The organism is Actinomycetota bacterium (assembly GCA_035640355.1).
Classification (GTDB): Bacteria; Actinomycetota; UBA4738; order UBA4738; family HRBIN12; genus CALGFI01.
This window is the reverse complement of record DASQWI010000014.1, coordinates 54,880-104,372: the sequence shown is the minus strand read 5'-3', so window position 1 is coordinate 104,372 and position 49,493 is coordinate 54,880. Positions and strand designations below refer to the sequence as shown.

The window sequence follows — 49,493 nt, the reverse complement described above, 5'->3', positions numbered from 1 at the left end:
TCAGCTCGGTGCGGATCGAGGGCGACACCGCCGCAGCCTCGAGGAGTACTCGGAGGTGTATCTCCGCTACATCCAGTACAGCGCGTCGACCGTGACGATAGCCGCCTACTCGCTGTGGGCGTTCGAGGGCGCGGCCGGCGGGACGCTGTGGTCGAGCCTGTCGATCATCCCGTTCGTCCTGGGGATCTTCCGGTACGCGTTCCTGCTCGACAAAGGTCGTGGCGACGCCCCGGAGGACGTCGTCCTCACCGATCCGTCGCTGCTCGTGCTCGGAGCGTCGTGGGTGCTGCTCGTCGTGATCGGCGTCTACGGATCCTGAGCGACGCGACCCGCCCTCTCTCACCGCCACGTTCGCCCCCGGTAGCAGCGATCGAGCAGCAGGCGGAACGTCTCCGCTCCGTCACGTGCAGCAAACCACCGCAGGTCCCGCCCGCTTAGCGCCGCGGCTCGCGCCTGACGCACGTACGACCCGTCCGCGAGCTTGCCGAGTCCGTGCAACATGGGACCGGCGCGCTGGGACAACGAGCCACTAGAGATGCCGTACCGTTTGCGAACCTCCTCCGTCTCCCGCCGGACGTGCTTGGTCCTCGTCGACGCCTGGCTTCCGTGCAGGCGGAATGCTCCCACCGGATACGCGACATGGAGGAACTTCGCGCCACGAGACGCCAGCGCGAGGTAGATGTCCCAGTCCATGACCTGGATGAGCGATGGGTCCCATGGTTCTTCCCCAAGGCTCGATCTGCGGATCAGAACCGAGGCGCTGGCCAGGAACGGCCCATACAGGCGAAGGATCGTTCGGCTGAACCGGTGTTGTGGGCGAAGAGCGATGAACCGGCCGTCACCGTCCACGGTGACGCAGTCGCCGTAGACGACGTCGGCGGAGTGTTGCTCGCCGGCATCGAGCAACGTCCGAAGACCACGGGGCAGGTAGAACTCGTCGGCGTTCAGCCAAGCGATCCAGTCGCCGCTCGCTCGTCCGAGCGCCCAGTTGAGCGCCTCGGACTGCCCGCGGTCGGGCTCGGATTTCCATTCGACCGCATCGCCATACGACCGAAGGGTGTCGAGCGTGCCGTCGTCCGAGCCGGCATCCTGCACGACATGCTGGACCGTGACACCGTCCTGCTGCCTGGCCGACTCGATGGCGTCCGAGATGTACCGGCCGTACTCCCGGGATGGGGTGAGCACGCTGATCGAGCTCATCTCGAGCCGATCGCGACGTGTTGCGCGCACGTGATGGTCATCGGAGCGACCGGACTGTAGCCCCGCAGCGTTTGCCCGCCCGCGAGCGGCTCAAGCCGAGCAGCGAAGCTTCCGACGATAGACGCGGGTCCCGCGCCGGAGCGACAGCCCATTGGGCTACAGAGCATGCTGGATACACTCGACAAACGATGAAACTCCCCCAATCCCCTCGGATCCTCGCGTTTGCCTACGCATGCGAGCCGGGGCGGGGATCCGAGCCGGGAGCGGGGTGGGCGTGGTCACAGATGCTCGCGCGCTTAGGCGAGACATGGGTGATCACCCGGAACGATTACCGCCCGGCAATCGAGCGGGAGCTCCGCTCGATGCCCGAGCGAAATCGACTGACGTTCATCTACGTCGACCTACCGGACACTGCTCGAGCATGGCAGCGCGGGATCCGAGGCCTTCGTTCCTATTACCTCCTGTGGCAGATCGCGGCGCTGCGCGAGGCCAGGCGACTCCAGCGATCGCTCCGGTTCGACGCCGTGTGGCACCTCACGTGGGCGAACGCGTGGTACGGCTCGATTGCCTCGCTTGCCGGGCGCCCGTTCGTCTACGGTCCGGTCGGCGGCTGCGTCGACCCGGCGTGGCGGCTCGTCCCTCACCTTGGACTGGAGGGCGCGGCCTACGAGGTCGGAAGGGTCGTCGGTCGGGGTACGGCCCGATACCTGAACCCATTGGCGCGGATCTCGTGGTTGCGGGCCGACGTGATCCTGGCGCAGAACCCCGAGACGAGAGACTGGCTGCCGCGAAGGCACCGAGGCAAGACAACCCTCTTTCCAAATGCGGTCATCGGCCATGACATGGCGGTGGCAGCGGCAGCTCGCACGCGGATGGATACTCCCACCGCGGTGTTCGCCGCGAGATTCGAGCCGTGGAAGGGCCTTTTCCTCTGCCTCCACGCCTTGAGACTCCTCCCCGATTGGCGGCTGGTCGTCTGCGGAGCGGGGCGAGACGAGGTGCGCATGCGTCATCTCGCCAGAGGGCTCGGAGTCGACGATCGCGTCGAGTGGCTCGGCTGGCTCACCCACGACCAGGTGTTGCAGCGGGTCGCCAAAGCCGACGTCTTCCTGTTTCCAAGCCTTCGCGAGGAAGCAGGCGCCGTGATCGCCGAGGCGCGAGCCGTTGGACTTCCCATCGTGTGTCTCAAGCGGGGAGGTCCCCCTCTCCTTGCCGGCCCCGAAGGGATCTGCGTCGACGACTCCGGAGACGTTCAGGCTGTCTCCAAGCGCCTCGCCGACGCGATGGTACGCGCGCTCGGGCGGCGCCGAGGAGCGGACATGGACGGGAAGCCTGAACCGCTCCACCTCGCCCGACGAGCCGATGCGCTCCGCCACCTTCTCGGCGGCGAGGGTCGATCCTCGACGGGCCGGGATCGGGTCTCGGAGCTCGCGTAGCCCGGAACAAGCTCAGTGAAGCTCAGTGTCTGCCGATAGAGCGATGACGAGAACATGCGGGAGGGCGACACTCGGGCGTTGTTTATCGCGCTGCTCGTTTTGGCGCTTCTGTTCATCTGGCTCATGGGGTGGCTTTACACGCTGGTTCGAAAAGCTCGGATCGGTCCGGTGCGCCGCGGGGTTACACGGCGTCGTCGCGAGGCCGCAACTCGAGAAGGCCGGTGACGCGGGTCACAACGGCTAGCTCCTCTGAGACTGAGGCTTCCTCAAGCCGTCTCAGTGGGACTCTGCTACCTCATTCGAGAAGCACGCCGTTGTGAGCCCACGAAACCTTCGCTTCACTTGGTCGGGGCGATCCGCTCGGCAAGAAGACCGAAGAACACTCCAGCCACGGTTGCAATGAGAGCGACCCACCCGGCTTCCTTAGCGAGGGCGTCCAGCTCGAACCAGCCGTTAGCCGGCACGGTGAGGCTCCAGATGAGAAAGGCGACGACACCAAGGAGCGCCCTGGTCAACACCGCACCGGTGATTTGTTTTCGCGCGACCCACGCCGCGAGGGGCACATAGACGACAGTTACAACCGCCATGACCACAAGCCACACCACACTCGATTCATTGCCCTGGGCAAATAGCGCCGTCACGCCAGCGACGTAGATCACGACAACGTCCCCGGGGATCCACATCGTGATCTTGTCGATATAGCGCTTCAAGTTGTCGCCGGCCTCACGCGCGGAAGCCACGTCGTCTGTGCCGGCCCCAATCCGCCAGGCGCTCATCCGTCTCCCTTCGAGGCCATAGCTTGGCTCGTGATCGTAGGTCCTGGATCCGGGACAGGGCAACTTGACGCTTGTCCATGGTCCGCCGGATCCGCGTGTCAGCCGGCGGCGGTGCGCTCCCTAACACTGCGAGATGTCATGGCCTGGGTGAAGGGAGACGCGCCGAGAAGCCATGGAGCCAAACGGGACCGACAGGACGAGGCAGTGCTCGGTGTGTGCGACGCTTCGATAGCCTTCCACAGCGCGAGACGGGACCGACGAGCTTGCCAGCATCCACCGAGAGAGGAGCAGACTGGCCTTGCGTTGGTCGTCAACAGCTTCCTCAAGGCCGTTTGATATAGGAATGGAGCCTCTGAACTCGCTGAACGAGATCCTTCCCCTCCTCGGCGCAACCGCACGCGTTCTGCACGCTCCCGGCCTGGGCCAGGAGGCCGTGAAAGGCGGCGGCGACGTGGACTGTGCCGTACGGGACCTCGATCCGCTCTGGCCGCTGCGTTTGCCGAGGCCCCTGAGATTGGTCCAATGCCTGCGCTACAACGTCGCGGCCTGGTACTGGGTGATTGACGGCCTCGGTGACGTCATCAAGCTCGACACGCTCGATGATCCGGACGCCATCGGGCTTGATGGCATCTCCACTGAGTCCGTCCTCCGCGCCGACGAGACCGAGTTCGAAGCCGTTCGTGCTGCGTACCTAACGGCGAAGCGTGTGCGAAAAGGAGTCACCGACGCCAGCGAGTGGGAGCACATCGGATCCCTCGCCGAGGTCGATCACGCCGCGTTCGTCAGCCGACTAGAGGAGATATTCGGCCGAGATATCGGCGGGCAGCTCGCCGAAGCCGCTGAACGCCGAACCGCGCCGGATCCGACCATTCGGCGAGTCGCGCGGGCTTACGTCCTTCGTCGGCGTTACGGCAACCCCGCGAAGGCCGGCCTTCTCGTCGCGCGATCGGTTGCACGTATCGTGAGCCGGATTGCTCGTCCAACCGGATTCACGGTCCTGATCGTCGGCCCGGATGGCGTGGGCAAATCCACCCTCGCAGAGAGGCTGCCGAATGACTGTGCCGGGCCGTTCCGCAGATCTATGCATCTGCACTGGCGGCCTGGGGTGCTTCCATCGCTCGCACGCCTCGCCGGCTTGCAAGAACGTGAACCCACCGATCCCCATGGGCTCCACAGGCGCGGTCCGCTGCTCTCGAGCGCGGCGCTCGCCTATTACTGGGCCGACTTCCTCATCGGAAACTGGTTCCGTGTGGCGCCGACTCGGGTGCGCAGTGGTCTCGTGGTGATGGAGCGCGGGTGGTGGGACATGGCCGTCGATCCCACCCGGTACCGGATGCAGGTGCCTGCGCAGCTAGTGCGACTCTTGGGCCATCTGCTGCCCCGGCCGGATCTCGTGCTCGTCCTCACTGCGCCCGAACGCCTCGTGTCCGAACGCAAGCGAGAGCTCTCGCCCGAGGAGATCCGGCGACAAACGGACGCATGGAAGGTTGCGCTCCCACGACGCTTCGAGCGCACCGAGATCGACGGGTCGGCCTCGATGGACGATGTAGCCGCGCGCGCGAGAGACGAGATCTTCGCGCGCCTGTCGAGCCGAGCAATGCGCCGCCTCGGGGCCGGATGGATCGCCATTCCTCCATCGCGTCGGTGGGTGTTCCCACGCGGTCCTCGAGCGACGACAGCGGCGGCCCTCTCCATTTACCAGCCCGTTACTGGCCGAGGACGCGTCGCCTGGGGCGCGGCGAGACTTGCCGCGCACGCGGGCGCGTTTCGATTGCTGCCGCGCGGCGACGCCCCACCTGCTCGGGTACGTGAAGCGATCGCCCAGTTCGTCCCCCGAGGCGCAACGCTCGCGGCGATGAGGGCGAACCACCCCGGGCGTCACGTCGTCGCGATCGTCAATCAGTATGGACAGACGTCCGCGATCGCAAAGGTGGCCGACGACGATGAAGGTCGAGAGCGCCTGCGCGCGGAGGCCGAATCTTTGGACCGTTTCTCCCCGTACATCACGCGACCCGTCACGGTGCCACGCGTCATTGCGCACGAGGACGGGGTCCTCGTGCTGGAGTCGGTGACATGGCAGCCGCGGCCCGTTCCGTCAAGGCTGCCGATCGACGTCGCCCGGGCCTGCGGCCTGCTTTATCGCAGGACCGCGTCGGCGGACGGGTCGAGGGGCGCGGCCCACGGCGATCTCGCTCCATGGAACGTGCTGCGCACCGAGACCGGGTGGACGCTCGTGGACTGGGAGGACGCGTCGGAGGACGCCCCACCCTTCATAGATGTCCTCCACTACCTTGTTCAGGCGCATGCACTCCTCAGGCGGCCCACCCGGCGGGACCTCCTGGCGAGCGTTCGGACCGGCCGCGGCACCGACGGCGCAGCCATCCGCGTGTACGCGCTCGCGGCTGGTGTTGCCGCGGGCGTCGCGTTCGGCGAGCTCCGTGCGTACCTCGAGCGGACGCTTCCGACACTCGATCCACAGACGCGCGACGGTCGACGAGGCATCCGTGCTCGCCGCGCCCTCCTTGCGGCGATGGAGGCGGAGGAAGACAAGGACACGGATGGCGCCGTCGCCCGCCCTAACGCCAGGGCGAAGCACCCGACGCGACCTGCCGGAACCTGAGCCAAACCCAGGCAACGATGGCGCGCGCGATCTCGGCCTGACACAGCACCTTCTGGACCAACGATATCCGCGCACCCCAGATGATCATCGAGTACATGGCCAGCCGCTGGGGGTAGCTGCGCACGAGCCGCCACCAGCCAGCGGGGCCACTGCCAGGTGCCTTTCGGTCGACTAACGCGGCGCGATCGCGAAGCGTTCGCTGCCGACGCGAGGTCTTGTCGGCGTGGACGCGCGAATAGAACGTCTCATCAGGCAGTTCGTGGAACCTACCCTTCAGACTGAGCTCGACGAGCAGAATCTGGTCGCCACTGATGTGGTGAGGATGAAGCCACCGAGTCTGCTCGAGTGCTTCCCGGCGTACGACACCATAAAAGGGGCCGTCGACCCACCACATGTTCCGGAGCAGTCGCCGGAATCGTACGACCGGGTCGCGCGAGTCGACAGACCAGGGAGCGTTGAGATCGGACACCTCGTTCGAGAGCATCACCGGCTCGCCTCGCTCATCGATCCCGACGGTCCTGGCCCACACGAGCACCACCGTCCGATCGCCATCCAAGACGTCGACCGCTTGTCGCAGATAGTCCGGCCCGCACACGTCATCGGCCGCCGCCCACTTGAAGTACCGGCCGATCGCGAGACGGAAGACAGAGTTGAAGTTCTCCACCACACCGACGTTCTGCGCCATCGGAACGAATCTGATCCGCGGATCGCTCGCGGCGTATCGTTGACAGATCTCGGGGGTTCGATCAGTCGAGGCGTTATCCGAGATGACAAGCTCGAAATCGTGGAAGGTCTGGGCGACGATCGAATCGAGCGCCTCCTCGATGTAACGCTCAGCGTTGTAGACGGGCATCCCGACGCTGAGCACAGGGACGCGATCGTCGTCCTGAGGCATGCTGTTCACATCGCGAGACGTGCCCGGCTCGACCGGTGCCATCTCAGAATGCGAAATCCCTCGGCGACACGAACCTCGCGACGACTTTCGGCGCCCGCTCCCTCACAATGCCGATCAGGTCCCACTCGCCGAGGACTTTTTCGCGGACCACCGGTACGGCGTCATTCGTCGCGAAGAACCGAGGGATCATCAGCGGGTCGTCGTGGGGGCGGAGGCCGCGAGTGGCCGTCGTCGCGGCGAGCGCGTATCCCGATCTGCGGACCGCCGTGACGACGCGGTCGTCGACGTGGACCTTCGGCCGTCCGAACGGGTAGGCCATCATCCCCACGGAGATACCCGTGCGATCCTCGAGGACTCGCTTCGAGCGTGTTAGCTCAATCTCGAGATGGCGATCGTCGAGGCGGGCGAGATTCGGATGCGCGTACGTGTGCGCGCCCACCTCCATCCCGGACGCGCGCATCTCGTCGATCTGTGACCAGGAGAGCGGCTTGATCATCTCGTCGGAGACACCCCTCAGCGTCCGGAAACGCGCCAACACCGCGGCGTCCTTCTCGAGGAAGCCCGCGGTGACGAAGAACGTCGCGGTGATGCCGTGCCGAACCAGCGTGGGAAGCGCGTACTCGTGATTGTCTGCATAGCCGTCGTCGAAAGTCACCGATACCGCCGGCCGCGATCTCGCGTTCGCGCGCGCGGCCGAGAGTCCGCTGAACGGCACGACCTCGCAATGCTGACGCAGCCAATGTAGGTGCTCGTCGAACAGCTCTGGTGTCGCTGACCGAAATGGAAGAAATGGATGGATGGAGTGGTAGCACAGAACGACGGCCCTGCTTCCCGGATCGGCGTTTACCGCTTTCCCCACGAGTCGCAATGTCCTCTTAACCAGCTCGGCGGGCCGCATCATTCGCATCGTACCGAACGCTCTTGCCATCCTTCCCGCGACTCGTATCCTTCCTCCGGCTCCGTACCCAAGGTCTAGGCCCGGTCGGGAGAACCCGGTGGCTGATATCACGGTCCTTACGCCGTCCCGCAACTACGCGGCATACATCGAAGACGCGATCCTCAGCGTGCAGGGGCAGAAGGGCTTATCCGTACAGCACGTCGTGCAGGATGGAGGCTCGACTGACGGCACGCCCGCAGTGCTATCGCGGCACACCGCGTACGTCGAGTGGGTATCCGAGCCCGACAAGGGTCAATCCGACGCCCTCAACAACGCGCTCGCGAAGGCGAGCGGGCCATGGGTCGGTTGGCTCAACGCGGACGAGTTCTACCTCCCTGATGCCTTGGCGAAGCTCGTTGCCGTCGGCGAGAGAACTGGTGCGGACGTTGTGTACGGCGACTGCGTCGTCGTCGATGAGGTCGGTGCCGTCAGCCGACTGCTCGCCCACTACCCATTTAGCCCGGTTGTACTAAGGAACTACGGCCCGTGCTTGTCGAGTTGCAGCGCGATCTTCAGACGATCGGCTCTCGGGAAGGATCCGTGGGACGCAGACATCCGGCGCGTCATGGACTGGGATCTGTACCTGAAACTGCTCGCCGCTGGCGCCACGTTCCGTCATGTCGCTTATCCCGTCGGTGCATTCCGGATACACGCGAACCAAGTCACCGCTGCCCCCTGGCAGACGTGGCGGGACGAGGACGAGGTCATGGCTGCTCGACACGGACGTCCGATATCGCTCGAGCAGCGTTGGAAGGCCTACACGAGGTGGCGACGACTGCATCAAGCCCACAAGCTCCTGAGCGGAGCCTACGGACGCGAGCGGCGAGCGAGGAGATTCATGGGACGGGATCTTCGGTGGTTCGAGTCAGGCGAAGCGCACGCGAACGTCGTGCAATTCCATGAACGCGCGTATGGGCGGAGCGGCCGTCGCCTACGAGACGCAGCGAAAGGGGTTGCTGCCTTGTCCGACGAAGCGAGTCGATCTGGTCAGTGAATGAGTGGGCGGACTTGTTGAAGCCACGACCTCGTTACGGCATCCCATGAAAGGTGGTTGCGGGCGACGACGGATGCGGCCTTCCCAAGATCGCGGGCGTCAGTCGCCAGCAAGCGGGGGATTCCCCGGGCGATGCTCTCCGGATGCGGATCGACCTGTATCGCGGCGCCTTTCGCGGCCAGGAAGTTGCCAAGCGGGTATCGGGTGACGAGGATCGGTGCGCCGATCGCCGCAGCTTCGGATACCGCGACGGGACACGCATCCCACCGCGACGGGTAGATGCATGCGTCGGCTTCAGCGATGAGCCGCCATTTCTCGTCGCCATAGACGGCGTCCTCGACCCTTACCCAGTCGTCGACGCCGAGCCGGTGAACGAGGTCGCGCATCTGCTGTTTTCCGTTGCGCCAATCGGGGCCGTGCAGTCGGACCTGTGGGCGTTGAGCCGCCGGGATGCGGGCGATCGCGCGCGTTAGGAGGTCCAGCCCCTTCGTCGTGATGTCGAAGCGCCCCAGCCACAGCAGGAATCCACCTCCTCCCGACCACGCCGCATCCTCCGGGAAGTCGATGCCGTTCGGCGCCGTGATGGTTGGTGTACGGATGTCCATCGCCGACTCCATGCTCGCTCGTTCCTCGTCGAAGAAGAGATGAATAGCCGTGGCGGCTTGTAGGTGCCGACGCTCGAACAAGGCCTGCCAGGCACGCTTCCGTACCGGGCGCCGCGAGAGAACCTCCTGCATGTAGACGCCGTGACTCGTGATCACATACGGAACGCCGGCGTCGCGACACACCCGGCCCGCGACGACGTTGCCGAGAAGCCAGCCCCCGTGCAGAACGAGGACGTCGGTTCCGGCGATGGCATCTTCCAGGTGCGTCGGGAACCTGAGCGAGCCGCGGATCGCGTGCTCAATCGCTACAGCATCCGCTCCGGGCGGAGCCGGTCTCGACGCGTCATCTGCATCGAACAGCGCGGTGACCTCGACGCCATGACGCGCCAAGGCCTCGCACCAACCTCTCGCGGCGTTCGACGTGCCCGTCTCGCGTCCGCGGAGGTGCTGTTGGTAGTGAACGATCCGGATCCAAACCTCCGTATGTCCAACCCACCGCCTTTAGCGGCCAACGACTATGGCATGCGGCTCGGATCAGCGGCGGTCGCAGGCTCAATGGACCGGCCCCTGACTCGCGATCGCCCCACCGATCGGCTGGTCACCCTCCACACATGGGAGTCCTGATCGGCGCGTACGCGTACGAGCCGAATACCGGTTCCGAACGCGGCCTGCATGGAATTGGCTGTCCCGGCCGGGGGTCGGCCTTCCGATCCCTGAACCAGGCTCGCCAACTCGTACGTCGCGTTCGCAGAGGTCGCCGGAATTTCGTGCGCGGACGCCCGGCATCCTCATCCCCTCACCAGTAGGCTCCACCGTCGACGGTCTCGAAGCGATCCGGCGTTTCCTCAGGAAGCGGCCGGGTCCAGTCCGCATTGACGAACCGTGTGAGAGGCGGGTAACCGCCAGGGATCACCTTCTCCCATCTGTTCCCGATGATCCCGAACTGGATTTGAGTGACGCCGCCCATGTGAACTGCTTTCCTCCCGAGATCCTTCACGAACGCAGCCAGCGGGAACCCGTAGGCACCAGCGCCGATCAGGGCAACGTCGAAGTCTCTGTCAGCGATCTGCGCGCGCATGGACTCCAGCGCATCGAACCATGTGGCGAACTGCGTCGGCTTTCCTGCAGCGGATTGGACCGCCTTCAACGTGTCGAGTCTCCCGAACTCTGGCAGCACGCGCTCGTCGGCGAACAACCGAGCGCGCTTCGCATATTGACGTCGGATGCTCTCCTCAAACGGGTGGATCACGAGCACGTTTCGTCCGCGAAGGGACTCGGTCCATGGTTCCTCGAACAGCCAACTCTCGAGCGACCGGATAGAAACGAGCGATGCGCCGGGCGAATAGTCACGAAACATGCGCTCCTCCATCGCCCACCTGCCCTGCTCGAAGTTCCAGATCGCGAGGCAGTCGAGTCTCCGCGCCGCGTCCTGGTAGATCTCGGCGAAGCGCCCCAATTGTTCGACATCGGCGGGAAAGAACCCTGCAGTCGTATGTAGATCGACCATCCGGCGTATCTGCTCCTCGCGAGGTGCCCTGCTGAGGAAGCTCCAGATCGCCCTGAGCTCGAGGTCTCCGTAGCGGGCGATCATCACGGGGGCATCCGCAGCGATCAGCTCCTTGATCAGTTGGTTCCCTCGTGCTCCATCCCGATAGCGCACAATCCTCCGACCGTTGTGGAATCCGCCCCGCAGCCGCATCCGGGCTTTGTTCCGGTATCGCCGTGCTCGCGACCAATATGGCCAGGCGATCCCCTTGGCTCGTTGAAGCATTGAACCTCCCCCTTCCGGGCAAAGTGTTGAACGAAGCACCCTCGTCGCGGAGTGCAACCGGAATCTGCGACTCTATGACAAGCACCGTAACGGTCTGCAGTGTGTTGTGTTCATTCGATCGTCGAGCCACCGCCCCGCTTTGCGCTGGCCGCTCGCTGTCGATGCGACGTCCGCAGGAGGCGGGGATACGACTGAACGCCGCATCATCACGGAAAGCGATCGCCGTCGGCGCTCATTTTCACCGCTGCAGCCGCTCTAGAACGGCCAGACCTCCAGTCCATGTATTGCGTTGCGGACGTCCATCGTCAGGTTCACTCGCGTGAGGAGTTCACCAGTGTCGAAGTCGAAAGCCGACACCGTGGCGGGCGAGCTACCTCCGATGACCACGCGGTCACTCCACGTGCAAAGCCCACGTCCGAAGGCCTGTCGAGCGTGATCCGCTGAGAGTGATGCGTGGGTCAGCTCCCAGTCGGGATAGATCTTGATCGGGAATGACTTCCGCACTCGGCCGCGGCGGCTCAGGAACGCGAGCCTGTTGGTGGCTGTGTGATTGACGAGAATCCCATCCCTAAAGGGACGAGCGTTGTGCGTACCTCGCGGGATGCGGGCAAACGTCCTGACCTGCGAGTCGACAATCGCGAGGATGTGCCGCAACTGGGTGCCAGACGATAGGAGAACGCCCTCGTGCGTCCACACGGCATTCAGGTGGATGCTGTCGCCAATATGTGGACCATCCGATTGGCGGGGGTCAAAAGCACGTGCCGAATAGGCTGGAAGTCGCTTTACGCCGCGGTTCGGATACGCTGCCACGAAATGGTAGGCGATCGAGAACCTGCCTGCGCGGAGGTCAAATCCGAGTACGCAGTCAAAGCCGGTCGACGTCAGCCACAGTGTCTCATTTTCTCTGTGTATCTCATGACAATGCTTCAGGTAGGCATTCCGGTACGAATCCACGATATTGAATGAGCGGTCATAGATGAAGAGCTCATCGCTCGCAGCGAGGAGGATGAGTTCGTCGTAGAACGCGATCCCGCGCAAGCCCCGGTCAGCCCCCCTTCCCTCCCAGTTGATGGACGGATCGTCCCAGTCCTTCAGCAGCTCCCGATCGCCGGTCGAGAGATCGACGAGATATACGCCTCCATGACTCTCCCCCTGCTGCGTTGAACGGACGACTGAAGTTGCGAGAACCTGTGGAAGTTCTTGCATGACGTCAGTTGAGCACGAATTCCATCGTGGCCTCCGAATCGACATCGATGATCAGGAGACGCGACACTCGTCGTCGGCGTCAAGCGTGACGAGAACCGAGCCGCGCAGACGGGCGCGCTCGAGAGCCGTTTCGCTGGCTTGAAGTCCTGTTGTTCCGCAATGGCGAGGCTACGGTTGTTAAGGATGAGGTACTGCACCTGCCGGACCCTGGCTGCAGACGGACAGGCAGCCCAACCGGAGGAAGACGACATGACAGATATGCAATTCGTCTTGCTCTGACCATAGGAAGCGCCAAACTCGCAGCAAACGAGGCGCGCGTATCCCGGCTAAGTAGAGTCAGCGCCCCGCTCTCCGGGTCAAGCTCAAGCGTTCCCCTGGTTAGCAGGCGCAAGGGGAGTCATCGGTTCGCCGTACACCGCCTGGCGCGGGTCAGCGACCTCGGATGTGAACATGCCACGACGGCACCGACTCCTCGTTGCCGGGCCGTGGGCTGTTCGCTGGGTACGCTGCGGTCCGTGAAGGTCCTCATCGGCGCGTATGCATGCGTGCCAAACACGGGGTCGGAGGGCGGCGTAGGCTGGAATTGGACAGTCCAGGCCGCACGCCACGGACACGATGTGCACGTCATCACGCGCTCGAACAACCGGACCGTCATCGAGGAGGAGCTGCGCATCCGGCCGATCGAGCGCTTGACGTTTCACTATTACGACCTGCCGAGGCCTCTGCCAGCGTGGAAGAAGCGGGGCGGGTACTACGCGCTCCTGGGCTACTACTATTTCTGGCAGTTGGGCGTCTCAGCCGTAGCTCGCCGACTCGACCGCGAACACCAATTCGATTTAACACATCACGTCACATTCGTCAACGACTGGATGCCCGCGGGCGTCGGCTGGACCGGCTCTCCGTTCCTCTGGGGACCTGTCGGGGGCAGTACGAACGTCATACCAAGAGAACTGCACGAGTTCATCCCGCGCGAGGCTCGAAGGTATGAATCCATCCGACGAACGATGCAGGTGCTTCTGCGTTCGGGCGATCCGTTCGTCGCGCTGACGCGCCGGCGAGCCAAGGTGATCCTGACGTTCACCGCCGAGGCCGTTCGCGGCATTCCTGCTCCCTATCGCCGTAAAGCGCGGCCTGTCGTCCACATCGGTGTCTCGTCACGCGAGCTCGACGCGCCGACGACGGAGCCCGGGAGCAACGAAGTGTTCACCATCGTGTCCGGGAGTCGGCTCGTGCATTGGAAGGGGTTCGACCTGCTGATCGAGGGCTTCGCGCGGTTCCGCCGTACCGATGGTGCGGCGGCTGCACGGTTGCTGATCACGGGCGAGGGCCCATTCCGTTCACACCTCGAGGGCTTGATCAGATCGTTGCAGGTCGGAGATTTCGTCCAATTGCTCGGGCATCTCCCCAGCCGTTCCGATGTCTACCGGGTCGTGGCAAGTGCCGACGTCTATGCGCTGCCGACGCTCCGGGATGGACCGCCGGTGGCGATCCTGGAAGCGATGCACGCAGGCAGACCCATCCTCTGCCTCGACCGCGGTGCGACGTCAGAGATGGTCCCCGAGCACGCCGGCGTCAAGATTCCCGTCCGTGATCGCGAACAGGTCGTCTCCGCGATAGCGGATGCGCTCGCGTGGGCCTCGACCCATCCCCACGAGCTCCGTACGATGGGAATCGCTGCGCGGGAACACGTGCAGCAGCGACACGACTGGAAAATGATCGGCGAGTCGATCGACGCGCTGTATCGTGAGATCGCCACGCGTGACGATCCTCGGCCAAGACTCCTCCGATAAATACTCGGCCGCCGCAGAACTCGTCCGCGACGACCGCGGCGCCCCGCTTCCGAGCGACCGCAATAAGCGTCGGCTCGGCGTCAATTGGCGGCCGCGTTGAGTGCTTTGCGCCGGAGAAGACCTCGGTGGCCAGCCCGATCAGAGCTTCACGTTCATCCGCCCGCTGGGCTGGTTCCAAGCGTCACCCATGTCTCCGGAGGCGCCGGTAGACGAGCGTCGCCGAGGGCCACCATCGATAATCCACGATCCGCCTCTTCACGAACTCCTTACTGGCGACGAACAAGCGAACGAAGCCGGCCCTCACCCGAGTCCTAATGCTCGATCGCGGTGCCGACCGTCCGTAAGCAAGCCTCTCCAGGAGATCCCCGGCGATGGCTTCGAAGATCTCGAGGTCGCGCGCTTTCATCTGATCCCGCCAGTTCCGCAACCCCTTCGTCGGCGGCTTGTGCAGGGAGGCATGGAAGCCGATCCCTTGCCTTGTGGCGCCGAGGACCTCCAGGGGCCGTTCGAAGTACCGGAGCATGCTGGCATGAAAGTCCAACTCGATGTACGCGCACAAGGAGTGAAGCACGGCGTCGGGTCTCTCGACCAGCTGCTCGTACCTGACCTCCCGATACCGTTCTGGCCCGAGGATTCGTCCGTCGGACTGTCCCCGCTCGATCATTGTCTTCCACTTGATCGCCACCTCGGCGGCGCTTGCGATGAACCCTTCGTTATGGATGTGGGAAAGCGCTACGTCTCGGCCGTCACGGATGATGTGGATGAACCGAGCTTCCGGAAAGAGGCTGGACAGGCGGGGCATGACCATCACGGCTTGGGGCGTCTTGTCACCGTACCGCGTCTTGCCCTCCTTGCGCGCCGCATGGAGAAAGAGTGCCCGCATCGCGTCAGAGAGTGATCGTGGGGCTGCCGCTCGCAACGCCATACGAACTTCCTCCTCGGATATTCCCCATGAGCGGAAGACTCGGTCGGCGTACAGGGCAGAGACGAACGCATCCACATCTAGGCCATTTGCCTGCTCATATAGTTCGGGCTCGACGCTCAGCTTCAGGCGGAAGTTCGCCTCTTCGGGAATGGCCAGGTCGGGATGAGATGCAAGCATTGCCCTCAATAGGGTAGTGCCAGAACGATCCACCCCGACGATGTAAGGGAACGGGACATCCGTCATGTGACACTCCCATTCGGGCGCCGAATCAATTCGTTCGCTTTCGGGGCCAGGATGCACGGCCCACAACGTTGCAACGCATATGCGTGAGCCGCATTCGGCAGTCGACGGCCAATCCTGACCACACACCTCACGACATCGTTGAGCCTGAGGACCGCTCCACGCGGAGCGCGCTTTCGGAGCGACCGCCAGGTCGTACGCTCACGGCGCATTCGAAGCAGAGAGCACAGACGCGTATGCATCCTCGAGTCGTTCCAGGTGCACGCGTGTCGAGTAGGCTTCCTTGCAGAGCTGCCAGGCTTTCTGTCCGGATGCAGCAGCCAGATCTGGTTCATCAATCAACCGCCTGATCGTTACTGCAAGCGCGCGATGATCTCCCGGCGGAGTAGCGAAGCCCGCTCCATCGCGGACGAGCTCGTTCAGCGCGCCGAGCGCACTTGCGATAATGGTGCGGCCGTGCGCCATCGCTTCGAGAGGGGCGAGGGGACCGACTTCTTCGGAGATCGACGGCATCACGAGATAACGGGATCCGGCCAGCATTCGATGCACGTCATAGCTATTCACCTTGCCCTCAAATGCTGTCCGCGTCAGACGCAACTCTCGCGCGAGACGCTCCAGGGGACGGCGCAGCGGCCCGTCGCCGACGATCCGGAACGGTGGGTCGCCTGCATGCGCCAGCGCGCGAAGCAGCACGTCCACTCCCTTCTCGGCGGCAAGTCGTCCGACGTATACACCGAACGTTCCTGGCGCTGACACGACCTGCTCCGGGTCGACCGGATTAGGAACCGCTCTTGTGCGCTCGCTGCGAAAGCCCCAGCGGATCAGTCGGTCACGCATGAAGAGACTTGGCGCGATGAAGAGAGAAACCGTCTCATGCAGTCGCACCGCGAAGCGATGGATCCATAGCGCGGTGGCGTACGTGGACGATTGCCGAATGTCGGAAAAGCATCGGTGGAGCACGGCAGAGGCGTACAGTCCATGTTCGCATCGACGGCAGATAGCCCCTTCCGTGAACATCAGCCCGTTGGGGCATCGAAGCCTGTGGTTGTGCACGGTCATAACTAGCGGGGTCCCGAGTTGTCGAGCAGCCAATTGCACAGCAGGCCCCAACGCCGGATACGCATTGTGCAGGTGGACGATGTCTGGGCGGAAGTCAGCGATCACGCGTTCCGCGCGCTGTTTCATCACCCGCGAATAGACCATCTTCACGGCAGTTCGGACATCTGGAGCCAGTTCGTCATTGTGCTGGGCGAGCAACCTCACCTCGTGACGACCACGAAGGAGATCGATCTGGCGCATGACATATCGGTCTTCGCCGCCGGAATGGCGATAGAACGCGTGGGCGACCAGGATCCTCATGCGTGCCCTTGAGTCTCGGCCACACGGGATGGAAGCGGCAACCCCCGGCCGTGTTGTTCGTCCGCCATTGGTTGAACGTGTGGGCCGAAGTCGCGGAATCGTTACATTGGCCTGGTCGTTCGACGGATGACGAAAGGGCCGGGATACGCATACTTTGTGGGTTCCCGATCGGCGCGTCAGCCCATAGGAAGGATCGAGCAGCTTGGCCTCTCCCACCGAGACGACTGCGTCGGACACGTCCGTTCACTCGGATCGAGAAGGGCCCGAAGGTGGTCGCGGAGCCACGATCCGGATCGAGGCGCCCAAAGGAGCCTGGGCCTCCCTGAGGCTCAGAGAGCTCTGGGAGTACCGCGAGCTGCTGTACTTCTTCGTCTGGCGCGACGTGAAGGTGCGCTACAAGCAGACGATCTTCGGGGGGCTCTGGGCGGTCATAAGACCGTTCTTCACGATGGTGATCTTTAGCATCTTCTTCGGCCGCCTGGCCGGCGTCCCGTCAGACGGGCTTCCCTACCCGGTGTTCAGCTTCGCGGCGTTGGTTCCGTGGCAGTTCTTCGAACAGGGCATTATTCAGTCCGCGGACAGTCTCGTGGCCAACGCACGCTTGGTTACGAAGGTGTACTTCCCACGTTTGACCATGCCGATCGCTGCAGTCCTCTCCGGTCTGGTGGATTTCGCTGTGGCGTTCGCGATCCTTCTCGTCATCATGGCCTCCTATGGGATCACACCTCCCATCCAGGCCTTGACGTTGCCGTTGTTCTTGCTTCTCGCGTGCGTAACCGCGCTCGCCGTCGGTCTTTGGCTCGCCGGTCTCAATGCGAAGTTCCGGGATGTCCGATATACGGTTCAGTTCCTGACGCAAGCGTGGTTGTTCCTGACGCCCGTCGCCTATCCATCGAGCTTGCTTGACGAACCTTGGCGCACGATCTATGCCCTAAATCCGATGGTAGGCGTCGTCGAAGGCTTTCGCTGGGCGCTCCTCGGGTCCGGCGACGCGCCGTCGCAACTGATCCTCGTTTCATCGCTCGTCACCGTCTCCCTACTCATCAGCGGAGCGTTCTATTTCCGGCGTTTGGAGAGAACCTTTGCCGACATCGTATGAATGAACCGGGTTGCCATGAGCAATAGCCGGGGCGATATCGCCGTGCAAGCGGTCGGGCTAGGCAAGCGTTATCGGCGTGTGTTGGCCGGACGGAACCGCTCCTATCAAACGCTTCGAGAGACGCTCGCCGGAGCCGCCACGGCGCCTCTCCGGCGGTTACGAAGGGCTCGCTCGGATAAGATCGGCGCACCGGATGCACCCGAGCACTTCTGGGCATTACGCAACGTCTCTCTCGAGATTTCGCACGGCGAAGCGGTCGGGATCATCGGACGAAACGGCGCAGGTAAGACCACCCTCCTGAAGATTCTCTCAAGAGTCACGGAACCGACAGAGGGATGGGCCGAACTCCACGGCCGTGTCGGCTCGTTGCTCGAGGTCGGTACGGGGTTCCACCCGGAACTGTCGGGACGCGAGAACGTGTTCCTGAACGGGGCCATCCTCGGGATGACGAAGAAGGAGATCGCATCGAAGTTCGACGAGATCGTGGCGTTCGCCGAAGTGGAGGACTTCATCGAGACGCAGGTGAAGCACTACTCGAGCGGCATGTACATGAGGCTCGCATTTTCCGTGGCGGCATATCTTGAGCCCGAGATCCTACTCATCGACGAGGTCCTCGCGGTGGGCGACGTGTCCTTTCAAGCGAAGAGTCTGGGAAAGATGAGCGAAGTTGCGCGTGGGGGACGCACGGTTCTGTTCGTCAGTCACAACATGGCTGCTATCAACGCGCTATGCGATAAGGCCATCTGGATCGAGAAGGGCCACATCGCGCAGATCGGGCCATCGGCCGAAGTGACCGAGGCCTGCACACGCTTCCAGAAGCAAGCCAGCGCCAATGAGGAACGAATTGGTTATGGTGTTGACACGGCCAAGCTGAATCATCTTCAGCGGGGATTCACGCTGACAGACTGCCGAATTCAGAACCCCGCGAACCGCGGAATCGGGAGCAGGACAGGCGACCCATTAGATGTGATCCTTCATTATCGAACGGAGAGTCATTTCCTATCCCCTGCATTCGTCGTGAAGATCAAGGATATGTACGGGCAGGAGCTCATCCGGCTGGCCAGCAGCCCCATGGGTGGGTTCCACATCGACGCCTTGCATCGTCGTGGGCTGGTTCAGCTGAGCATCCAGCGTCTGCCGCTCGTGGCGGGACATTACGTGCTCGACGTCGAATTCGTCCGTCCTGGTTACGAGACCATCGCGCGGTTTGACGCTGTCGCCGAGTTCGATGTCGAACTGTTCGACTATTACGGCCATGGCGTCGCCTTGGACCGCTCCAAAGGTGTACTCGTCGTCGATCATTCATGGAGCCATGAGCCGCTGGATTCCGGCGTCGACGCCCCCAGAGCCGCGTCGCTGACGCACGAACGGTCGGCAGTCCACGACGCCTAAGGATCTCGCACGTTGACACCAAGCGAGCATCTCGGCGACGACCTGATCTTCCTGGTCTCCCAACCTCGATCTGGCTCAACGTTGCTCCAGCGGATGCTAGCCGGCCATCCTCGCATCGAAACGTCTCCAGAACCCTGGCTCATGCTGCATCTGCTCTATGCGAATCGGTCGGATGGACTGGCCGCGGAGTACGACGCCGGAACCGCGCATCTAGCGCTAAAGAGCTTCCTTGCTAGCCTCCCAGCGAAAGGCGATCACTTCGTTCACTCTATCCGCCTGAGTGCGGGCAATCTCTATTCGCAGGCGCTCAAGGAGTCGGATGGGGATATCTTCCTTGACAAGACGCCTCGCTATTACCACATCGTGGATGAACTCCGTGAGGTGTTTCCCCGCGCGCGCATGATCTTTCTATTTCGAAATCCAGTTGCCGTCTTCTCATCCATCCTTCACACACACGGTGCCGGCGATTGGACGAACCTCCGGCGGATGGACCGAATGCACGACCTCGTGACGGCGCCTCAGAAGATGATCCGAGCAATCGATCGCCTGGGTGACTGGCGAACGGCTGTGATCCGTTACGAAGACCTCGTCGACGACCCCGACGGCACACTGGAGGCTCTATTCGGTCGGTTGGAGCTGGATTACGTCCCGAACTTGAAGGAGTACATGGCTTCGGAGGCCTCACTCGGCGACGCGACCGCAGCCCAGCACCGGCTTCCCGTCACCAATTACCTTGACCGTTGGAAACGCGACCTGGACACGCCTGCGAAACGTGATGTCGCGGCGTCGTATCTTGAAGAGCTCGGGCCGGCCCTGATCCGCGGGCTCGGCTACGACCCTGATCGGCTGAGGAGTGGGCTCCCCCGCGCCCGCCCGGCATCGTCTAGGTGGGAAGCTCTGACAACGCGCGACGACGTGCTCCCTTGGTGGCATAGGGTACGGCTCGGGCTCGCGCATTCCACGCACCAGCGAGGCGTAGCGAGGACGATCCTCCGGTTGCTGTTCATCGCGGTTCGTGGGCACGGGAGAAGATCCGGAGACCTTCGAGATCATATCGAGACCAGGCCGGTGTAACGATGAGCCGATCCGGCAGCGCTGCCCTCCCACGTTTCATCAACCTCGATGCAACACGCATCATGGAGGCGCTGGCCTACGCGGCTGTCGCCGGGTGGGTCGCGGTGCTCGTTGTTGCTCACTCGACGGGGCGGCTCGCAACCGCGCCGGCGATCCTTCTCCTGGCATTTCCTATCGTTGCCTTCGGCGTTCTCCTCAGGCCGGCCTGGGTCGTTCTGTTCATCGCTGCGACACCCGTGGCGCAGGTTCAGGGAGCGCCAACACGAGCCCTTGCGCTTCTGATGCTTTTTACGCTCATTGGCCAACTGATCATGCGAGGCAGCATATCGGTGGGATGGCGGTCGGGATTCACCGGTCTTACCTTGCTGTTCATCTCCGCGCTACTCATCCGTGCTGACCTCACTGGGATCGAGGCTTTGGTAGCCAGAGGATTCCTGAACGGATTGGCGTTCCAGATCTTGCTTGGGCTCGTAACCTACAACGCGGTTCGGATGGGAGACCTGCGCGGCACAACGCTGATCAACGCGCTTCTAATCGGCCTGGTGATCAGCGTTGCCTTTGAGTTCACGTTCTTCTCGTCCGGATTGGCGTTGATCGGCGCGCTGCCGATCGGTAGAACCGCCTCTTACTTGGCCGCGGTCGGCCTTACGATTTGCTTCGCTCGGCTCATCGCTCGAGACGCAAGCGGTTCCTTGTATCACCCGATGGTACACGCCGTACTGGCAGCCGGCTTCTTCCTGGCGCTATTCCCTGGCCTCCAGAGAGGCGCCTGGATAAGTGGCGTGATCGCAATCGTATATATCTCCTTGCGTGCCCGCAGAGCGCGGTACCTATTCCTTGCGGTACTCGGCATGGCTTTGATCCTTGCTGTGCCATTGGCCCGTGAACGGGTCGTTCCCGGGAACACATTCGAGGGAGCGGGAGGGTACACAACGGGCCGCTTCGATCTCTGGGAGATTCTGTGGGTGGAGATCGAGTCTGGCCTACCCCTCGGGAACGGTTTCGGTCACACGTTTACATTGGATTCTGAGGACTTGTTCGGTGAAGGGAATACGAGCTTCGCCGCCGAGGGCAACACATTCGTTTATCCACATAACGACATTCTCTTCTGGATGATGGAGCTCGGCTTCATCGGGTTGGTAGGGATCGTCACGTTCTGGGGTCAACTGCTCGCGGCGCTCCGCTCGGTCTTGCGGTACCGAATCCTCGAACGTCAGCACGCATTGGCTCTGTCCGGTGTGGTCATCACGGCCTTGATAGCAGAGCTGGTCGGAAGCACTTTCTTCTTCCCAACCCTCGCGATTGCCCTGTCGATCTCCAGCGGATTCATCTTCGGCATCCGGGACGCGGTGAGGCGTGATCCCAACGTAGCTAAATCTGCACACTAACGTATGCGCCTGGCGCGTCCTCACCGCGGTGCCGAGTTCCCAATCTCAAGCTTTGTGATCTCACGATGCCATGTTGCTTACGCTCCCTAACGTCCATCGCTAGGTGTGCATACGAAGCAACGATAGTAGCTGTTCCATCGGAACGATCCCTGCTGAATCCGCATCCGGGTATGAGTCGATGTATCTGTAATCAGCATTCATCATCCGACTCAGTCTCGCGTAGCAGTCATTGAAATAGGTTGCCGGAAAGATCTCCACGACACGCCGAAGTCGGTCACCCCATACGATGTTGGCGAGCCCTGCCCCGTGCGGCGCAACCACTAGCTCGACGGACGCGAAGAGCTGCATCTGATCCCTCAGAGACAGATCCTGTGGGTAGACGACGGCAATCCCTTGTTCGTGCATCGCCTCTTCGATGTCATTCTCGTTGGCCAACGCACGTGCTCCATCCCTGCGACGAGATACGTACACTCGTCTGGGTCCTTCTGCGTTCCGGCGGTCTTCGGAGAAGAACTCACGGATTCGTTCGATTTCGGTCCTCTTGATGAATCCGGGTAATGGCTCCCGCGCCGCAACGATGCACTCTTCGACGCGACAGACGCCACCTGCAAAGATGACGCGGCCGGGTGCGACTCTCTCAGCCCCCTCGATCGCGTACCTAGGCGACCCCGGGGACAGCAAGACTGAGCTCTTCGGGCTGACGCCGAGGCTGAACAGAGCCGACGGTACGATTTCGAGCAACCAATGGTAGTAAGGCATTCGTGGGAACGGGATGACGCTTCCGCTCAATGAGTCTGCGTGCATCAAGAGTTCAGCTCGAACATCACCCCAACCGAGCATTCGGATAAGGGATCCATAGCTCTCTGCGAGTACAGGACCACGGGGAAGCCACACAAGCCCACTATTGGGGCTAACCATAACGTCGCGGAGCCGGTACGCATGACGCTCATCGAACGCTTTCGTTCGCCGGAAATACGGAGGGAAACTCGACGGGAAGTCGTAGTATTCGATCGTTGCCGGCGTGCGCGTCCACGTCTGAACAACGTGGTGAGCGACGCGCGGCTCGCTGAGCCGCTCCACGACGGAGCGCACCCAGCCGGGTCCAGGGATGGCCGCACCGATGGGGCCGATAAGCAGTCGCTGGATCCTGCGCAAGGCTCGAACACGAAACCTCACCGCTCTCGAGGAGATACCGCTCATTCGTCCTCCCGCTCTAGAGCACGTCTCGAGACGTTCTGCGATGCTTGACCGGATCGAAGGTGGCGACCGATCCGACAATAGGGGATGGAGTGCGCATAAGCTGCATAGTGACGTGCTACAACCAGGAAGCGACGGTTGGCGAGGCGATCCGTAGCCTTCTGGGGCAAGCGCGCCGACCGGACGAGATCGTTGTTGCCGACGATGGGTCGACGGACGGCTCTCGTCAGCTGATCGAGTCAATGGCGAACGAGCATCCCATCATCACTCCGGTGTTCCGGGAAAGGAATCTTGGCGTCACGATCAACAGAGACCTCGCCGTCAGGCAGACCGATGCCGACTTCGTGACTGCGTTGGATGGTGATGACTACCATCTTCCAGGCAAGCTCGCCGGCGAGAGCGCAGCAATAACGAGGACGTCGGCGCCGATCGCGTTTTCAGACCAACGTCTCATCCACGTGGAGACCGGACAGACCGACTTCGAACATCTTGGGTCCTTCGCGACGTTCTCGAAGAAGGAACGCGTTCGCTGGATGCTCGCCGCCAGAACCCACGTCCCCCGAGATGTGCTCGTCGCAAAGGATCTGCACATAAAGATGGGGGGCTACCGACGGCAGGGTGAGCCATACGAGGATTGGGACTACAAGATCCGCCTTGCCGCGATCGCGGACCAGTGGGCGTATTCCGGCGTGGAGGGAGTCGTGCATCGCCTTCATGCAGGAGGGCTGTCGCAGATTTCGTTCATCCGCCACGCGGTCAAGAGGATCACCGTCATCCGCGACAACCGGGATCTGATTCAGCACGAGGCCGGGCCTGGCTTCTACTACGGAATGATCTTGTTCACACTCGCCTGGGCTGCGAAGTGGCAAACGAGATCTCTCACCTGGCGCGCTCAGCAGCAAATTCATCGGTTTCGACCGCAGACGGATGGGCAGTCGAAGGACGCTACGATGTGATGTCGTTCTCCTTAGCGTACAAGTGCGTCAAGAGTTTTCGCTCAAACTCCTCGGCGTCGAGGATCTGCTGCGAACGTCGGTGGCGCAAGAACCGCCCAGGCAGCAGGAGCTGGAGCGTGCCCCCGCCACGCACCTCGACCCCCAAGTTGTGTAGGAGACGAATGAACCGCTGCCACCGCCGAGGCGATCCATGTCTCCCCTCCCTTCTGAATGCGAATTGATTCCGTCTCCATCGGATCGAGTTCCGAACCCTAACGGCCACTCGACTTCGAGGCCTGTGGACGTGTGGATCGACCGATGCCCGGATGCGGGTAAGCTCCTCCTGCAACTCCTCCTCGAAGCGAATCGATAGCGCACCTGGGTGGAGCACCATCAGCGCTAGAACGTCATCAACCCGGCAGAATCGCAATCCCGCGACAACCGCTCTCGTCCAATAGTCAACATCCCCGAGAAGGCGAAGGCCCGCATCGAAGCCTCCGACCGAATCCATTGCGGTTCGCGTCCAGAAGACGGTCGGTTGCGCCAGGATGCCATGGTGGATGTAGTGGCGAGCGTCGAACTCGGGATAGAACTGCAGCTGGAATGTCCGGCGGGCGCCGCCTCGCCTTAGGATGGCGACATCGCCGTACACGAAGTCACATCCTTTCCGTAATTCTCCAACCGCCACTTCAACCGACCATGGGAAATATAGGTCGTCACTGTTGATATAGGCGATGATGTCGCCTCTCGCCATTCGAAGGCCCCTCCCGAGCGCTTCGTACATCCCGGAGTCTGGTTCGCTGATCCAGCGGACATGAGGCGCCGACTCCGCGAAGCGTTCGATGACTTGTACGGTTCCGTCCGTCGACCCACCGTCCATCAGCAGATGTTCAATCGGCCGATACGTCTGCGCTGCAACGGATATGAGTGTGTCCTTGATCGTATCTACTCGATTCAGGACGGGCGTGATGATGCTGACAAGTGGATGGTGAGCGGGTTTCCGGGAGCGGTCCGTCATGTTCCGAAGCGTATCGAAGGAAGTACCGTCGCGCCGTTGGCTGTTATCGCCGCGAGCTGTGGCACGTTCCGTACGTCTCACGGCGCCGGCGTGGCCCGTCCACGAATGAGTCCATCGACGATAATCCCAAGATATGGGATCCACTCGATCGCCTGGGCACACGCAAGGGCCGGCAAGGAGCCATCTAGCAGCGATGACCCTAAGTGCCGTGGCTGTTGTGGCCGCGATGTTTCTCCAGTCGGACGACTTCGCCGACGCTCAAATTGGCCTCAAGACGATCTACGTTGATCGGCAAGATGCATATGCCGCGGACGACAACCCAGGAACTGCGTCCTTGCCGTTGCTCACGCTGAGTCGCGCCATCGCACTCGCTTCGGAGGCCAACGCCAACACGATTCCCGTGCGGATCATTGTCGGGCCGGGCGTCTACCGAGAGTCGCTTCGGATCGCTTCGGACGAGGAAACGACTCCCGCTCCGATCAGCATCGAAGGAGCCGAGGACGGTGTACTGGTCTCGGGAGCGGATGTGTGGGACGGATGGACGCACGTGGGTGACGGCGTCTACTCGCATCCATGGCCGTACGACTGGGGTCTAGCGGCGATGCCGCAGGAGTGGCCCGAACGAGTGCGAAGCTATCTCGAAGCCAATCCAATCATCCGGCGGAACGAGATGGTCTTCGTCGATGGTGCGCCGCTGCGCCAAGTTCTTTCGCGGTCCGAATTGGAAAATGCGGACGGACGCTTCCTCGTTTCCGAAGAAACGGATGAGATCTTCTTGCATCTAGCGCCCACCACCGACCTCACCGAAAGCATTGTGGAGGTTTCGACACGACCGTCGTTGATGTTCATCGCCTCACGGGAGAACATCACGCTTCGAAACATCCAGTTCGTTCGCGCGGCCAACGCTGCGGGAGCCGCGGGCGCCGTAGCCATTACCAACTCTCGGAACGTGGAGGTCATCGATTGCGTCTTCGACTGGAACAACGGCTCTGGGTTGAGCCTCCACCCCGGTGAGGAGATCACCGTACGAGGAATACAGGCGAACCACAACGGCGTCGGCGGCTTCACTGGCTTCGGCGTCCGCAAGCTTCGCGTGTACGACAGTGAGGCGTCGTTCAATGGGTGGCGTGCCTCGAGCGGATGGGACATCAGCGATCACAGCTCGGTCCTCGATATGAACTTCATCGACTTCGCAGCGGGCCAGAAATTCTTCCGCCTGCGGGATGCCTCGTTTGTCCGCTTTCGAGCCGTGAACAACCTTACGGGAGGTCTCTGGCTCGATTACGACAACGAAGGCGTTTCACTCGAGGGTTTGACTCTCAACGGAAATCTCACGCATGGGTTGTTCGTAGAGGCGAGCCAGGGCCCGATCTCGCTCGAAGTGAGTCAGGTCTGCCGCAATGAAACCGGCATCCTCGTAGGTAATGCATCCGAAGTCACGGTCCTCGAGAACGTCATCGCGATGAACGCTCTGGCTCAGATTTTCGTTGCGGGCGAGGGCGAACGTGTGGTCGGTGTCCACGATACCGGACAGGCGGTCTCAGTAGGCACCAGGGATTGGCGAATAGAGGACAACCGGATCGACGTCATCGACGGGAGCGTCGCGGTCGGAACACATCTCAACCAGGATGATTGGCAGTGGTTCATCTCGTCGTCGACGTCAGAAGCGAACCGGTACTCCAGTCCCATGACAGATGAGATCTTCCAGCTTCCCGGCGGACGCACGATAACACTCGGTCAGTGGAGATCCGAAACCGGCCAAGACTTTGAATCCAGCTTCGTCGGAAACAATCCCGCGTGTCCGATGCCGGCGGGACGCGTTGGTCCGGATAGATCTCGGCGATGGAGCTTGTTGATCGCATTGCTGTTGGCGACGTTCACCATCGTCACGGCGCTGGTCATATGGCGCTTCCGTCCACGGGGCGCCAGTGGGGACGAGCGCTGAAAGATGACGACCGAATCGGGTTAATACGAGTAGTACGAATGACCGGTTGAGTCGCTCGGTCCATTGAACACGCCGCCGATGATCCGCGCTCCCACGCGGTCGAGATGCTGTCTCGCCGCCGTCACGGTCTGACGATTGTCGGCCTTCGGTCCGATGACGACGAGCACGTACTTGGTCTCCGCAGCGACGACCAGCGCGTCGGTTAACGGGAGCACGGGGGGAAGGTCGATGAGCACAATGTCCGACTCCCGCTCCAGCTCATCGATGACCTTCGACATCATCTGAGACGCGATGAGCTCGGTAGCATCCTCCGGGACGCGGCCGCTCGGCAGTAGGCGGATGTTCGCTCCACCGGCGTCGAAGGCTCGACCCGGTAACAGCACCGTTTGCAGTGTCTCGTCGAGCGTCGCTCTGCCGGCCAGGACCTCGATCAGACCGGGCTCCCCCTCGCGCTTGAAGAACTCGTGGAGGCGCGGACGTCGGAGATCGGCAGAAACGAGCGTGACGCTCTTCCCGGCGCGTGCCAGCACTACGGCGAGGTTCGCGGTAGTCGTCGACTTCCCTTCACCTGCATACGCACTCGTTACCGCGATGGTGTTCACGCCCATGGCCTCGGCCGCGGAGAGAACGTTCGTACGAAGGACGCGATAGGCCTCGGCGGCGGGAGATCGCCACTGGACCGCGGTGACGAGGAACGCTTCTCGGCGGCGGCGCCATGCCGACACGCGTGGGATGCTCGCAAGGATCGGTGCCTCCAGGTATGCCTCCGCCTCCTCCGTGGAACGGAGTCGCTCGGACAAGCGGTCCCGGAGGAACGCAAGCACGACGCCGAGGGCGAGACCGGCGACCAACCCGAACCCCCCGTTGATGACGTGGTTCGGGCTTACCGGTTCCGTCGGGAACGGCGCGGGTTGGATGATGCGGCCCGGGGTCACTTCGTCCGGAAGGCTCAAGAGCCTGAGCTGTAGAGGTGTGATTTGCGCGCTCAGCGTGTTCGCCTGAACCTCGAGGACACTACGGTTGGGATTGGTTTCCGATAGTTCTTCGAGCCGACGATTGACCTCGTTGAGCTCGGTGACGAGTTCCGAGATCTGGTCCTGGATGTTCTCCGCGGCCGCAAGAATCGTTTCCGTGGCCGTTTCCGTTCGGAACTGCAGGTAGGCTTCGGCGAAGGCGTCCGCTTGGCGCTGTGCCACGGCAGGATCTGGGTTGCTGTATCCAATCTCGATGATCTCGGTATCCGTCGGTTGCTCCACCGAAAGGCTCCCGAGGAGAGATCGCGGCGGAGCGTCGATTCCAAGTTCCTCCGCGACGATCTCGGCGACGGCAACGGACTGGATCAACTCCGCCTCGGTGGCGAGGTTCAGTTGTTGGATCGGGACATTGTCCACGTCGGTAACGGGGACGACGAGTACCCTTGTCTCCGAGGCATAGACGGGCGCCTGCCGGCTCGATACGAACAGCGCGATGCCTACCAATGCCAGTGTCACCGCGATGATCGACCACTTCCGCCGCCAGACGACTACGAGTGCGCCACGGAGGTCCTGCCCAGCGTCCGGCGGGGCCGCTCGCACCGAACGAACCGGGGGCTCGGGGTCTCCCTGCCGTCCCAGCTCCCCGCGTCTAGGTAGATCGGCCATCTCCGCTCCTCGCGTCGGCACGCATTGGGCCCTACGGTAACCGAGCGGCCTCGAAGTGACGTCTGGCGAAGGGCCATTCTCCCCACATCGGCCGGAGTAGACTGTGCTGTCGAGCGTCTGACCATTGTCCGGCCGAGCGGAGCGTTCGTGTCCCGAGTAACCAGTTTTGGAAGGCCTCTGCCCTCTCAGCCATGGAGACGAGCATGGCGCTCCCGGGGCGGACAGACAGGCTTCGAGGCTTTCCCCGCGCGCGCGGCGGCCTTTACTGCCCTGGCAGCGCTCGTTCTGGGCAACGCACTGATCGTCTATCAGCTGACGACCCACGAAACTGATCCATCATCTGGCGAGCTCCGCCAGATCCGAAACGAGAATCTGGGTGGATCGCTCTCGGAAATCGACGAAGTGCTCCAAGATATCCGGGCATCCATCGACGCTCGCATCGAGAAACTTGAACCGATCCGAATCGAGCGCTCGACCCACCAGGAACGACATCGCGACACCGCAGATCAGGCCAGACGGACTAGAAAGACCTCTGTCTCGTCCGATCCTGCCGATTCCGGATCAGCCCCGTCCGGCGCGTCGCCAACCACGTCTGCCTCGACCTCCGACTCGACGGGATCGACCCCGGATGGAGCAACCTCCGGTGGTGCGAGCTCGAGCAACTCGGGCGGTGGCTCCCAGAACGAGACCACCGGCAGCAGTACGGGTGGTGGCAGCGGCGCTGACGTCGGGAGCGATTCAGGTACCGGTAGTAGCGGTGCCGGCGGCGGGGGCGGCACCGGTAGTGGCAGCGGGACTACAGGTGGCGGAACCAGCGGTGGGTCCAGTGGCGGGGGTTCAGGCGGCGGTTAACCGCATCAACGAGACCTGACGCTCCGATACCACGCGACGGTCTTGCTCAATCCCTCCTCGAACTCGACGCCAGCCGTCCATCCCAGGAGTTCCTTCGCCCTCGATCCATCCACTGCTCGTCGTGGCTGACCGTCGGGCTTACTCGCGTCCCATACGAATCGACCGGTGAACCCTGTGATTCGACCTATGAGCTCCGCCAGGTCTTTGATAGCGATCTCGGACGCTGCTCCGAGATTTACGGGCTCGGGCTCGTTCAGATGCTCGAGCGCGAGCACGACGCCCTCTGCGGCGTCGTCCACATAGAGAAACTCGCGGGTGGGCGCGCCGGTTCCCCACAAGCTAACTTCAGCACTGCCGGCGTCCTGCGCGTCGAGGCACTTCCTGATGATCGCCGGGATTACGTGGCTCGTGTCGTAGTCGAAATTGTCGCCTGGACCGTAAAGGTTGGTCGGGATAACGAACGCGGACTCGAACCCATACTCCTGTCGATACGCCTGCGACTGCACCAACAGCATCTTCTTCGCGAGGCCGTACGGTGCGTTCGTCTCCTCCGGATAGCCGTTCCATAGATCGTCCTCGCGGAACGGCACCTCCGTGAACTTCGGGTAGGAGCACACCGTTCCTACCGTGACGAGCCTCTGGATGCCCGCTTGCCACGCCTCATGGATGAGATGTATGCCCATCGCCGCGTTCGCGAAGAAGAAGCGACCAGGATGTTCCCGGTTGGCACCGATCCCGCCAACAACTGCGGCGGCGTGAATCACGAGATCCGCTCGAGACGCCGAGAGAGCGGCTCGGACCCGCTCTGGGTCGGTTAGATCGTAGTCCGCCGATCGCACGACGACCGGCGTGGCTCCCTTCGCCTCGAGCGCCGAGACGATCCTACGACCGAGGAACCCATTTCCCCCGGTCACCATCACTCGGGCGTCGGCAAGATCCATCGTTGCGTACTCCAGTCGACGGGTGGCGTGCCTTCTGACAGGCGCCTATGAGACGGTTCCCGCCAAGGGTATCGTCCTACAACACGACGCGGCACCCGCTTCGCCCGACACGGCTGATTCTTCGAACTGGGCATCCAGGACTAGTCCGAGCGGGCCGATATCGGCCCGTATGAGCGAGCGAATGACGCGCTTGCCGTCTGGACGACGGCGGGCTACCCTGCCCCACTTCTTCCCACGTCCTGGCAGGGGGTGGATCTCAATGTCGCTTTCTAATGAGAGGATGCCGCGCGTTCGTCGCACGGTCCACATCGCATCCGTTCTCGGTATCGCCATCATCTTCATATGCTCTGCGGCGCCGGTAACTGCCGGCACGCCTCAAGGGACTCGCTGTCGCGGCGTGGGCGTCTCTCCCAGGGACAATATCCAGGCGCTAATCAACGATCGTCCGCAGCGGACGACGTTCTGCTTCGCCAACGGCACGTACACGCTGTCCGAGACAATCTGGACGGGCCGGAAATTCCCGACGCTCGATCTACGATCCGGAGCGGTCGTCGACGGACAGAGCGGCGGTTTCACGGGGATCAGCGGCCTCGATGCGCCTGCCGGGCGGCGAGGAACCGTAATCCTGGGCGGGACGTTCCAACACTTCGGGAACGCGAACGGCCCCTCGTGGGTCGCACCGGTAATCCTGCGAGGTGGGTGGGTCGTGACGGGGTCCGAGTTCCGCGAGAACTTCAATTCCGGTCTGGCGGTGCTTGGCGATGATGCGCGTGTAACGAACGTGCATACGCATCACAACGGTCGGTACGGCCTCACTGTTGGGGGACAGAGCGGTGTTGTCGTCGAGAATAGTGAGATCGCGTACAACAACACGCGGCAACTCGATCCCGGATACGACGCCGGGGGGACGAAGTTCGCGGCGGGGACGAGCGGCACGGTCGTGCGGCGCAACAAGATTCACCACAACTACGGATCGGGTGTTTGGTTCGACAGCCAGCACAGGAACGCTCGGATCTATCGCAACAAGATCTACGAGAACTACCGGTGGGGAATCTTCTGGGAGGCGAGCTACGGGGGGGCAAAGATCCATCACAACTCGCTATCCGGAAACGGCGTCGGCGACGGCTCGTCGAATCCCTACAACGGGCAGATCGTCGTGGCCGACTCCGACGGCGGCACGAGCGGCATCGAGATCTTCGACAACGACATCATCGGAAGCGCAAGCCCGATCACGCTGATCGATGGCAGCGACCGCTCCGGCGCCACGCGATCAGTGTCTGTGCGCGACAACGTGATGACGTTGCAGGTGGACGCAAGTCTGGTGGGCGGCTTCGGCGTTGACCTGTTCAGCTTCGGCGCCAAGAACCGCTTCGAGCGGAACACGTATCGCGTGCGCGACCGCGACGCCCCCCACTGGGCTTGGAACAGCCAGACGCTCACGTGGCAAGAGTGGAAGGCCGCCGGGCACGACCGAACGGGACATCTACGCGTGATCGGCTAGACACAAAGCTTCCTGCCTCGCGCCCGTCCTACGCGGTTTCCTGTCGGGTAACAACCTCCCTGGGATCGAACGTCGAGGGAGGAGTGGAGCGTGGCAGGGAGCTTCCCTTCTACCGGCCAAACCCAACCGCGGAGCGCGAACCGCAGCCAGGGGCCCTTGATGGCGTCCATAGCCGCCTCGGGTGCACAATCCGCTGTCGGTTATCTGGTCTAGGGCAACCTCCGTACGGTACCGTCGTTGTCCCTGACAACAAAGCCGCGAGGAGGGCCCGGGGGTGGCACGGCTTCCCCTCAACCCAGCCAGCCGATACGAGAGCTCACGGCAGCTCGGGCGGCGTCGCTGGCTTTCGTGCGCGCTGGTCGTGGCGCTTCCGACGCTTGCCGTCGTCGTAGTGCCGGGGACGAGTGCTCTGGCGGCGACCCCGGAGAAGCTCGTCGGCCGCCCGGGAGCCGGAGAGTTCCAGCCGGTCCGCGGCGACAACTTCATAGCGTGGCAACAGAACACGCGCCGGAACCCGAACGACTACGACGTATACGCCCGGGAGCTGGGTGGAGGCGGCATCTTTCGCGTCAACCCGCGCAGAGCGAACGCGGCGAACGGTGACATCGACGGAGACCTCCTCGTCTACCAGCAGTTCCGAGCCGGCGACTCAAAGCTGAAGCTCTTCGACCTCGTCGACCGATCTCATGGCAATCTGCCGCCGAAGGCGAACAGCCCCAACTGGGAGTACTGGCCCAGCCACTCAGACGACTTCGTGCTGTTCGGTCGCCTGTTCGACAGCGGCGTGCGCACGATCATGCTGTTGGACCTGTCCACGAAGACGATTCAGCGACTGGACCGTAGTCGCGTCGGCGGCGGCTTCGTTGATCTGGCGCCGGGTGAGGTAAACGGCGAATGGGCCGTGTGGCACAAATGCTCCTCCCGGAAGGAGTGCGACGTCATCCGGTACCACATCCCCGATGGGGAGAAGACGAGGATGCCCAATCGCGGCGGCCGACAGTACTCGCCGGCCGTCTCGTCCACGGGCACCGTATTCTTCGCCCGATCGAGAGGCGGCTGCGGTAGCGGTGTCCGGCTCGTCAGCCGGTCGGTGGACGGGGTCTCCGCCGTGGTGACGAGCCTCCCCTCGGGCGACGACGTTTCGGCGATGGATGCGTACACCGACCCGCAGGGAACTACGACACTGCTGTTCGATGAATTCGACTGCGCGCGAGCTGCCGTGTCCGACGCATGGCAGATCGAAGAAGACCTGACGCCCACCCTGACCGTGAAGGTACAGGGCGACGGAAACGTGACGAGCAGCCCCGCCGGCATCAACTGCGGCTCCGACTGCACCGAGACGTATGAGTTCGGCACCGGCGTGACGCTTACTGCCCAAGCAACCGCCGGCGCGACGTTCGCCGGCTGGAGTGGTGCATGCACCGGGAGCACGTCGACATGCACCCTGCAGATGAACGGCCCCCGGTCCGTCACGGCGACGTTCTCGAACAAGCCCGTGTTAACCGTTACAAAGGCCGGAACGGGCAACGGCATGGTGACGAGTAGCCCCGCCGGTATCAACTGCGGTAACGACTGCATCGAGCCGTACAACGAGGGAACGAGCGTGACGCTGACGGCGAATGATGCTGGAGGTTCGACCTTCGCCGGATGGGGCGGCGCATGCAGCGGAACCGCTCAGTGCACCGTAACCATGAACGTCTCCAAGGAGGTCATTGCGACGTTCACCGCCAACCCCGTCACGTTGACGGTGTCTTTGTCTGGAGACGGTTCCGGGACTGTCACGAGCAGTCCCGCCGGTATAAGCTGCGGCTCCGACTGCGATGAGACGTACGAATTCGGCACCGTCATCGATCTCACAGCAGCCGCAGATCCGGGTTCCACGTTCGACGGTTGGGGGGGAGCGTGCTCCGGAACAGCTAGTTGTTCCGTTACGATGGACGCAGACAAGTCTGTATCCGCATCGTTCGTCCACACCTAATTTCGGTGCGATCTGCGCCGATGATGAAATTCGTGATGACCAGCGATGCAGAGGGTGCTTGAGATGAAGACGGCATTGATCACGGGCGTGAACGGGCAGGACGGCTCATACCTCGCCGAGTTCCTACTGGCCAAGGGCTACGAGGTTCACGGCCTCATCCGCCGGTCCTCGTCGTTCAACACGCAGCGGGTGGAGCAGATCTACCACGACCCTCACGAGTCCGGGGTTCGTTTCCGGATGCACTACGGCGATCTGTCGGATTCGGGCTCGTTGATCAACCTGATCCGCCAGCTGGAGCCGAACGAGATCTACCACCTCGGCGCGCAGAGCCACGTAAAGGTGAGCTTCGAGGTCCCCGAGTACACGGCGGACTCGACCGGCATGGGAACGATCCGCATGCTCGAAGCGATCCGGGCCTCAGGCGTGAGCACGCGGTTCTATCAGGCATCGTCATCGGAGATGTACGGAGCGGCGCAACCACCACAGAACGAAGAGACGCCGTTCCACCCACGCAGCCCGTACGGCGTCTCGAAGGTGTTCGCCTTCTGGTCCGCGGTGAACTACCGCGAGGCCTACGGGACCTTCGCTTCGAACGGCATCCTGTTCAATCACGAGTCGATCCGTCGCGGCGAGACGTTCGTGACGCGGAAGATCTCTCGAGCCGTTGCGCGGATCAAGGCGGGGATGCAGGACAAGCTGTACCTGGGGAACCTCGACGCGTCGCGCGACTGGGGATACGCCCCTGAGTACGTCGAGGCGATGTGGATGATCCTCCAGCAGGACGAGCCCGAGGACTTCGTGATCGCGACGGGCGAGGCTCATACCGTCCGGGAGTTCGTCGAGCTGGCCTTCGATCGCGTCGGGCTCGACTGGCAGCGCCACGTCGAGATCGACCCGGCTTACTTCCGGCCGGCGGAGGTCGAATCGTTGTGCGGCGATCCGGCGAAGGCTAGAGAGAAGCTCGGCTGGAAGGCGAAGACGAGCTTCGAGGAGCTCGTCGCGCTCATGGTCGACGGCGACGTCGCGCTCCTCGAGGATGAGCTCGCCGGGCGCACCGTGCGGGTCGACAGGGACCGCTGAGGCGTCCGTAGCCCACCCAGGGGTCCCATGATCGCCCGCGTGTGGTTTGCGGCGCGAGTGGGAAAGACGGTCTCATCGACCAGTACCAAGACTTCGCGGCCGCAGCGGGAAGTGTGCTGCGGCAGATCCGGACGGGACGATCGCTCTCCCTCCGCCAGGTGACCGTCCGCTCGGGCGGCCGGTTCAAGCCTTCCTCCATCGCGTCGTACGAACGCGGAGAGCGCCAGATCTCTCTTGAACGGCTATTCGCGCTGGCCGACGTCTACGGCGTGGCTGCGGAGCGGATCGTCGCCGCGATCGCGCACCGCCTCGAAGCGCAACCGGGCGAGGGCCGCGCCGCCAACGGCAGTGGCCGCGACGTAGTCGTCTTCGATCAGTTCGGCCGCGAACCCCTCCGTCGCCGGTAACCGCGCCCCGCGTTTTGTCGCCGCGCCGAGAAATCCTTTGACGTTGACGTTTCCCTTCGCGGGAATCGACCTCTAGACTCGCGATGCGCTCCGGCCCCGCGGTAGCGAACGTCGACGAAGGAATTGATTGGGCGAGTTCGCCGAGGAGATCGGCAGAGCGCTTCGTCGAGCCCGCGCGACCCGTGGGCTGACGCTGCGACAGGTCGCCAGCGCAACCGGCGGCGAGTTCAAGGCGACCTCCGTTGCGGGATACGAGCGCGGAGAGCGCACGATCTCGGTCGAGCGATTCTGTCAACTCTGCCTCGTGTATCACGCCTCTCCGTCTGCGGTGCTCGCCGACATCGTCGGTGCGGTCACCGGCACGACCGAGCTGGTGATCGATCTCAACCGACTGGAGGCGCTCGGTGAGCCGGAACGGGAACGCATCGAGCGGTTCGTGAAGCACGTCCTCGACCGGCGCCGCGAGCCGCGGGCGGAGACGATGGTGATTCGGGAGAGCGACCTCGAGGTCCTCGCGTCGGAGGCCGGCACGACCCGAGAAGACCTGGCCGAGCGGCTCCAGCCGCCGGTACGAGGCGAGGACTGACAGCCGGGCGAGGCGGTCAGACGCCCTTCATGTAAGCGACGGTTTCGCCGAGACCGTCCTCGAGGTGCGTCCACGGGCGCCAGCCGAGCACCTCGTCCGCGAGCTCGACGTCCAGGACGTTCCGCCGAAGGTCGCCCGGCCGCGCTGGTCCGAACGCCGGTTCACCCGTGAAGCGGGTGATCTCTCCCAGCATCCGGTACAGGCCGTTGACGGAGGTCTCCACCGCCGTCCCGATGTTCACCAGGCGACCGGCTCCCCGGTCGCTCGCGAGCGCGAACGCGTGGACGACGTCGTCCACGAACACGTAGTCACGCGTCTGGTTCCCGTCGCCGAAGATCGTCGGCGAGCGACCGGCGAGCATCGACGACGCGAATATGGAGATGACGCCGGCCTCGCCGGTGGGATCCTGGCGCGGTCCGTAGACGTTCGCCAGCGCCAGGGCCGTCCACTCGATCCCGTGGTAGCGCTCGTAGAAGGCGAGGTAGTCGACGACGACTTTCTTGCTGATTCCGTACGGCGAGACGGGTCGACCAGAGGCCAGCGCGGTCTCCTTGACTGGCACTCTGCGGGGATCGCCGTAGATCGTCCCGCCCGACGCGGCGTAGACGACCTTCCGGACGCCGGTTCGGCGCGCGCACTCGAGGACATTGAGCGAACCCATGACGTTCACGGACGCGTCGAACATCGGCTGCTGCATCGACGTTGCCACTGCAGGCTGCGCAGCGACGTGCATCACCACTTCGGGCTGGTGACGTTCGAACAACGACGTCAGGCCGTCCGCCCGGAGGTCCATGTTGAACAGGGTGAACTCGTGGCCATACCCACGGGCTTCCGACAGGTTGGCGATCCGACCCGTCGATAGGTCGTCGACGGCGACGACGCGATGGCCTTCCGCGAGCAGGCGGTCGCAGAGGTGGGATCCGATGAAGCCGGCACCTCCCGTGACGAAGATCGTCGTCAAGCGGTGAGCTCCAGCGCCGAGTCTGCGCCGACGTCGAGCCCGGTGCGCTCTCCCCTCTCGAGGCGCGATGCCCCGGCGGCTGCGATCATCGCGCCGTTGTCCGTGCAGAGCGGGAGCGGCGGGAACAGCACGCGGATCCCGTTCTCCTCGCCCGCGCGCTCCATTCGCTCGCGAAGGCGGCTGTTCGCGACGACGCCGCCGCCGAGGAGCACCGTCTTGGAGTCCGTTTCGGTGGCCGCCCGCATCGTCTTGGCCACCTGCACGTCGACGATCGCCTCCTGGAACGACGCCGCGAGGTCGGCCAGGCCGACCTCGCGGCCTGCCTGCCGCTCCCCCTTCACGTGCCGAAGCACCGCGGTCTTCAGCCCGGAAAGCGAGAAGTCGTAGTCGCCGGAGTCGGCCATCGCCCGGGGGAACCGGATGGAAGCCGGGTCGCCGTCCCGCGCGAGCTTGTCGAGGGCCGGGCCGCCGGGAAACCCCAGGCCGATGAACCGCGCGATCTTGTCGAACGCCTCGCCCGCCGCATCGTCGACGGTCTGGCCGAGTACCCGGTAGCGGTGCTCCTGCGGCATGTGCACCAACATCGTGTGACCGCCCGACACGATCAGGCACACGTACGGCGGCTCCGGCGGTCCGTGCTCCAGGAAGTTCGCGTAGACGTGGCCCTCGAGATGGTTGACGCCGATGAGCGGGATCCCCTGGGCGAACGCGATCGCCTTCGCACCGGCGATGCCGACGAGGAGTGCGCCGACGAGGCCCGGCCCGACGGTCACCGCCACGCCGTCGAGCTCCTCGAACCGAGAGCCGGCCTGCTCCAGCGCCTCTTCCACGATCGGGTTGAGCGCCTCGACGTGTGCGCGGCTGGCGACCTCGGGCACGACGCCGCCGAACTTCTCGTGAAGATCGATCTGGCTCGCCAACAAGTTCGACAGGATGCGGCCGTCCTCGACCACCGCGACGCCCGTCTCGTCGCAGGACGTTTCGATGCCGACGACCCTCACACGACCTCGTCGGGCTTCACGGCGTCCGGCACGTCCTGCATCAGCTCGCGGAGCTTGGCCCGGAACTCGGACTCGCGAATCCCGTCGAGCCACATGATGAGCGCGTCTTCGTTGATCTCCTGGTAGTAGTTCTTGCGAACGCCCACCGGACGGAAGCCGAACCGTCCATACAGCCGCTGCGCGCCCCAGTTGGTGACGCGCACCTCGAGTGAGACGGCCTCGGCGCCCATATCGACGGACGCGACGATCAGGTCGTGCAGCAATCGGGTCCCGATCCGGTGGCGTTGCTGGTTGGGGTCCACCGCGATGTTGGTGATGTGCGCTTCCTCGCCGTAGCAGATCAGCCCGCCGTAGCCGACCACCTCCCGGTCGAGCCGCGCTACGAGGTAGCAACGGTTCCGGGACTCGGCGATCTCGGACAGGAACAGGTTGGGGCTCCACGGCCTCGGGTAGACCTGCCGCTCGATCGCCATCACGCCGCGCAGGTGGCGGCGGCGCATCCGGGTCACCTCAAGCCGAGGCGCCTCGGGCTCGCTGATCCCAAGCGATCTCCGCATCCGTCTTCCTCAGGTAGAGCGGCACCACATCAGCCGGCCGGTCTGTATCTTCCCGGATGAACCGGGGAGCCGCGAGGTCGACCAGCGCCGACGCCGCGGGAGTGGCCTGCGCCGCAGAGGCAAACGCGGCACGGACACCGGACTCGACCAGCTCCCTTCGATACAGGATGGCACCGTTCCCCACGAGCAACACCTCGTCGCGCAGCGCCTCCAGCTCAGCCGCGAGGGCGTCCGGCCGGTCGACCCGGTAGTCGCCGATGCGCATCACGCCTCCCGGAACGCTCCGGTAGAAGGCGAAGAAGACCTCGCCGCGGCGGGCGTCCAACACCGCCCCAATCACGCGCCGCGTCGTCTGAACGCCGAAGGCAAGGACGTCGAGCGACGAGAACCCTACGATCGGCAGGTAGAGCGCCTGCGCGAGCGACTTGCCGACCTGGACGCCCACCCGGAGTCCCGTGTACAGGCCCGGTCCGAGCCCGACAGCGACCCCGCCTACGTTGGAGAGCGTCAACCCCGCCCACTCCAGGAGCTGTTCGATCGCCGGCACGACGTGGTCATGTTTGCGAGGAGACGTGAAACCGGCCTCGGCGATGACCCCCTGTTCGGTCCCGAGGGCAACCGATGTGTGGCTCGTCGATGTGTCGATCCCCAGAACGATCACGCTGCCCTCCGCTTGCCCGTCCCCAGCCGGCCACTCACGCGGCCTCCCGCCAGCTATCGACAGCCTGCTCGAGCCGCTCCCATCGCGTCTGCCACGCTGTTCCCTCCGAGCGGAGGGCGATCCTTCGGACTTCGTCCTCGCCGGGGATGGAGAGCTCGACCACCAGCCGATCACCCGGAAGCAGCGCGTCGACGGCGTCGCCCCACTCGACGAGGAGCACGCCATCCTCGGCCGTTTCGTCGAGGCCCAGGTCGAGTGCGTCCTGAACGCGGTCGAGTCGGTAGACGTCGGCATGGACGAGCGTGAGCGTCGGAGTGCGGTACTCCCGAACGAGCGTGAACGTGGGCGACGTCACCGCTCCGTCGTATCCGAGCGCCGCCGCGATGCCCTGAACCAAGGTCGTCTTCCCCGCTCCGAGCTCGCCTGTGAGCGCGATGACGTCCCCCGCGCGAAGCAGCGGCGCGAACGCAGCGCCGATCGCGCGGGTATCCTCGGCGGTCGGGGAAGTGAGCTCGAGATGCATCAGAACAGGCCGAGCTGCTCCTCGCTTGGCTGCGGTCGCTCGTCGAGCGCCCGGCGCATCTCCTGGAAATCGGAGCGGACGTCCGCCATCTGACGAGAGGTCTGCCCACCACCGCGGAGGATCGCGGCGGGATGGAACGTTGGGATGACCAGCCGGCCGTTCCAGGGGAACCGCTGGCCCCGAACACGGCTGATCGAGACGCTCTGCCCGAGGATGTAGCGGGTCGCCCAGTTGCCAAGCGTCACGATGACTGCCGGATCGACGAGCGCGATCCGTTCGTCGAGCCACGGCTTGCAGGCCTCGAGCTCGTCCGGGAGTGGATCGCGGTTGCCGGGCGGCCTGCAGAGGATCACGTTGTTGATGTACACGTCCTCGCGCCGGATGCCGCTCTCGGCGAGCAACGTGTTGAGCAGCTGACCGGCCGCTCCGACGAACGGCTCACCCTGCTTGTCCTCGTGGAACCCGGGCGCCTCTCCGATGAACATGAGGTCGGCGTTCGGGTTGCCGATGCCGTACACGACCTGAGTTCGGCCCTGCGCGAGCCGGCATCTGGTGCAGGTCGAGGCCTCGCGCGCCGCGTCCTCGAGCGTTCGTGTCCTGGTCTCCACGTCGGCCCCCCTCCGTTCAGTCGAGCGTTCCGACCGCGGGGAAGCCTCCGAGCGGCTCGGCCATCCGAACCGCGCGCCTGATCGACTCGGCGACCGCCTGCACCGCCAGGCGCTCAAGCGTGGGCTGCGGCGCCTCGGTCGCCCCGGTGGCAAGCGCGAACACGACGTCGCCGTCGTACATGGTATGCGACGGCCGAACCGCCAACGAGATCCCCTCGGATCCGGCCTGCGCGAGGAGCTGCGCGCGCTCCTTCGAGCACGTGGCGTTGGTCGCCACGACGGCGAGTGTCGTGTTCCTGCCAGGCCATTCGGCCGGCTCAGCCTCGGGGTTGCGGTTCGCGGCTATGGGCGTCCCGTCGTCCTCCGTGATGTCGCCGAGGCCGTTCACGACGGCGAGCGCGGCGACGATGACCTCTCCGTCCTCGACGGCGGCCGTGCCGACGCCACCCTTCCACCCGGCCGAGGGGTCGGGATGCTTCGCCACGGTCGCCCCCGTTCCAGCACCGACGCTCCCCTCCTCGACGTCGCCGCCGGTCGCTGCGCCGCAGGCGGCGTAGCCGGACGCCGAGTCCGGTCGCGCGGTGGGGTCCCCGACCGCCAGGTCGAACAGGATCGCGGCCGGGACGATCGGAACGCGGGCGAGCCCGGTGTCGAACCCGACGCCGTGCTCCTCGAGCCATCTCATGACGCCGTCCGCGGCGGCGAGACCGAACGCGCTGCCGCCCGAGAGGACCACCGCGTGGACCTCCGGCGTGATGGTCCCGGGCCGGATCGCGTCCGTCTCGCGCGTGCCCGGTGCTCCACCCTTGACGTCGCACGAGCCGGAGGTGCCGGGAGGGCAGAGCACGACGGTGGAGCCGGTGATGCCGGTTCGATCGGTGTGATGCCCGACGCGGATGCCGTCGACGCGCGTGATCATGCGCCGGGACGCGACATCGGATGCCTCGCCCGTTGCTCGGGCTGTTCACCGACATGCACGCGAGGGACGCGCTCCCCGATCGCGGCGACGATCTCGTAGCCGATCGTTCCGACATGCGCCCCGAGCTCCTCCGCCGTAATGCGCTCGTCGCCCTGCGCACCGACGAGCACGACCTCGTCCCCCGCGGCGATGTGGTCGTCCCCGCAATCGACGACGATCTGGTCCATCGTCACGGTGCCGGCGACGCGGTGGCGTTTTCCGGCGATGAGCACGTCGGCCTTCGACGAGAGCCCCCGCCGGTACCCGTCGGCGTACCCGACCGGTACCGTCGCCACGTTCGAAGGCCGTTCGAACGCGTATCGCCATCCGTACGAGACGCGCTCGCCGGCGTCGAGGCGTTTCACCATCGACACCGCCGAACGCCACCTGAGCGCCGGTCGCAGGCCGAACGCCGGTCCGATCCCGCCACCCGGGTCGAGACCATAGATCGCGGCGCCGGGTCGAACGACGTCGAGATGCGCCTCGGGGAACAGGATCGTCGCCGCGCTGTTCGCGGCGTGCAGCGTTCGAGCGTGAAGACCCGCGGCAGCGAGCGCGTCGCCGGTCTCCAGGAACGCCCGCAGCTGGTCGCGCGTGCCCTCCTCGTCCTCCTCTGCCGCGGCGAAGTGGGTCCACAGCCCCTCGAGCTCGAGCCCTGAATCGACGATCTGCCGTGCGACGTCGGTGGCGGCCGCCCGCGGCCACACGCCGACGCGGTGCATCCCCGTGTCGACCTTCAGATGAACGCCGACGCGTCGCGCGAGCGCATCCGCCGCCTCGGACACCGAGGCGACGCACTCCGGCGAGTACACCGTCGGCGTGAGCCCCGCGGCGAGGGCGTCCTTCTCCGAACCTCGGGGCGGCTCGGTCAGGACGAGGATCGGCGCATCGATCCCTCGATCCCGCAGCGCGATCCCCTCCTCCACGAGGGCGACGCCGAGGCGGGTCGCGCCGGCCGAGAGCGCCGCCCGCGCGACCTCCGCAGCGCCGTGGCCGTACCCGTCGGCCTTGACCACGGCGAGCAGCTCGGCGCGTTCGGGTTTGAGTGAGCGCACGTTGTGGCGCACGGCGTCGAGGTCGACCTCGACGACGGTCGGTCGGAACCGCGTCACGCGGAGTTCGCTCTCGATCGGCGCGTCACTCGCCTGCTACCTCGGCGAAGGCGTGGGCCACTCGATCAAGGACGTCGCCCGCGGTCGTTCCGACACCGAGCTCTTCGCCAGCGTCCGCGCCTGCCACTCCGTGAACGTACGCCGCCGCCGACGCCGCATCGGCGGGCGCGATGCCGCGTGCCAGCAGTCCGGCGATCATCCCGGTGAGAACGTCGCCCGTTCCACCCGTGGCGAGGAACGACCCCCCGGTCGGGTTGATCCGGACGGAGCCGTCGGGCGACGCGACCAGCGTTCGACTGCCCTTGAGGAGAACGACAGCCCCCGTCTCCGCAGCGAGCTTGCGAACGTGACCGATCCGATCCGATCCGACGTCGCCGGTATCCACGCTCGCGAGGCGCTCGAACTCACCGGCATGCGGCGTGAGGACGAGATCGGCGTGGCGGTTGGCGAGCTCTGCGGCGCGGCCGGCGAACGCGTTCAGCCCGTCGGCATCGAGGACGACGGGGATGTCGACCGAACGCACGAAATCACGGATCCACGCCGACGTACGCTCGTCCGTCGTCATGCCCGGACCGAGCGCGACGGCGTCGGCCTCACCGAGCACCTCGATCAGTCGTTCCGATCCGTTCGCGACCGTCCCGGCGTCGGTCTCTGGTAGCGGTACGAAGACGGCCTCGCGCACCATCGTCTGGACGACGGAAAGGATCGCGTCGGGCACCGCGGCCGCGACGAGACCCGCGCCGGCTCGATACGCCGCGCGAGCCATCAGGCCGACGGCGCCTGTCATGGCTCGCGACCCGCCGATCACGACCGCATAGCCCGCTGAGCGCTTGTGCGTTTCGGCCTGGCGCGCGGGGAGCCAAACGGCGATGTCTGTGTCCTCGACGAGCCAGACATCGCCGTGTACGAGGTCGTCCGGGAACCCGATGTCGGCAACCTCCACGACGCCGGCGCGCTCGGCTCCCGGCAACAGCACGCAACCGGGCTTGGCCGTGCCGAACGTGACGGTGATGTCAGCGTCGACCGCAGGGCCGTCGACCGCGCCGGTCTCGCCGTTCACACCTGATGGGATGTCGACGGCGACGACCGGCACGTCGGCGTTCGCCAGCGCCTCGATCGCGCTCTCGGAGACGCCCTCCGGAGCGCCACGAAAGCCGGTACCGAAGATCGCGTCGATCGCAACGTCGACCCGCGCGAGCTCTCGCGCAAGCGTTTCGCTCGACCACGGACGAACGCGTACGTTCGACCGTTCGAGTCGCGTAAGGTTCGTCGCCGCGGGCTCGCGGAACGCGTCACGACGGTCGAGCAGGAGCACGGTCACCCGCGACCCCCACGCGTCGAGGTAGCGCGCCGCGACCAGACCATCGCCGCCGTTGTTCCCCTTGCCGCACACGACGACGGCGCGCTTCCCGTAGCGACCACCGGCGAGTCGAACCCCGGCCTCGGCGACCGCCCGCCCCGCGTTCTCCATCAGGGTCTCGACGGAGATGCCGCGCTCCTGTGAGGCCCGGTCGAGCTCGGCCGCCTCCGCAGGCATCAGAATCGGCTTCACACGATCATCTCCGTCACTCGCTCACAGCGACGGCGAACGCAACGGCGTTCGTTCGCTCGTGCGTGAACGTGATCAGCACCCGCGCGACGCCCAGTTCGTCGGCACGCCGCTTCGCGTTGCCCTGCAGGCGAACCGCCGGCGCACCCGCGGGTCCGCGCGTGACGCTGACGTCCTGCCACCCGCGTCGGCGATACCCGCCGAGCGCCTTGACCGTGGCCTCTCGCGCGGCGAATCGCCCGGCGTAGGACTCGGCCGGCCGAGCCTTCGAGTCGCAGTACGCGATCTCTTCCGGCGTGAACACCCGCTCCCGCATCGTGGGGTGTCGGTCGAGTGCGCGCTCCATCCGTTCGATCTCGCAGATGTCGACGCCGAGCCCAAGGATTTCCACGGCATAAGGGTAGCCTCGTGAACGCTGGGCCGGGGAGAGATTCGCCCTCCGGGTAACAGCCGATGATCTGATGCTCGATTCCTCCCGGCAGCTGAATCAACGAGGCGCGGATCAGGAGTGATGAAGAGGTGGGCCGACGAGACGTCGCCCGGATCTACATCACCAGACGTCCTCCATGCCCACCCAGTCGCGAAATTCCTCCTTGCCACCTCGAATCGCCCAATCGCTTTCGATGGTGAGTTTCGAGCTGATGCCGCCTCGTGGCTGTGTGATGAGCACGAGTCTGAGACGGGCCGGCTGATAGACCTCCAACATGTGTTCGAACACCACATCGAGAAAGCGCTCGTACGAGATGACGACATCGCGGAATTGGTAGAGATACTGCTTCAACGACTTCAGTTCGATGACCTTATCCGTTGGGTAGAACGTGACGTAAAGCGTGGCAAAATCGGGCTGTTGACCTGCACCCAAGAATGTGACTTCAGGTGCCTTGTGCTTGAGTTCAATCGCCCCGCCCTTGTGGGGAAGGGCCTTGAGGATCTCACTCGTTACCGATTCATAGGTGAGCGCCATGGTCGGTCAAGGCTCCCTCGTTCTCGCAAATCTCCGAATTCGCGACAGGACGACCCATCGCCGAACGTACCACGGGGGGCTCGACGCTCTCACCACGACAGGGGTCGAGGACATGAAGAGCGCTTGCGCTGCCTCCGATATAGCACCTACGATCGTCAGGCCAAGCTTCATGGCCTCGAGGGGGAGAGGGAATGAGCGCATGGCGGATTGGGGCCGGCTCTGACGAGGTAGCTCACGCGCGTGAGGCAGGCAACACGCTGAAGCGCTACATCGACAAGATCACGGTGTGGATACCCGGAGATGTTCTCGTCATCTACGTCGCCGGCGTGACGTCCTACTTACCCAGAGCAATGAACCGAATGTGGTGTGGCTCGGAGTCATGGCCGTCGTAACCCTCGTGTACGTCCCCTTCGCTGCTTGGGTCGCTCGTAAGCAAGTCACTGGTGCGGTATGGGGCAGGGCGCTCCTCGCGGTCGTCGCCTTCCTCATTTGGAGCCTCACCGTGCCGGAAAGCGGTTGGCACGAGTTTGAAGCCGTGGCCAAGAACCCCGGCTGGGTCGCGCTCATTGCCACCCTAGCTGGACTGTTCTTCGGCGTTCTTGCCGAGCGGATCACTCCAACGAGCTAAGCCAAACCACCCGCGGCGATCGCCCACGGCTCCGTCTGCTCTGTTTCCTTCGTACGTTGGCGGGGTTGCCTACTCGACGGTCACACTCTTGGCGAGGTTCCTCGGTTGGTCGACGTTGCAGCCGCGGACCTTGGCGACGTGGTACGCGAGGAGCTGGAGCGGCGGCGTCACCACTACGGGCGCGAACAGCTCCGGCACTCGCGGAACGAAGAGCACGTGCTTCGCGTGCGCCGAGATCTCCTGGTCCCCCTCGCTCCCCACAGCGATCACGTTCGCGCCGCGCGCGCGGACCTCCTGGATGTTCGAGAGCATCTTGGGGTAGACGTGGCATTCCGTCGCCACAGCCACGACCGGCACCCCCTCCTCGATCAGCGCGATCGGCCCGTGCTTCAGCTCTCCCGCGGGGTAGCCCTCTGCGTGGAGGTAACTGATCTCTTTCAGCTTCAGTGCGCCCTCGAGCGCTGCTGGGAACCCGGTGTGGCGACCGATGAACAGGACGTCGCGCGCCCGGTGGATCTCCTCGGCGATCGCGCGGACCTGCTCGTCGAGCGCAAGCGTTCGCCGCACCTGGTCTGGAAGCGCGCGCAGACCCCCGACGACCTCGGCGATCTCCTCGGGAAACATGGGACCGCGCACCTGCGCCAGGTACAGCGCGACGAGCTGCAGCGCAACCATCTGCGTGGCGAACGTCTTGGTCGCGGCGACGCCGATCTCCGGCCCGGCGTGTGTGTACATCACGGCGTCGGCCTCACGAGCCAGCGAGGATCCGACGGTGTTCGTCACGGCGAGCACGCGCGAACGCTGCCGGGCGGCGTGCCGCGCCGCCTCGAGCGTGTCGATGGTCTCCCCCGACTGACTCACCGCGAGCGTCAGCGTGTCGGGCCCGAGCACGGGGTCGCGGTACCGGAACTCCGACGCGATGTCGATCTCGACCGGCAACCTGGTCCAGTGCTCGATCGCGTACTTCGCGACGAGCCCCGAGTGGTACGCCGTCCCACACGCGACGACGAAGACCTTGTCCACGTCGCGCAGGACGTCCTCGTCGATGTGAAGCTCGTCGAGCGAGAGCAGCCCGCGTTCGTTCAGACGCCCCACGAGCGTGTCGCGGATGGCCGCGGGTTGCTCGTCGATCTCCTTGCGCATGAAGTCGTCGTAACCGCCCTTCTGCGCACGTACGACGTCCCAGTCGACCTCGAACGGCTCCACCGCCACCTCGGTGCCGCCGAAGTCGGTCACTCGAATCGCGTCGGCGCGAACCTCGACCACACGTCGTTCGTCGATCGGAAGGACGCGACGGGTTCGTTCGAGCACCGCCGGGATGTCCGAGGCGAGCACGTTTTCGCGCTCCCCGAGACCGACCACGAGCGGGGACGACACCTTCACACCGACGATCACGTCGGGATCGTGGGCCGAGACGACGACGAGCGCGAACGCCCCCTCGAGCTCTCGAATGACCCCCCGCACGCGGTCGGGAAGCGAGCCCGAACGCTCCTCGAGCATGTGCGCGACGACCTCCGTGTCGGTGTCCGAACGCATCTCGTGACCGCGCTTCTCGAGGCCCGCACGGAGCTCGGCGTGGTTCTCGACGATGCCGTTGTGGATCACCGCGATGCGGCCGTCGCAATCGGTGTGCGGGTGCGCGTTCACGTTCGTCGGTGCTCCGTGCGTCGCCCAGCGGGTGTGCCCGATGCCCACGGTGCCGCTCGGCGCCCGGCGATCGTCGAGCGCAGCGTCGAGCTCGGAAAGCTTGCCGGCGCGCTTCACCACGGTGAGGTCGCCGTCGAGAAGCGCGACGCCCGACGAGTCGTACCCCCGGTACTCGAGGCGCCTGAGACCCTCGAGGATGATCGGGAGCGCTCGGTCGGGGCCGACATAGCCCACGATGCCGCACATGGAAACGGCAGCCTATCAACGGGATCGCGTGAGAGCCTCCGCCGAAAGGACTAGCCGAGCGCCGAGCGGACGCGCTCGGCGATCGCGTCGGCGTGCCGACGAGCGTCCTGTTCGGACTCGGCTTCGACCATCACACGCACCAATGGCTCGGTGCCGGACGAGCGAACGAGCACGCGCCCGGTTCCGTCGAGCGCGGCTTCGACCGCCTTCACTGCATCCCACACGTCTGCGGCATCCTCGAGCCGGTCTTTCGCCGCCACCTCGACGTTGATCGTCACCTGCGGGAATCGACGCATCGACGACGCCAGCTCCGCGACGGTCACGTCGTTCCGCTTGGCCAGCGAGAGGAACCGCACCGCCGTGATGAGCCCGTCACCGGTCGTCGCGTGGTGCCGGAAGATCACGTGCCCCGATTGCTCGCCGCCGAGGACGGCGCCGTGCTCCAGCATCTGCTCGAGCACGTACCGGTCGCCCACCGGCGCGAGGATCACGCGGATGCCAAACTGCTCCATCGCCCGGCTGAAGCCGGTGTTCGCCATCACCGTCGAGACCACGAGGTTGCCGTCGAGCTCCCCATCCCTCTTCATCTCCACGGCGCACGCTGCGAGGACCTGGTCGCCGTCGACGACGTTTCCGTTCGCGTCGGAGAACAACGCCCTGTCGGCATCGCCGTCGTGCGCGACGCCGACGTGCGCGCCTTCAACCCCGACTGCTTCGGCGACGACTTCCGGATGGAGGGCTCCACACGCGACGTTGATGTTCGAACCGTCCGGTTGGGCGAAGATCGGGTAGACCTCCGCGCCGAGGCGACGGAAGGCTTGGGGAGCGACGTTCGATGCTGCGCCGTTGGCGCAATCGACCACGACGCGCATGCCGTCGAGGCGTGCCAACGCCGTTCCGACCACGTGGTCGACGTAGTCGGGGGCACCCGACGGGACGTCGAGGACGCCGCCGGGCGGTCCGACCGGAGGAGCCTCAGAGCCGAGGTTCGCCTCGATCTCGTCCTCCAGCTCGTCGGAGAGCTTGAATCCGTTGGGGCCGAAGAACTTGATGCCGTTGTCCTCTGGCGGGTTGTGCGACGCGGAGATGACCACGCCGGCACCCGCGTTCAGTGAGGTCGTGAGGAACGCGATGGCCGGAGTGGGCTGGACGCCGAGGAGGTGGACGTCGCCGCCGCCCGACGTGATGCCCTCGACGAGCGCTTCTTGAAGCGGCTCCCCCGAGGCTCGGGTGTCCCGCCCGATCACGAAGACCGGACATCGGGGCTCGTGACGCGCCAGGACGCTCACGGCGGCACGACCGAGATCTCGGGCGAGGTCGACGGTGAGGTCGCGCCCGAACGTTCCGCGGACGCCGTCGGTGCCGAAGAGGCGGGCCATCAGGGGATCGTGAGGTGGGGTGGTCGGGGGCTCATGGGGGGGCGGCAAGCCTACCCCAGCTCGTTCACGTCGCGGCCACAACATGGCCGGCCGACGGCGCCGGACTATCGCTTGGAGAACTGCGGAGCCTTGCGAGCCTTCTTCAGCCCGTACTTGCGCCGCTCCTTCTCGCGGGCGTCGCGCGAGAGGAAGCCCTCACGCTTGAGGGTCTGACGCAGCTCGGGGTCGAGCTCGATGAGCGCGCGGGCGATACCCAGGCGCAGCGCGCCGGCCTGACCGGACACGCCTCCGCCCTCGATCGTCGCGACGACGTCGAGGTCCTTGTCGCGGCCGACGAGGCGAAGCGGCGCCCCGACGACCATCCGGTGGGCCCGCGTCGGGAAGTATTCGTCGAGCGAGCGGCCGTTCAGATTGAACGCGCCGGTCCCCGGAACGAGCCGGATCCGCACGATGGCTTCCTTGCGGCGACCCGTGGCGATCTGCGCCAACGCTACTCCTCCTTCTTGGTGCGTCGCCTGGTCAGCCGCTTCGCGGTCGACTTCGTCGACGTCGACTTGGCGGTCGACCGCGTGGCCGTCTTCTTCTTGGCGGTCGAAGCGCCCGAACGCGAGGACGCCGTCCGCTTCGCGGTCGTCTTCTTGGCGGTCGTCTTCTTCGCGGCCGACCGACGAGTGGTCGTCTTCTTGGCCGGCGTCGCGGCCGTCTTGCGTTTCGCGGTGGACCGCTTGGCTCGCGGCGCAGACGGCTCGGGCCGGGTCGAGGGGCGAGCCTCGTCCGCCTTGGGCAGCCCGTCCCACTTGGGGACCTCGCCCAGACGAAGCGGTTCTGGCTTCTGGGACCGGTGCGGGTGCTCCGGTCCCGCGTAGACCTGAAGCTTCTTCACCATGGCCCGGCCGAGCCGGTTCTTTGGCA

At 64.5% G+C, this 49,493-nt stretch carries 46 protein-coding genes and 1 pseudogene (1 of these 47 running past the window's edge); 18 read left to right on the top strand and 29 right to left on the bottom strand.

Annotated features, from left to right (window positions below; translation table 11 throughout):
* The coding region (locus VFA08_07970; GenBank protein ID HYZ13526.1) for a decaprenyl-phosphate phosphoribosyltransferase at positions 1–319 on the top strand (319 nt) is incomplete at its 5' end.
* 20 nt (positions 320–339) lie between these two features.
* Here the strand turns inward: VFA08_07970 and VFA08_07965 are convergent.
* Positions 340–1,230, bottom strand: coding sequence for a glycosyltransferase (locus tag VFA08_07965; GenBank protein ID HYZ13525.1), 891 nt, complete (start codon positions 1,228–1,230; stop codon positions 340–342).
* A gap of 281 nt (positions 1,231–1,511) precedes the next feature.
* On the opposite strand from VFA08_07965, the gene VFA08_07960 reads away from it, so the two are divergent.
* Complete coding sequence (locus VFA08_07960; GenBank protein HYZ13524.1) at positions 1,512–2,636, top strand: glycosyltransferase; 1,125 nt, start codon at positions 1,512–1,514, stop codon at positions 2,634–2,636.
* Positions 2,637–2,974: 338 nt separating this feature from the next.
* Here VFA08_07960 and VFA08_07955 read toward each other — a convergent pair whose 3' ends face one another.
* Positions 2,975–3,412 carry a hypothetical protein gene (locus tag VFA08_07955; protein ID HYZ13523.1) on the bottom strand — a complete coding sequence of 146 codons (438 nt, stop codon included), beginning with the start codon at positions 3,410–3,412 and terminating at the stop codon, positions 2,975–2,977.
* Between the two features lie 343 nt (positions 3,413–3,755).
* On the opposite strand from VFA08_07955, the gene VFA08_07950 reads away from it, so the two are divergent.
* Positions 3,756–6,032, top strand: coding sequence for a hypothetical protein (locus VFA08_07950; GenBank protein ID HYZ13522.1), 2,277 nt, complete (start codon positions 3,756–3,758; stop codon positions 6,030–6,032).
* On the opposite strand, the gene VFA08_07945 is transcribed toward VFA08_07950, so the two are convergent.
* Both VFA08_07945 and VFA08_07940 read right to left on the bottom strand, forming a co-directional pair.
* On the bottom strand, positions 5,989–6,969 hold the full coding sequence (locus VFA08_07945; protein ID HYZ13521.1) for a glycosyltransferase family 2 protein: 981 nt from the start codon (positions 6,967–6,969) through the stop codon (positions 5,989–5,991). The genes VFA08_07950 and VFA08_07945 overlap by 44 nt on opposite strands.
* 1 nt (position 6,970) lies before the next feature.
* Complete coding sequence (locus VFA08_07940) at positions 6,971–7,786, bottom strand: polysaccharide deacetylase family protein (GenBank protein ID HYZ13520.1); 816 nt, start codon at positions 7,784–7,786, stop codon at positions 6,971–6,973.
* 136 nt (positions 7,787–7,922) lie between these two features.
* On the opposite strand from VFA08_07940, the gene VFA08_07935 reads away from it, so the two are divergent.
* A complete protein-coding gene (locus VFA08_07935) occupies positions 7,923–8,858 on the top strand; it encodes a glycosyltransferase family 2 protein (GenBank protein ID HYZ13519.1) in 936 nt (311 codons plus the stop codon).
* On the opposite strand, the gene VFA08_07930 is transcribed toward VFA08_07935, so the two are convergent.
* The 3 genes from VFA08_07930 to VFA08_07920 all read right to left on the bottom strand — a co-directional run bounded on the left by VFA08_07930 (position 8,852) and on the right by VFA08_07920 (position 12,440).
* Positions 8,852–9,928 (bottom strand): glycosyltransferase, encoded by a 1,077-nt coding sequence (locus VFA08_07930; GenBank protein ID HYZ13518.1) that lies wholly within the window; start codon positions 9,926–9,928, stop codon positions 8,852–8,854. The genes VFA08_07935 and VFA08_07930 overlap by 7 nt on opposite strands.
* A 331-nt stretch (positions 9,929–10,259) precedes the next feature.
* Complete coding sequence (locus VFA08_07925; GenBank protein ID HYZ13517.1) at positions 10,260–11,123, bottom strand: hypothetical protein; 864 nt, start codon at positions 11,121–11,123, stop codon at positions 10,260–10,262.
* A gap of 366 nt (positions 11,124–11,489) precedes the next feature.
* On the bottom strand, positions 11,490–12,440 hold the full coding sequence (locus VFA08_07920) for a hypothetical protein (GenBank protein ID HYZ13516.1): 951 nt from the start codon (positions 12,438–12,440) through the stop codon (positions 11,490–11,492).
* 515 nt (positions 12,441–12,955) lie between these two features.
* Between VFA08_07920 and VFA08_07915 the strand changes: the two genes are divergently transcribed.
* Positions 12,956–14,230, top strand: coding sequence for a glycosyltransferase family 4 protein (locus VFA08_07915; GenBank protein HYZ13515.1), 1,275 nt, complete (start codon positions 12,956–12,958; stop codon positions 14,228–14,230).
* Positions 14,231–14,411: 181 nt separating this feature from the next.
* On the opposite strand, the gene VFA08_07910 is transcribed toward VFA08_07915, so the two are convergent.
* Both VFA08_07910 and VFA08_07905 read right to left on the bottom strand, forming a co-directional pair.
* Positions 14,412–15,398: a sulfotransferase gene (locus VFA08_07910; GenBank protein HYZ13514.1), complete on the bottom strand. Its 987-nt coding sequence runs from the start codon at positions 15,396–15,398 to the stop codon at positions 14,412–14,414.
* Positions 15,399–15,596: 198 nt separating this feature from the next.
* Positions 15,597–16,754, bottom strand: a complete 1,158-nt coding sequence (locus VFA08_07905; GenBank protein ID HYZ13513.1) for a glycosyltransferase family 4 protein — start codon at positions 16,752–16,754, stop codon at positions 15,597–15,599.
* Between the two features lie 202 nt (positions 16,755–16,956).
* Between VFA08_07905 and VFA08_07900 the strand changes: the two genes are divergently transcribed.
* The 4 genes from VFA08_07900 (at position 16,957) to VFA08_07885 (ending at position 21,707) form a co-directional block, all read left to right on the top strand.
* Positions 16,957–17,853 carry an ABC transporter permease gene (locus VFA08_07900; GenBank protein ID HYZ13512.1) on the top strand — a complete coding sequence of 299 codons (897 nt, stop codon included), beginning with the start codon at positions 16,957–16,959 and terminating at the stop codon, positions 17,851–17,853.
* Between the two features lie 15 nt (positions 17,854–17,868).
* Complete coding sequence (locus VFA08_07895; GenBank protein ID HYZ13511.1) at positions 17,869–19,245, top strand: ABC transporter ATP-binding protein; 1,377 nt, start codon at positions 17,869–17,871, stop codon at positions 19,243–19,245.
* 12 nt (positions 19,246–19,257) lie between these two features.
* Positions 19,258–20,319: a sulfotransferase gene (locus tag VFA08_07890; protein HYZ13510.1), complete on the top strand. Its 1,062-nt coding sequence runs from the start codon at positions 19,258–19,260 to the stop codon at positions 20,317–20,319.
* Between the two features lie 62 nt (positions 20,320–20,381).
* Positions 20,382–21,707 (top strand): O-antigen ligase family protein, encoded by a 1,326-nt coding sequence (locus VFA08_07885; GenBank protein ID HYZ13509.1) that lies wholly within the window; start codon positions 20,382–20,384, stop codon positions 21,705–21,707.
* 99 nt (positions 21,708–21,806) lie between these two features.
* On the opposite strand, the gene VFA08_07880 is transcribed toward VFA08_07885, so the two are convergent.
* Complete coding sequence (locus tag VFA08_07880) at positions 21,807–22,799, bottom strand: glycosyltransferase family 61 protein (GenBank protein HYZ13508.1); 993 nt, start codon at positions 22,797–22,799, stop codon at positions 21,807–21,809.
* Between the two features lie 197 nt (positions 22,800–22,996).
* Between VFA08_07880 and VFA08_07875 the strand changes: the two genes are divergently transcribed.
* Complete coding sequence (locus VFA08_07875; GenBank protein HYZ13507.1) at positions 22,997–23,860, top strand: glycosyltransferase; 864 nt, start codon at positions 22,997–22,999, stop codon at positions 23,858–23,860.
* Here VFA08_07875 and VFA08_07870 read toward each other — a convergent pair.
* The gene (locus tag VFA08_07870; protein ID HYZ13506.1) at positions 23,850–24,857 is read right to left on the bottom strand and encodes a glycosyltransferase family 2 protein; all 1,008 of its coding nucleotides are present in this window, start codon (positions 24,855–24,857) and stop codon (positions 23,850–23,852) included. The genes VFA08_07875 and VFA08_07870 overlap by 11 nt on opposite strands.
* A 547-nt stretch (positions 24,858–25,404) precedes the next feature.
* On the opposite strand from VFA08_07870, the gene VFA08_07865 reads away from it, so the two are divergent.
* Entirely contained in the window at positions 25,405–26,802 is a 1,398-nt protein-coding gene (locus VFA08_07865) for a right-handed parallel beta-helix repeat-containing protein (GenBank protein HYZ13505.1), read from the top strand.
* Between the two features lie 20 nt (positions 26,803–26,822).
* Here the strand turns inward: VFA08_07865 and VFA08_07860 are convergent, their stop codons facing one another.
* From VFA08_07860 to VFA08_07850, 3 genes are all read right to left on the bottom strand, one after another.
* Positions 26,823–28,442 (bottom strand): polysaccharide biosynthesis tyrosine autokinase, encoded by a 1,620-nt coding sequence (locus tag VFA08_07860; GenBank protein ID HYZ13504.1) that lies wholly within the window; start codon positions 28,440–28,442, stop codon positions 26,823–26,825.
* A gap of 336 nt (positions 28,443–28,778) precedes the next feature.
* Complete coding sequence (locus VFA08_07855) at positions 28,779–28,934, bottom strand: hypothetical protein (GenBank protein HYZ13503.1); 156 nt, start codon at positions 28,932–28,934, stop codon at positions 28,779–28,781.
* 365 nt (positions 28,935–29,299) lie between these two features.
* Positions 29,300–30,235, bottom strand: a complete 936-nt coding sequence (locus VFA08_07850) for a GDP-L-fucose synthase (GenBank protein ID HYZ13502.1) — start codon at positions 30,233–30,235, stop codon at positions 29,300–29,302.
* A gap of 397 nt (positions 30,236–30,632) precedes the next feature.
* Between VFA08_07850 and VFA08_07845 the strand changes: the two genes are divergently transcribed.
* The 5 genes from VFA08_07845 to VFA08_07825 all read left to right on the top strand — a co-directional run bounded on the left by VFA08_07845 (position 30,633) and on the right by VFA08_07825 (position 35,787).
* On the top strand, positions 30,633–31,736 hold the full coding sequence (locus VFA08_07845) for a right-handed parallel beta-helix repeat-containing protein (GenBank protein HYZ13501.1): 1,104 nt from the start codon (positions 30,633–30,635) through the stop codon (positions 31,734–31,736).
* Between the two features lie 274 nt (positions 31,737–32,010).
* Entirely contained in the window at positions 32,011–33,714 is a 1,704-nt protein-coding gene (locus tag VFA08_07840) for a hypothetical protein (GenBank protein ID HYZ13500.1), read from the top strand.
* A 63-nt stretch (positions 33,715–33,777) separates the two neighbouring features.
* Complete coding sequence (gene gmd / locus VFA08_07835) at positions 33,778–34,794, top strand: GDP-mannose 4,6-dehydratase (GenBank protein ID HYZ13499.1); 1,017 nt, start codon at positions 33,778–33,780, stop codon at positions 34,792–34,794.
* A gap of 41 nt (positions 34,795–34,835) precedes the next feature.
* Positions 34,836–35,201, top strand: a complete 366-nt coding sequence (locus tag VFA08_07830) for a helix-turn-helix transcriptional regulator (GenBank protein ID HYZ13498.1) — start codon at positions 34,836–34,838, stop codon at positions 35,199–35,201.
* Positions 35,202–35,328: 127 nt separating this feature from the next.
* Positions 35,329–35,787 carry a helix-turn-helix transcriptional regulator gene (locus VFA08_07825; GenBank protein ID HYZ13497.1) on the top strand — a complete coding sequence of 153 codons (459 nt, stop codon included), beginning with the start codon at positions 35,329–35,331 and terminating at the stop codon, positions 35,785–35,787.
* A 16-nt stretch (positions 35,788–35,803) separates the two neighbouring features.
* Here VFA08_07825 and VFA08_07820 read toward each other — a convergent pair whose 3' ends face one another.
* The 11 genes from VFA08_07820 to VFA08_07770 form a co-directional block, all read right to left on the bottom strand.
* Positions 35,804–36,748, bottom strand: a complete 945-nt coding sequence (locus VFA08_07820; GenBank protein HYZ13496.1) for an NAD-dependent epimerase/dehydratase family protein — start codon at positions 36,746–36,748, stop codon at positions 35,804–35,806.
* Positions 36,745–37,749, bottom strand: coding sequence for a tRNA (adenosine(37)-N6)-threonylcarbamoyltransferase complex transferase subunit TsaD (tsaD, locus tag VFA08_07815; protein ID HYZ13495.1), 1,005 nt, complete (start codon positions 37,747–37,749; stop codon positions 36,745–36,747). Before tsaD ends, VFA08_07820 begins: the two co-directional genes overlap by 4 nt.
* Positions 37,746–38,249, bottom strand: coding sequence for a ribosomal protein S18-alanine N-acetyltransferase (rimI, locus tag VFA08_07810; GenBank protein ID HYZ13494.1), 504 nt, complete (start codon positions 38,247–38,249; stop codon positions 37,746–37,748). Before rimI ends, tsaD begins: the two co-directional genes overlap by 4 nt.
* A 10-nt stretch (positions 38,250–38,259) precedes the next feature.
* Positions 38,260–38,967 carry a tRNA (adenosine(37)-N6)-threonylcarbamoyltransferase complex dimerization subunit type 1 TsaB gene (tsaB, locus tag VFA08_07805; protein ID HYZ13493.1) on the bottom strand — a complete coding sequence of 236 codons (708 nt, stop codon included), beginning with the start codon at positions 38,965–38,967 and terminating at the stop codon, positions 38,260–38,262.
* Positions 38,968–39,001: 34 nt separating this feature from the next.
* The gene (gene tsaE, locus VFA08_07800; GenBank protein ID HYZ13492.1) at positions 39,002–39,490 is read right to left on the bottom strand and encodes a tRNA (adenosine(37)-N6)-threonylcarbamoyltransferase complex ATPase subunit type 1 TsaE; all 489 of its coding nucleotides are present in this window, start codon (positions 39,488–39,490) and stop codon (positions 39,002–39,004) included.
* Positions 39,490–40,098, bottom strand: coding sequence for a uracil-DNA glycosylase (locus VFA08_07795; protein ID HYZ13491.1), 609 nt, complete (start codon positions 40,096–40,098; stop codon positions 39,490–39,492). The genes tsaE and VFA08_07795 overlap by 1 nt, the downstream gene beginning before the upstream one ends.
* A 16-nt stretch (positions 40,099–40,114) precedes the next feature.
* Positions 40,115–41,017, bottom strand: coding sequence for a P1 family peptidase (locus tag VFA08_07790; protein HYZ13490.1), 903 nt, complete (start codon positions 41,015–41,017; stop codon positions 40,115–40,117).
* The gene (alr, locus tag VFA08_07785; protein ID HYZ13489.1) at positions 41,014–42,168 is read right to left on the bottom strand and encodes an alanine racemase; all 1,155 of its coding nucleotides are present in this window, start codon (positions 42,166–42,168) and stop codon (positions 41,014–41,016) included. Before alr ends, VFA08_07790 begins: the two co-directional genes overlap by 4 nt.
* A gap of 25 nt (positions 42,169–42,193) precedes the next feature.
* Positions 42,194–43,705, bottom strand: coding sequence for an NAD(P)H-hydrate dehydratase (locus VFA08_07780; protein HYZ13488.1), 1,512 nt, complete (start codon positions 43,703–43,705; stop codon positions 42,194–42,196).
* Positions 43,706–43,733: 28 nt separating this feature from the next.
* The gene (acpS, locus tag VFA08_07775; GenBank protein HYZ13487.1) at positions 43,734–44,108 is read right to left on the bottom strand and encodes a holo-ACP synthase; all 375 of its coding nucleotides are present in this window, start codon (positions 44,106–44,108) and stop codon (positions 43,734–43,736) included.
* 159 nt (positions 44,109–44,267) lie between these two features.
* Positions 44,268–44,681 (bottom strand): 7-cyano-7-deazaguanine reductase, encoded by a 414-nt coding sequence (locus VFA08_07770; GenBank protein ID HYZ13486.1) that lies wholly within the window; start codon positions 44,679–44,681, stop codon positions 44,268–44,270.
* A gap of 191 nt (positions 44,682–44,872) precedes the next feature.
* Between VFA08_07770 and VFA08_07765 the strand changes: the two genes are divergently transcribed.
* Together VFA08_07765 and VFA08_07760 are read left to right on the top strand one after the other, a co-directional pair.
* Entirely contained in the window at positions 44,873–45,073 is a 201-nt protein-coding gene (locus tag VFA08_07765; protein ID HYZ13485.1) for a hypothetical protein, read from the top strand.
* Entirely contained in the window at positions 45,061–45,309 is a 249-nt protein-coding gene (locus tag VFA08_07760; GenBank protein HYZ13484.1) for a hypothetical protein, read from the top strand. The genes VFA08_07765 and VFA08_07760 overlap by 13 nt, the downstream gene beginning before the upstream one ends.
* Before the next feature lie 69 nt (positions 45,310–45,378).
* Here VFA08_07760 and glmS read toward each other — a convergent pair whose 3' ends face one another.
* The 4 genes and pseudogenes from glmS to rplM form a co-directional block, all read right to left on the bottom strand.
* Positions 45,379–47,202 (bottom strand): glutamine--fructose-6-phosphate transaminase (isomerizing), encoded by a 1,824-nt coding sequence (gene glmS, locus VFA08_07755; protein HYZ13483.1) that lies wholly within the window; start codon positions 47,200–47,202, stop codon positions 45,379–45,381.
* 50 nt (positions 47,203–47,252) lie between these two features.
* Positions 47,253–48,581, bottom strand: coding sequence for a phosphoglucosamine mutase (glmM, locus tag VFA08_07750; protein HYZ13482.1), 1,329 nt, complete (start codon positions 48,579–48,581; stop codon positions 47,253–47,255).
* A 104-nt stretch (positions 48,582–48,685) separates the two neighbouring features.
* A complete protein-coding gene (gene rpsI / locus VFA08_07745) occupies positions 48,686–49,069 on the bottom strand; it encodes a 30S ribosomal protein S9 (protein ID HYZ13481.1) in 384 nt (127 codons plus the stop codon).
* Between the two features lie 308 nt (positions 49,070–49,377).
* Positions 49,378–49,493, bottom strand: a pseudogene (gene rplM, locus VFA08_07740) (50S ribosomal protein L13) (it continues 325 nt past the right edge of the window).

Coding starts and splice junctions, on each gene's coding strand:
- VFA08_07955 (HYZ13523.1), bottom strand. CDS start 3,412: ATGAGCGCCTGGCGGATTGGGGCCGGCACAGACGACGTGGCTTCCGCG.
- VFA08_07950 (HYZ13522.1), top strand. CDS start 3,756: ATGGAGCCTCTGAACTCGCTGAACGAGATCCTTCCCCTCCTCGGCGCA.
- VFA08_07945 (HYZ13521.1), bottom strand. CDS start 6,969: ATGGCACCGGTCGAGCCGGGCACGTCTCGCGATGTGAACAGCATGCCT.
- VFA08_07920 (HYZ13516.1), bottom strand. CDS start 12,440: ATGCAAGAACTTCCACAGGTTCTCGCAACTTCAGTCGTCCGTTCAACG.
- VFA08_07910 (HYZ13514.1), bottom strand. CDS start 15,398: ATGACGGATGTCCCGTTCCCTTACATCGTCGGGGTGGATCGTTCTGGC.
- VFA08_07905 (HYZ13513.1), bottom strand. CDS start 16,754: ATGAGGATCCTGGTCGCCCACGCGTTCTATCGCCATTCCGGCGGCGAA.
- VFA08_07895 (HYZ13511.1), top strand. CDS start 17,869: ATGAGCAATAGCCGGGGCGATATCGCCGTGCAAGCGGTCGGGCTAGGC.
- VFA08_07885 (HYZ13509.1), top strand. CDS start 20,382: ATGGAGGCGCTGGCCTACGCGGCTGTCGCCGGGTGGGTCGCGGTGCTC.
- VFA08_07870 (HYZ13506.1), bottom strand. CDS start 24,857: ATGACGGACCGCTCCCGGAAACCCGCTCACCATCCACTTGTCAGCATC.
- VFA08_07860 (HYZ13504.1), bottom strand. CDS start 28,442: ATGGCCGATCTACCTAGACGCGGGGAGCTGGGACGGCAGGGAGACCCC.
- VFA08_07855 (HYZ13503.1), bottom strand. CDS start 28,934: ATGTCGTTCCTGGTGGGTCGAGCGCTCGATTCGGATCGGTTCAAGTTT.
- VFA08_07850 (HYZ13502.1), bottom strand. CDS start 30,235: ATGGATCTTGCCGACGCCCGAGTGATGGTGACCGGGGGAAATGGGTTC.
- gmd (HYZ13499.1), top strand. CDS start 33,778: ATGAAGACGGCATTGATCACGGGCGTGAACGGGCAGGACGGCTCATAC.
- rimI (HYZ13494.1), bottom strand. CDS start 38,249: ATGCGCCGCCGCCACCTGCGCGGCGTGATGGCGATCGAGCGGCAGGTC.
- tsaE (HYZ13492.1), bottom strand. CDS start 39,490: ATGCATCTCGAGCTCACTTCCCCGACCGCCGAGGATACCCGCGCGATC.
- VFA08_07790 (HYZ13490.1), bottom strand. CDS start 41,017: ATGATCACGCGCGTCGACGGCATCCGCGTCGGGCATCACACCGATCGA.
- VFA08_07780 (HYZ13488.1), bottom strand. CDS start 43,705: ATGCCTGCGGAGGCGGCCGAGCTCGACCGGGCCTCACAGGAGCGCGGC.
- VFA08_07770 (HYZ13486.1), bottom strand. CDS start 44,681: ATGGCGCTCACCTATGAATCGGTAACGAGTGAGATCCTCAAGGCCCTT.
- VFA08_07765 (HYZ13485.1), top strand. CDS start 44,873: ATGAGCGCATGGCGGATTGGGGCCGGCTCTGACGAGGTAGCTCACGCG.
- VFA08_07760 (HYZ13484.1), top strand. CDS start 45,061: ATGGCCGTCGTAACCCTCGTGTACGTCCCCTTCGCTGCTTGGGTCGCT.
- glmS (HYZ13483.1), bottom strand. CDS start 47,202: ATGTGCGGCATCGTGGGCTATGTCGGCCCCGACCGAGCGCTCCCGATC.
- glmM (HYZ13482.1), bottom strand. CDS start 48,581: ATGGCCCGCCTCTTCGGCACCGACGGCGTCCGCGGAACGTTCGGGCGC.